44 protein-coding genes, 5 pseudogenes and 1 riboswitch are annotated in these 57,236 nt (G+C 62.7%); of the genes and pseudogenes, 25 read left to right on the top strand and 24 right to left on the bottom strand.

Annotation, left to right across the window (positions count from 1 at the left end; translation table 11 throughout):
• Nucleotides 1-176: 176 nt before the first annotated feature.
• Both F4827_RS15980 and F4827_RS15975 read left to right on the top strand, forming a co-directional pair.
• Nucleotides 177-518, top strand: a complete 342-nt coding sequence (locus tag F4827_RS15980; protein ID WP_183724903.1) for a hypothetical protein — start codon at nucleotides 177-179, stop codon at nucleotides 516-518.
• Nucleotides 519-971: 453 nt separating this feature from the next.
• Nucleotides 972-2,426 (top strand): annotated as a pseudogene (locus tag F4827_RS15975) (transposase).
• Nucleotides 2,427-2,475: 49 nt separating this feature from the next.
• Here F4827_RS15975 and F4827_RS15970 read toward each other — a convergent pair.
• Nucleotides 2,476-3,009 carry a flavin reductase gene (locus tag F4827_RS15970; protein WP_183724902.1) on the bottom strand — a complete coding sequence of 178 codons (534 nt, stop codon included), beginning with the start codon at nucleotides 3,007-3,009 and terminating at the stop codon, nucleotides 2,476-2,478.
• Between the two features lie 252 nt (nucleotides 3,010-3,261).
• Nucleotides 3,262-3,600, bottom strand: a pseudogene (locus tag F4827_RS15965) (transposase); the annotation flags it as partial.
• Between the two features lie 113 nt (nucleotides 3,601-3,713).
• Between F4827_RS15965 and F4827_RS15960 the strand changes: the two are divergent.
• Nucleotides 3,714-3,842: pseudogene (locus F4827_RS15960) on the top strand (IS3 family transposase); the annotation flags it as partial.
• 141 nt (nucleotides 3,843-3,983) lie between these two features.
• On the opposite strand, the gene F4827_RS15955 reads toward F4827_RS15960, so the two are convergent.
• From F4827_RS15955 to tssB, 11 genes are all read right to left on the bottom strand, one after another.
• Nucleotides 3,984-5,213, bottom strand: a complete 1,230-nt coding sequence (locus tag F4827_RS15955; RefSeq protein WP_183724901.1) for a Bd3614 family nucleic acid deaminase — start codon at nucleotides 5,211-5,213, stop codon at nucleotides 3,984-3,986.
• Between the two features lie 40 nt (nucleotides 5,214-5,253).
• Entirely contained in the window at nucleotides 5,254-5,649 is a 396-nt protein-coding gene (locus tag F4827_RS15950) for a DUF4280 domain-containing protein (protein WP_183724900.1), read from the bottom strand.
• Nucleotides 5,650-5,677: 28 nt separating this feature from the next.
• A complete protein-coding gene (locus F4827_RS15945) occupies nucleotides 5,678-6,241 on the bottom strand; it encodes a toxin-antitoxin system YwqK family antitoxin (protein ID WP_183724899.1) in 564 nt (187 codons plus the stop codon).
• A gap of 9 nt (nucleotides 6,242-6,250) precedes the next feature.
• A complete protein-coding gene (locus tag F4827_RS15940) occupies nucleotides 6,251-8,248 on the bottom strand; it encodes a type VI secretion system Vgr family protein (protein WP_183724898.1) in 1,998 nt (665 codons plus the stop codon).
• A gap of 46 nt (nucleotides 8,249-8,294) precedes the next feature.
• Nucleotides 8,295-10,892 (bottom strand): type VI secretion system ATPase TssH, encoded by a 2,598-nt coding sequence (gene tssH / locus F4827_RS15935; RefSeq protein ID WP_221303699.1) that lies wholly within the window; start codon nucleotides 10,890-10,892, stop codon nucleotides 8,295-8,297.
• On the bottom strand, nucleotides 10,889-12,082 hold the full coding sequence (gene tssG, locus F4827_RS15930) for a type VI secretion system baseplate subunit TssG (RefSeq protein WP_183724897.1): 1,194 nt from the start codon (nucleotides 12,080-12,082) through the stop codon (nucleotides 10,889-10,891). The genes tssH and tssG overlap by 4 nt, the downstream gene beginning before the upstream one ends.
• Complete coding sequence (gene tssF / locus F4827_RS15925; protein ID WP_183724896.1) at nucleotides 12,046-13,842, bottom strand: type VI secretion system baseplate subunit TssF; 1,797 nt, start codon at nucleotides 13,840-13,842, stop codon at nucleotides 12,046-12,048. Before tssF ends, tssG begins: the two co-directional genes overlap by 37 nt.
• Nucleotides 13,835-14,317 (bottom strand): type VI secretion system baseplate subunit TssE, encoded by a 483-nt coding sequence (gene tssE, locus F4827_RS15920; protein WP_183724895.1) that lies wholly within the window; start codon nucleotides 14,315-14,317, stop codon nucleotides 13,835-13,837. The genes tssF and tssE overlap by 8 nt, the downstream gene beginning before the upstream one ends.
• A 51-nt stretch (nucleotides 14,318-14,368) precedes the next feature.
• Nucleotides 14,369-14,866, bottom strand: coding sequence for an Hcp family type VI secretion system effector (locus F4827_RS15915; protein ID WP_183724894.1), 498 nt, complete (start codon nucleotides 14,864-14,866; stop codon nucleotides 14,369-14,371).
• A 100-nt stretch (nucleotides 14,867-14,966) separates the two neighbouring features.
• Nucleotides 14,967-16,445: a type VI secretion system contractile sheath large subunit gene (gene tssC, locus F4827_RS15910; protein WP_183724893.1), complete on the bottom strand. Its 1,479-nt coding sequence runs from the start codon at nucleotides 16,443-16,445 to the stop codon at nucleotides 14,967-14,969.
• Between the two features lie 23 nt (nucleotides 16,446-16,468).
• The gene (tssB, locus tag F4827_RS15905; protein ID WP_183724892.1) at nucleotides 16,469-17,062 is read right to left on the bottom strand and encodes a type VI secretion system contractile sheath small subunit; all 594 of its coding nucleotides are present in this window, start codon (nucleotides 17,060-17,062) and stop codon (nucleotides 16,469-16,471) included.
• A 525-nt stretch (nucleotides 17,063-17,587) separates the two neighbouring features.
• On the opposite strand from tssB, the gene F4827_RS15900 reads away from it, so the two are divergent.
• From F4827_RS15900 to F4827_RS15875, 6 genes are read left to right on the top strand one after another with little or no spacing between them, the layout of a single operon-like run.
• On the top strand, nucleotides 17,588-18,055 hold the full coding sequence (locus F4827_RS15900; protein WP_183724891.1) for a type VI secretion protein: 468 nt from the start codon (nucleotides 17,588-17,590) through the stop codon (nucleotides 18,053-18,055).
• A gap of 39 nt (nucleotides 18,056-18,094) precedes the next feature.
• Nucleotides 18,095-19,456 carry a type VI secretion system baseplate subunit TssK gene (tssK, locus tag F4827_RS15895; protein WP_183724890.1) on the top strand — a complete coding sequence of 454 codons (1,362 nt, stop codon included), beginning with the start codon at nucleotides 18,095-18,097 and terminating at the stop codon, nucleotides 19,454-19,456.
• Nucleotides 19,449-20,594, top strand: coding sequence for a DotU family type IV/VI secretion system protein (locus tag F4827_RS15890; RefSeq protein ID WP_221303698.1), 1,146 nt, complete (start codon nucleotides 19,449-19,451; stop codon nucleotides 20,592-20,594). The genes tssK and F4827_RS15890 overlap by 8 nt, the downstream gene beginning before the upstream one ends.
• Nucleotides 20,591-24,493: a type VI secretion system protein gene (locus F4827_RS15885; protein WP_183724889.1), complete on the top strand. Its 3,903-nt coding sequence runs from the start codon at nucleotides 20,591-20,593 to the stop codon at nucleotides 24,491-24,493. Before F4827_RS15890 ends, F4827_RS15885 begins: the two co-directional genes overlap by 4 nt.
• Nucleotides 24,490-25,575 (top strand): type VI secretion system protein TssA, encoded by a 1,086-nt coding sequence (gene tssA, locus F4827_RS15880; protein WP_183724888.1) that lies wholly within the window; start codon nucleotides 24,490-24,492, stop codon nucleotides 25,573-25,575. The genes F4827_RS15885 and tssA overlap by 4 nt, the downstream gene beginning before the upstream one ends.
• Nucleotides 25,576-25,614: 39 nt before the next feature.
• Nucleotides 25,615-26,112 (top strand): hypothetical protein, encoded by a 498-nt coding sequence (locus F4827_RS15875; RefSeq protein WP_183724887.1) that lies wholly within the window; start codon nucleotides 25,615-25,617, stop codon nucleotides 26,110-26,112.
• 757 nt (nucleotides 26,113-26,869) lie between these two features.
• On the opposite strand, the pseudogene F4827_RS15870 reads toward F4827_RS15875, so the two are convergent.
• Nucleotides 26,870-27,333 (bottom strand): annotated as a pseudogene (locus tag F4827_RS15870) (transposase); the annotation flags it as partial.
• A 525-nt stretch (nucleotides 27,334-27,858) separates the two neighbouring features.
• Nucleotides 27,859-28,815, bottom strand: coding sequence for a LysR family transcriptional regulator (locus F4827_RS15865; protein ID WP_183724886.1), 957 nt, complete (start codon nucleotides 28,813-28,815; stop codon nucleotides 27,859-27,861).
• 122 nt (nucleotides 28,816-28,937) lie between these two features.
• Here F4827_RS15865 and F4827_RS15860 point away from each other — a divergent pair, with 122 nt between their 5' ends.
• The 3 genes and pseudogenes from F4827_RS15860 (at nucleotide 28,938) to F4827_RS15850 (ending at nucleotide 31,957) form a co-directional block, all read left to right on the top strand.
• Nucleotides 28,938-30,251 (top strand): MFS transporter, encoded by a 1,314-nt coding sequence (locus F4827_RS15860; RefSeq protein ID WP_260175234.1) that lies wholly within the window; start codon nucleotides 28,938-28,940, stop codon nucleotides 30,249-30,251.
• Between the two features lie 206 nt (nucleotides 30,252-30,457).
• A pseudogene (locus F4827_RS15855) lies at nucleotides 30,458-31,046 on the top strand (transposase); the annotation flags it as partial.
• A 275-nt stretch (nucleotides 31,047-31,321) separates the two neighbouring features.
• Complete coding sequence (locus F4827_RS15850) at nucleotides 31,322-31,957, top strand: response regulator transcription factor (protein WP_183724885.1); 636 nt, start codon at nucleotides 31,322-31,324, stop codon at nucleotides 31,955-31,957.
• A 95-nt stretch (nucleotides 31,958-32,052) separates the two neighbouring features.
• On the opposite strand, the gene F4827_RS15845 is transcribed toward F4827_RS15850, so the two are convergent.
• The 5 genes from F4827_RS15845 to F4827_RS15825 all read right to left on the bottom strand — a co-directional run bounded on the left by F4827_RS15845 (nucleotide 32,053) and on the right by F4827_RS15825 (nucleotide 36,208).
• The gene (locus F4827_RS15845) at nucleotides 32,053-32,796 is read right to left on the bottom strand and encodes an SDR family NAD(P)-dependent oxidoreductase (RefSeq protein ID WP_183724884.1); all 744 of its coding nucleotides are present in this window, start codon (nucleotides 32,794-32,796) and stop codon (nucleotides 32,053-32,055) included.
• Between the two features lie 76 nt (nucleotides 32,797-32,872).
• Nucleotides 32,873-34,006 (bottom strand): amidase, encoded by a 1,134-nt coding sequence (locus F4827_RS15840; protein ID WP_183724883.1) that lies wholly within the window; start codon nucleotides 34,004-34,006, stop codon nucleotides 32,873-32,875.
• The gene (locus tag F4827_RS15835) at nucleotides 34,003-34,542 is read right to left on the bottom strand and encodes a nuclear transport factor 2 family protein (RefSeq protein ID WP_183724882.1); all 540 of its coding nucleotides are present in this window, start codon (nucleotides 34,540-34,542) and stop codon (nucleotides 34,003-34,005) included. The genes F4827_RS15840 and F4827_RS15835 overlap by 4 nt, the downstream gene beginning before the upstream one ends.
• Nucleotides 34,543-34,549: 7 nt before the next feature.
• Nucleotides 34,550-34,930 (bottom strand): hypothetical protein, encoded by a 381-nt coding sequence (locus F4827_RS15830; RefSeq protein WP_183724881.1) that lies wholly within the window; start codon nucleotides 34,928-34,930, stop codon nucleotides 34,550-34,552.
• A 78-nt stretch (nucleotides 34,931-35,008) separates the two neighbouring features.
• Complete coding sequence (locus F4827_RS15825; RefSeq protein WP_183724880.1) at nucleotides 35,009-36,208, bottom strand: acyl-CoA dehydrogenase family protein; 1,200 nt, start codon at nucleotides 36,206-36,208, stop codon at nucleotides 35,009-35,011.
• A gap of 251 nt (nucleotides 36,209-36,459) precedes the next feature.
• On the opposite strand from F4827_RS15825, the gene F4827_RS15820 reads away from it, so the two are divergent.
• Nucleotides 36,460-37,929 (top strand): PAS domain S-box protein, encoded by a 1,470-nt coding sequence (locus F4827_RS15820; RefSeq protein WP_183724879.1) that lies wholly within the window; start codon nucleotides 36,460-36,462, stop codon nucleotides 37,927-37,929.
• A gap of 17 nt (nucleotides 37,930-37,946) precedes the next feature.
• On the opposite strand, the gene F4827_RS15815 is transcribed toward F4827_RS15820, so the two are convergent.
• From F4827_RS15815 to F4827_RS15805, 3 genes are read right to left on the bottom strand one after another with little or no spacing between them, the layout of a single operon-like run.
• A complete protein-coding gene (locus F4827_RS15815; protein ID WP_183724878.1) occupies nucleotides 37,947-38,333 on the bottom strand; it encodes a tautomerase family protein in 387 nt (128 codons plus the stop codon).
• 54 nt (nucleotides 38,334-38,387) lie between these two features.
• Nucleotides 38,388-38,888 (bottom strand): aromatic-ring-hydroxylating dioxygenase subunit beta, encoded by a 501-nt coding sequence (locus F4827_RS15810; protein ID WP_183724877.1) that lies wholly within the window; start codon nucleotides 38,886-38,888, stop codon nucleotides 38,388-38,390.
• Nucleotides 38,885-40,162, bottom strand: a complete 1,278-nt coding sequence (locus F4827_RS15805) for a Rieske 2Fe-2S domain-containing protein (RefSeq protein WP_183724876.1) — start codon at nucleotides 40,160-40,162, stop codon at nucleotides 38,885-38,887. Before F4827_RS15805 ends, F4827_RS15810 begins: the two co-directional genes overlap by 4 nt.
• Nucleotides 40,163-40,305: 143 nt before the next feature.
• Between F4827_RS15805 and F4827_RS15800 the strand changes: the two genes are divergently transcribed.
• Nucleotides 40,306-41,355 (top strand): LysR family transcriptional regulator, encoded by a 1,050-nt coding sequence (locus F4827_RS15800; protein WP_183724875.1) that lies wholly within the window; start codon nucleotides 40,306-40,308, stop codon nucleotides 41,353-41,355.
• Here the strand turns inward: F4827_RS15800 and F4827_RS15795 are convergent.
• The gene (locus tag F4827_RS15795) at nucleotides 41,300-42,280 is read right to left on the bottom strand and encodes a PDR/VanB family oxidoreductase (RefSeq protein WP_183724874.1); all 981 of its coding nucleotides are present in this window, start codon (nucleotides 42,278-42,280) and stop codon (nucleotides 41,300-41,302) included. The two genes, F4827_RS15800 and F4827_RS15795, sit on opposite strands and share 56 nt — an antisense overlap.
• 555 nt (nucleotides 42,281-42,835) lie before the next feature.
• Between F4827_RS15795 and F4827_RS15790 the strand changes: the two genes are divergently transcribed.
• The 11 genes from F4827_RS15790 (at nucleotide 42,836) to F4827_RS15740 (ending at nucleotide 57,231) form a co-directional block, all read left to right on the top strand.
• Complete coding sequence (locus tag F4827_RS15790; protein WP_183724925.1) at nucleotides 42,836-45,367, top strand: response regulator; 2,532 nt, start codon at nucleotides 42,836-42,838, stop codon at nucleotides 45,365-45,367.
• Between the two features lie 107 nt (nucleotides 45,368-45,474).
• Nucleotides 45,475-45,633, top strand: coding sequence for a hypothetical protein (locus F4827_RS15785; protein WP_183724873.1), 159 nt, complete (start codon nucleotides 45,475-45,477; stop codon nucleotides 45,631-45,633).
• Nucleotides 45,634-45,780: 147 nt separating this feature from the next.
• Nucleotides 45,781-46,359, top strand: coding sequence for an RNA polymerase sigma factor (locus F4827_RS15780; RefSeq protein WP_183724872.1), 579 nt, complete (start codon nucleotides 45,781-45,783; stop codon nucleotides 46,357-46,359).
• 12 nt (nucleotides 46,360-46,371) lie between these two features.
• The gene (locus F4827_RS15775) at nucleotides 46,372-46,686 is read left to right on the top strand and encodes a hypothetical protein (RefSeq protein ID WP_183724871.1); all 315 of its coding nucleotides are present in this window, start codon (nucleotides 46,372-46,374) and stop codon (nucleotides 46,684-46,686) included.
• A complete protein-coding gene (locus F4827_RS15770) occupies nucleotides 46,683-46,979 on the top strand; it encodes a 4Fe-4S dicluster domain-containing protein (RefSeq protein ID WP_183724870.1) in 297 nt (98 codons plus the stop codon). Before F4827_RS15775 ends, F4827_RS15770 begins: the two co-directional genes overlap by 4 nt.
• A 184-nt stretch (nucleotides 46,980-47,163) precedes the next feature.
• A complete protein-coding gene (locus F4827_RS15765) occupies nucleotides 47,164-48,603 on the top strand; it encodes an MFS transporter (RefSeq protein WP_183724869.1) in 1,440 nt (479 codons plus the stop codon).
• A gap of 428 nt (nucleotides 48,604-49,031) precedes the next feature.
• Nucleotides 49,032-49,183: riboswitch (guanidine-I (ykkC/yxkD leader) on the top strand.
• A 56-nt stretch (nucleotides 49,184-49,239) separates the two neighbouring features.
• On the top strand, nucleotides 49,240-50,019 hold the full coding sequence (locus F4827_RS15760) for an urea amidolyase associated protein UAAP1 (protein ID WP_183724868.1): 780 nt from the start codon (nucleotides 49,240-49,242) through the stop codon (nucleotides 50,017-50,019).
• 9 nt (nucleotides 50,020-50,028) lie between these two features.
• The gene (locus F4827_RS15755) at nucleotides 50,029-50,682 is read left to right on the top strand and encodes an urea amidolyase associated protein UAAP2 (RefSeq protein ID WP_183724867.1); all 654 of its coding nucleotides are present in this window, start codon (nucleotides 50,029-50,031) and stop codon (nucleotides 50,680-50,682) included.
• Nucleotides 50,682-54,290: a 5-oxoprolinase/urea amidolyase family protein gene (locus F4827_RS15750; RefSeq protein ID WP_183724866.1), complete on the top strand. Its 3,609-nt coding sequence runs from the start codon at nucleotides 50,682-50,684 to the stop codon at nucleotides 54,288-54,290. Before F4827_RS15755 ends, F4827_RS15750 begins: the two co-directional genes overlap by 1 nt.
• Entirely contained in the window at nucleotides 54,287-56,134 is a 1,848-nt protein-coding gene (gene atzF / locus F4827_RS15745) for an allophanate hydrolase (protein WP_183724865.1), read from the top strand. Before F4827_RS15750 ends, atzF begins: the two co-directional genes overlap by 4 nt.
• A 65-nt stretch (nucleotides 56,135-56,199) precedes the next feature.
• Complete coding sequence (locus F4827_RS15740) at nucleotides 56,200-57,231, top strand: ABC transporter substrate-binding protein (protein WP_183724864.1); 1,032 nt, start codon at nucleotides 56,200-56,202, stop codon at nucleotides 57,229-57,231.
• The last annotated feature ends 5 nt before the right edge of the window (nucleotides 57,232-57,236 follow it).

The raw sequence follows: 57,236 nt of genomic DNA, 5'->3' as shown, positions 1-57,236 counted from the left end.
GGCGCGGCGCTTGGCCTCAAGGCCGATGCCTACAAACACATCGAATTCGACATCACGTTGACGCCGCTGCTGCAAGGCCGCGACAACCAGATCGTTAGCCGTCCGCGCGCCGCCGCTCGCACGGGAGGAGACAACGGTGTCCAGTGACCTGCGCGGTCAAGCCGCGCGCGAGATTCATGCGTTACCGCCCGATTGCGCCGGACGATCTGGCGCGCCTGCGATTGATCGCCGATGACGATCCGCCTGTCGTCACGATAGTCAGCAAATACAATCACGACAAAAGCCTGCTGAACGAATTGACCGGACAGCAGGCTTTTGCAGTTTCCAGCAAGCGCGAAACCGTGACGCTTGCGCATAGCATTCACGAAGGGGGCGCTGCCTCGACGCGCCAGGCCTCGACGCCGATGACGGCGAACTCAAAAGAGCGCGCTGCGCTGGCAACGCAATATGATGGCGTCGAATGGCGCGTGGTTTCTGCGACTCGCCATGGAAAGGACCGGAAGGCGGCAAGGCGCTGATGCTGGAGCGTAGCGGCGCTGAATGCACAAGCGCTTGATCAGTTCGCGCTGGTGCAATTGACTCAGCAGCAGGCGCAATGGGTCGAAATCGGTCGAAGTTAGTCGATGCGGTTTGCCAACGCACGCTGGCGGCATTGCCGGACATGCGGGCCGCACACGCAGTTGAGCGCGATGTGGATAGCCTTATCCACGCTCTCACAAACGTGCTTGAAAACGCGTTTCCCGATGGCGGGCACGGATAGCTTGCCGAATACGATGTCGTTCCCGCAAACGCGCTTCTGGAATTGAACGACAACGCACGGTTCGGAGATGGCGTTGAAGGAAGAATTACGCGCATACGCTGCGTAAGACGTTCTTTGCATGACAAACAAAAAATGCGCCGCAAAATGCGGTGCTTCAGATTGCTGATAAAGCCCAGGGTCCTACCCTGGGCCTTGTTGTTTAATGAGCGTCATGCTCAAGAAACCGGCCCCCACCCAGCACGAACTCGAGATGGTCACGCTCGAGGAACTCGTGCCGAAGGACCACCTGCTGCGCAGGATCGAGGCGGCCGTGGATTTCGAATTCATCCGCGAGAAGGTCGCGCACCTGTACTGCGCGGACAACGGCCGGCGCTCGATCCGGTGGTCATGTTCAAGCTGCTGTTCATCGGCTACCTGTATGGGGTGCGCAGCGAGCGCCAGCTCATGCGCGAGGTGCAGGTCAACGTGGCCTACCGGTGGTTCGCACGCTTTCGTCTCACCGACAAGGTGCCCGATGCCTCCACGTTCTCCCGGAACCGGCGGCCACGGTGTATCAGGAGATCTTCGATGCGATCGTGCGCCAGGCGATGGGCCACGGCATGGTGGACGGCCGGGTGCTTTATACAGACAGCACGCACCTGAAGGCCGACGCCAACCGCAACCGGTTCGATGCGGTGCAGGTTCAGCAGACACCGTCTGCGTATCTGGCCGAACTGGATGCGGCAGCGGCACGTCCACGGCGCAGACCAAAGAGATCAAGGTCAGCCGCGCCGATCCGGACAGCGGATACATGGTTTGCGACGACAAGTCCGGGGGCTTCTTCTATCTGGATCACCGCACGGTGGATGCGAAGCACGCGATCATCACCGACACGCCTGTGACAACGGGCTCGGTGCATGACAGCCAGCCGTATCTGGCGCGGCTGGAGCGGCAGCGCAAGCACTTTGGCTTCGAGGTGCAGGCGGTGGGTCTGGATGCGGGGTACTTCACACCCGCGGTGTGCCAGGGGCTGAAGGATCGCAACATCCCCGGGGTAATGGGCTACCGCACGCCGAATCACGAGCCGGGGATGTTCTACAAGCGCGAGTACGGGTACGACGCCTACCGTGACGAATATGGCTGCCCGCAGGGTCTTGTGCCGCGCTACAGCACGACCAACCGCGAGGGCTACCGGGAGTACAGGTCGAACCCTGACATCTGCCGGCGCTGCGGGGTGCGCCCGAAATGCACGAAAAGCGCCAACGCGGTGAAGGTAATGGTGCGCCCCGTCTGGGAGCGGGCCAAAGAGCACGTGCGGGCGCGCAGCCTGACTGACTGGGGCAAGCGCATTTATGCGCGGCGCAAGGAAGCGGTGGAGCGCAGCTTCGCGGACGCCAGGCATTTGCACGGGCATCGCTATGCGAGGATGCGGGGCTTGCGCAAGGTGGCGGAGCAGTGCCTGCTGGCTGCGGCCGCGCAGAACATCAAGAAGATCGCGCTGCTGCTCGCGAAGAAGGCGAAGGCAGGGCCATCTGGCCTGCAGGGACGCTACCGGTGTGTTCTGCAACGCATAGTGGTTCGTCTGCGCCGCTGCGTTGCGCTTGCGATGAACTGGACGCTTCTGGCCGGCGCCAGAAAAAGAAAAACCCCACGCTCCAGGAAAACGTGGAGTTGGTCAGCAATCTGAAGCGTCCTGAATGGCGCTTTTTTCGTTTGCTCAATCGGCGATAAATCGCTCAAGCCGCCATCGCGCGCGAGATGCGATGAAAATTCCGGCTGAAATACACCAGACCGTCACCATCTTGGCGCACGCGAATGCGCGTGGCTTCCACGAACATAACCGAATGCGAACCGACTTCCTTCATCTCGACGATGTTGCCTTCAATGCTCGCGAGCGCGTCGCGCAGCACGGGAACGTCGGAGTCGCCATGGAGCCAGCCCGGCAATGCGAAGCGCGCTTGCATTGGCAGTGTCGTGATGCCGGCAAAATGCTTTGCCAGGTCTTCATGCTCACCGGGCAAGACGTTGATGCAGACGCGCCGGTTGCCTTCGAACGCCGAATGCATCGTGCTCGAACGATTCAGGCAAACCAGCACGGTGGGTGGCGCATCGGTCACGGAACACACCGCGCTAGCTGTGATGCCACAGCGGCCAAGCGGGCCATCCGTGGTGATGACATTGACCGCTGCCGGGAGATGCGCCAAGGCCTGGCGGAAATTGGCGCGGGCGTCGTCGGTGGGCGTGAGGGCGTTACTGGCAGTGTGGGACATACATCGGTTCCATATTCGGGCGTGAGCGACAGGCTAAGATTAGGGCACGGCAATTTTGAAATGTATCGGCACGAATGCCTGCTTCATAAGTGCTTGCCCGCATCGATCTAAAGATTTCTTCAGCGCGGTGCGTGATGCATGGCAAACATCACCTGGAGCATGTCAGGCACTTGTATTAAGGGCTGCGAAGTGGACAAGCATAAGCACGGCAAATACGACGAAATGCAGTCGAGCCAGGGTTTCGGGCAATCTCGTGCGAAACTTTATGAGCTGCTGGCGCATCCGGTGTAGTGCCAGCATTGCCTGCTGCATTTCAGTCTTCACCGCAACCGGCTTGCCGGGCTGGTGTACAGCAAGCCAAATTGCCCTTGCATCAGCCGCGTCGTTCTTGTTACGTATGTTGAACGCCTTCACGAACTCTGCCGGCATCGGTTGCACCTGATGCCCCATCTTCGTGAGTTGCCTTGCCCAGTGAGGCGCACCGCCACAGGCTTCCATACCGATCAGGCACGGCGTGCGATTCGCAAGATGCTCGAGAAACTTCGCGCGTTTGACAGCCTTCTTCACTATCTCGCCGCTCTCCTGGTCGATTTAGTGCGATTGAAACACCGACTTGGTGATATCTACACCCACTGCCTCACGGTTCATCTGATACCTCCGGTTACCTGGAAATACCCGGTATTCTCCACGTTGGCACGTTGATGCCGACCGGCAAAGCGCGGGTAGAGCGGTTAATGAGCATCAACGGTATTCGAGGCCGCCACAAGCGCCGTTACCGCGTGACAACCGATTGTCGGCACAAGTTGCCGGTCGCGCCGAACATAGAGAGCCGGCACACCGATGGATTGAGCAGAAGTACGCCCCACTTCGTACGGCAAATCCGGTTCACCCGCGAGCGACCTATGCCGGGCCTTGTGGATATTAGACCATTCACTACGCACACATTCCAATCATGGCATCGCACCGACCTCTGTCTACGTTGCAAGACCTTTGAGGTAATAGCCGTAAAGAGTCTTCGCAAACGGGCTGATGGCGCTCAGCAAATCCATCGCTTGTATCCACAGATCGCTTTCAAAGCGATGCGGCGGAATATTGGCGCCGATTTGGAAGAACTCCTCCAGTGCGTCGCCCATCAGTCTACGAGCGTCTTCGGTCGCGAGACTGCCTGTCGTAGACTGGTTACCCTGGATGTTCAGCAATTCAGGCCCGGTCGTCTCGTGCACACGCGTGGTATTGCTGCAGTTGTTCACACGTCGATCCAGTGCGCTATTCGTGATGTTCACGTCGTCCTGACCATATATGACGGTGCAATCAGGCGCCGCGGTAACGATAGTGCCAGCACACATATAGCAAGGTTTCAACGTGGAATAAATTCGCGTGCCTTCTGGCAATGGGCCGCCGTTGGTTCGCTGGTGGGTCAGAATTGCCATCGTTTCGCCGTGCAGGCTTGGCCCCACCGCTGTCATGTTGCGTCCCCAACCAAAGATCTTTCCCGTTCCGTCGATCATGACGCAGCCAATATTGTGGCCGCCGGTTTCTTCAGAATGGGTGCTATGGCCAGCGTGCCTGATCGCACCTTCTGACCAGGAGACGCGCACGATCGCGTAAGCCAGCGTCATCAGGATTGCATCGCTCAATGGTGTCGGTCGATAGCCCGACGGCGTACCGGTAAGGTCTGGTACCGCGGTCAATGCTGGAGGCGTGTATTCACGCACCAGTTGGCCGACCATGTCGCTGACTTCGGTCGAGACCATGGGCGAAACCACCGCCTTGCCGTCCAGCCTGTTCGTACTCAGCCAGGTATTGGCCATGACCACTCGGTTGCTCGCACTGGACGTCACCCACGCGCGGGCATTGTCGGAGTACTGAACCGGGGCGGCGGTCCATACGAACGAAGCGACGGTTGCTTTATAGATCTGCGAAGTAGTCGCCCAAAAAAGGCCTCCCGATACCGAATTCATCTGGAACATGCCCCGGTCGAGTTCTCCCGGTTCGTAGCTCAGACATATCAAGCCCTGGCGCCCGCACTTGCCGTTGCGCAGAAGATTCACCAGCGCAGTACGGATCTGATAGCCATCCGTCGCGGTGTTGATTGCGCCAGCTTTAACGCCATTTGACTCGACGTAGATAGCGACGGGCTTGCCAGTCAACGCCGCAAGCGAATGCGCAAAATACAGACCTTTTTCATGCAAAAGCAGTGGCATGGAAGTTCCAGAAAAATGTTGAGCGGACGTCAAAAAGGGGTTAAGGCACCAGGACTGTCATCTGGCCCGGTTGTACGACTTTGATCACGCCTCCCCACATGCAGACAAGCGTGGCGCTCACATCGAGGGCAGGCATCGAGCCGATCAGTACGGTGGGTGCTCCGCCCGGAATCCATGGAGCCGCGATTGCAGGCAAGCAAGGCATCGGTGTCAATACCCCAAGCGCTGCGGCCGTCGCCGCAATCACGGCCGGATTCGATGGACTTTGGCACATCGCAAAGGGCGCGATATTCAGAATCGGCACATTGTCCATGACCGTGGCCGCCGGCATTGCGCCTGCCATCACGCGATTCACTGGCAGGACATTGAGCACGCCAGGCGCAGCGCCGAACGAGCATTGGAGCGTCGCGCCCGAGCAAACCTGCGGACAGCTCATGAATTCATCTCGTCGAATTGCGCCTGCATCAGGCCGTCCCGTTCGATGGCTGACCTGTGCCGGTGGCCTCGCCGTCCCACCATTGCTTCCAGCGCGGCACCGGCTTGCCGTTTGCACCGATCACGCGACCGTCGTCGCTATAGCGCTCTGCGTGTTCGAGCGGTTTGCCGCTCGCATACGGCTGCCTCAGCGCAAGCTGCCCATTGGGATGAAAGCGTTGCAACAGGCCCTGTAACTTGCCGTGCCGATAGTGAGCTTCTTCAAGCAGTGTGCCGTCCATGAGCCACGTCCGGCACGTGCCGTGCAACTGACCTTGTGCGTAATGCGCCTCGCGTTGCAGGCATCCGTCGGCAAAGTAAAAGCGCGCTTTTCCTTCCAGCTTGCCCGCGTGGTGATGCACTTGCGCCGATGGCGTGCCTTGCGCATTGAAGTACGTCGCTGGGCCATTCAGCACGCCGCGCGCGTAACTCAGGATCGCCGTGGTGCGGCCTTCAGTTTCCACGCGCACGGTGCCATGCAATGCGCCACCAAGCGTCGCGCCCGCCACGCGTGCGTCGTCGCGTTCAACGGTAATCGGCTGGAGTTTTTCCATCGTATGTCCTCAATTGAGCTTGACGATGCCGCCCTTGACCGTGAGCATCGCGCCTCCGTCCACGGTCTGCTCGACGCTGCCCTTGTTCGTCAGACTTTGCGCCTCGTTCGACAGCGTACCGCTCGACTTGTTGGTGAGCGCGGTGCCGGCCTCGTTCGTCAGCGACATCGCGGCCTGGTGCGTCATGGACGCGTCGCTTTTCGCCGCATACGAACCGGTGCTTTGAATGGACAGCGAGCCGCCCACCTTGATGGTGAGATTGCCGTCGATCGTCAGCGTCATGTCGCCCGTCACGGTCTGTTTGAGCGCACCGCCGACCGTGCGTGTTTCATCGCCACCGGCTTTGACCGTGCGCGTGCCTTTTACGTCGATGGTCTCGCCACCGGTTTGCACCGTCATACTGCGATTACCCTTTTCGATCGTGAGCGTGTCGTCGCTTTCCTGGATCGTATGGCTGCGCGCATGTTTCACGGTGCGTGTTTCGTCGTGTCCAATCGTTGCGCTCGCATCGTTCAGTACATTCACGTAGAAATTTTTTTGCGCTTGCAGGAAGACCTCTTCGTTATCTTTTTTGTCCTCGAAACGCAACTCATTGAACCCAGCGCCGCCCGGCGAGCTACTGCTTTTCAGACCGGATTGCGTCTGATTGTCAGGCAGCGCGTAGGGCGGAAGATTTGCGCCGTTATAGACGCTGCTCGTAATGAGCGGCCGGTCGGCGTCGCCGTCGATAAAGCTCACAACCACTTCGTCACCGATGCGCGGCATGAACTGCATGCCGAAACCCTTGCTTGCCCAAGGTTGCGCGACGCGAATCCAGCATGAACTCTGCTCGTCGAGCTTACCTTCGCGGTCCCAATGGAATTGCACTTTTACGCGTCCGTACTGGTCGGTCCACAATTCCTCGCCGCTTTTGCCGACGACAGTGGCGGTCTGTGTCGGCATGAACGGGCGGCGCGTGGTGCGTGGTGCGCGGTAATTGACCGATGCTGGAAAGGCTTCAAAGCGATTACGATAGCTCGTATGGTCGGCTTCATGCACGACGCTGGCCACAACCCATTCGATATTCGCGTCCGACGATTCATGGCCCGACAACGTAAATCGATAGCCCGGCGTGAGTGCGCGGCAGTCGCTTTCGCCGGTGAGCAGGCGCGTGCTCGCGCGCAAGGCGTCCACGCGTTGTTTGGCGAGTGTCGAAGCAACGTCGCTGGTTGCGAAGCGGCCCGGATATTCGTACACGGCAAAATCGCTCTGCACGGACTGCGCCTGCGAATACAGTTGTGCGGCTGGCGTTTGCCACGCGTAATCGCCATGGGAAAAAGTCCCGGCTGCGGTTTGTTCGACGATTTCGCAATAGAGGATCTGGCCACTTTCACGCCAACTGCCCGCGTGGCCCGCGAGCGGGGCGCAACTCAGTGTTGCTGCGCCAGGCAGCGTCGCAAAAGCGTCGTTGTTATCGGCAATCACGAGCGTGTGTACGCCGTCTTGATGGCGAAAAAAGTAAAACCAGCCTTCTTCTTCGCACAGACGGCTCACAAATGCGAAGTCGCTTTCGCCGTATTGCACACACCATTCGCGCGCGACGGGTGTGCCTGTAAGCGATAACGTGTACTCCGTCATGCTGTGGCCAGCGAACACCGCTTCGATGATTTGGGCGGCTGTCTTGTTCTGGAATATGCGGTTGTTCTGCGCCAGCGTGAGTAGCCAGAGCCACGAACGCAGCGTCAATGCAAAATGGCTCGCGTCCACGGTTGAGGGCAGTTGCGCGGCGCGCGTGCAGACTGCATCGACAAGCCGCGCGTTCTCGCCCCACGCGAATTTCAATGTCGCGTGCTGGCCGGGCATGCCGCCAGGCGCGGGCGGCGCCATCGCGCCCAGCGCACGTACGCTTATTTCTGCGGGCGCGCCGATGCGCTCGTCCACCGTGACCTGCGCGGCGAACAGGCCGGTGAAGGCACTCCCGCCCAGTTCAATGCGTGTATCGGTGTCGGTCAGGGGCGGTCGGTCCATGAGCAAGAAAGAGAGCGTGTTGAAGGAGTCGTAGAGTGTGCGCAGGTCATTCGAGTGCCCATTGGGCCAACGTGCCGACAAGCTCGTTCATCAATACGTTGTCGATTTCGCGTGCGCCCGAACTGCGGCAACGCGCAAGCACAGCGTCGATGATCCCGGTATCGAACGCAAACTGCTTGCCGGTCGCATCGCGATAGCGCACGCGCAACTGTTCAAGCTTCTTTTCTATGATGATGCGCAAGGCCGGATCGTCGAGCGCGACGTAGGGCACGGCGGTCATGCGCGCAAGGAACGCCGGGCGAAACGCGTGCAGCAGCGTTTCACGCAACTCGCGGTTAAAACTTTCGCTGGCGAGCGCGCTGGGTCGCGTCTTCAGCATCAATTCGGCGCCGACGTTGCTGGTCGCCAGAATCACGGTATTGCGGAAATCGACCACCAGACCCGTGCCGTCCTCCATCACGCCTTTGTCGAATACGTTGTAGAACGCTTCGAGCACATCGGCGTGGGCTTTTTCGATTTCGTCGAGCAGCACGACGCTGTACGGTCGGCGCCGCACGGCTTCGGTCAGGATGCCGCCCGCCGCGTGCCCCACGTAACCGGGCGGTGCGCCGCGCAACTGCGAAACCGTGTGTGCTTCCTGATAGGCCGCGAGATCGATCACGATGAGATTGCGCTCGCCGCCATAGAGCGCGTCGGCAAGCGCATAGGCCGTTTCGGTTTTGCCCACGCCAGTCGGGCCAACCAGCAGGAACACGCCAACCGGGCGCAGCGGATCGGCCAGACCCGCGCGCCACGCGCGTATGCGCCGCGCGATGCGCTCCAGAGCCGCGTCCTGTCCGACGATGCGCTGCGCGAGCCGCGTTTCCAGCGTGCGAACGGCGTGCACTTCATCGGCGAGCATCTTGCCGACCGGGATGCCGGTCCAGCCCGCGATGACCGCAGCCACGGTCTTCGAATCGACGCATACCGGCACCATGGGATCGTCGTCGCGGATCGCATCAAGGCCACTTTCGAGGCGCGCAAGTTCGGCGGCCAGATCTTCAAGCGCATCGGCGCTTTCATCGGCTGTGGGTTGGGGCGTTGGGCGATGCGACTCGACCAGATCATGCGCGGCCAGCCGCGCGCGCACCGCAAGAATCTCGCGTACCGCAGCCGCTTCGTCGCGCCAGCGCGTTTCCAGCTCGCGCACCCGTGCCGCGTTGCGCGTGTGTTCCGCTTCGAGCGCGGCGACGCGCTGCGTGTGGTGCGCACCCAGCACCATTTCCGCCCGCAGACGCAGAAGCTCGTCGCGCAATGCGCGCTCGCGCTGGCGCGCGCTTTCGAGTTGCACCGGGACGTCGTGCTGCGCGAGCGCAACGCGTGCACAGGCCGTATCGAGAACGGCGATCGCTTTGTCAGGTAGTTGGCGATCCGAAATATATCGGTGCGAGAGTTTAACCGCATCGACGATCGCAGCGTCGAGCAGCGTGACGCCGTGATGGGCCTCGAAGCGCGGCGCCAGCGCGCGCAGCATGCCGATGGCAGTGGCTTCGTCGGGCGCTTCGATCTGCACGAGCTGGAAGCGCCGCGCGAGCGCCGGATCGCGTTCGAAATACTTCTTGTATTCAAGCCACGTAGTGGCGGCGATCGTGCGCAGTTCGCCGCGTGCGAGCGCGGGTTTGAGCAGGTTTGCCGCGTCGCTGCCGCCTTCCGCACCGCCGGCGCCGATCATCGTGTGCGCTTCGTCGATGAAGAGAATCACGGGCGCGGGCGCGCGCCGTACTTCGTCGATCACGGCGCGCAGGCGGTGCTCGAACTCGCCCTTGACGCTCGCACCCGCCTGCAACAGCGCCAGATCGAGCACGCGCAGCGTGACGCCCGCGAGCGGCGGCGGCACGTCGCCCGCCGCGATGCGCAGCGCGAGACCCTCGACGATCGCCGTCTTGCCCACGCCGGGCGCACCCACCAGCAGCGGATTGTTCTGTCGCCGCCGCAGCAGGATATCGACGGCCAGGCGGATTTCGGCGGTGCGCCCGACGATCGGGTCGATGCGTCCCGCGCGAGCTTCGCCGGTCAGGTCGATGGTGTACTGATCGAGTACGGAGAGGGCGGGCGATTCCTGCGCGCGCGGAGTCCCGGTCGCGGGCGCGTCGAGCGGCGCAGCGACGTTCGCGGGCATGGCGGGCGTATTTGCAGCATTCGCCGGTATCCATGCGGCCAGGTTGCTGCGCAACGACGCGCTCGCCACACGCAATAGCGAAGGCGCACCTAGCGTCGTGCGTGCGCGCAGGTGGTCGTTATCGAGCAGGGCGATCAGCAGCACGGCGGCGCTGACATTGGGCCGTTGCAGGACCACATTGGCTTGCACGAGCGCGTCTTGCAGCCACACCAGCAGATCGGATGAGAGCGTGGGCGTGCCTTGATTGCCGCGCGGCAGGCGGGCGAGGGCGCTGTGCAGCTCGGCAGTGGGTGCCGTGCGTTCAAGCCCGAAATGCGGCAACACGGCGGCTAGTTCGCCGTTGGGTGTTTCCAGTAGCGCGGCGAGCCAGTGCTCGATTTCGACCACGAAGTGTGTCTCGCGCAGGCAGTGCTGCGTCGCCCGTTCGAGTGCGTCGCGCGGTTCGCGCTCGAGGCGCGCCATCAGCGTCTTGAGATCCATCGTCATCCCGGCGCTGCGTTGGCGGAACGCGCGGCCGCTGCAGGAGCAAGCCGCGTGAGTCGCGCAGGCGCGGTGTCGCCCGCGCCCGCCCAGGCGGTCCAGCCGAGCCGCGGTGGCGCCGCGCGTGACAGGCGGGCTGGCGCGAGTTGCCCCACCGCGAGTCGCAATTCGACGTGCACATAAAGCTCCGCGCCGAACCAGGCATCGGCTAGCGCCTGAAATGCGCCGTGAGAGTCGCCGCCGGGCAGGAACGCTTCATACTGCGCGCGCGCAAGCGGCCCGATCGTCACGCGGATGCCGCGATGCTCGTCCCACACGCGTGTGCCGACAATCGCCCCCGCGCCCAGCTTGCGGTTGCGGCCCGCATGGCCGACTGTCGTGCGGCTCGCGGCCGGCAGGGTGCGCCAGCCGCCGACAAACGGCGTCGAGCGCGCATCGATGCCGAAGTGATGGCGCAGCATCGCGTCGAAGCCCGCGAGCGAGCGCCGCTGGTTGGCGAACATGCCAGCGCGCGCAAGTACGGCGCGCAGGATGATGTCGCGGTCGGAGTGATTGCCAGAGTCTGTGTCGTTATCAGCGGATTGAGCCTCGCCTGTCGGCGTTTCGTCGTCGCGATGCCAGGCGAGGCCGGTGATCGCGCGCAGCATGGGATCGGCGGCCCGCCGCGAGTAAAGCGGATACGGATCGGCGCTGCGGTACTTGCGCTGGGCGCGATAGAGCAAGGCGAGCAGACGGTGCTGGAACAGATCGAGGAAGGCTAGCGCCGAGGTGTCCTTGCGGCGCAGGCGGTCCTGAATCCATTCCTGCCAGGCGCCCGGCAGCGGACCGTTCGGGCCGCCCAGCGCGAATGCGTTCACCTGGAGTTGCGGCAGGTGATCGGAGCGGGGCGCGGCATGAGAATCGACATCGCAATCGACATCGGAATTGGCATGAAGCTCGCGGAAATCATCGTCGAGCGCCAGAGAGCGCGGTGCGCGCTCGCGCAGCGGTCCGATCGCGCTGGCCGGAAACGCGGGCGAGAGCGTGCCGCTGAGCATCAACGCTTCGCGGCGTGGGTCGAGCCCGGTGCCAAGCGGTGTCGCATCCGGGCGCAGCAGTTCGAGCAGACGCACGGCCTGCGCGAACTCGAACGCGTGCGGCTGCGCGTAAAGCTGCTGCGCTAGAGTACGAGCGGGCTGCCCGTCATCGGCCGCCATAGATGGATCTCCCTTCCGTCACGCACGAGCGCGGTCTGGACAAAACGGTTGACGCTCGCGTAGAGCGAGAAGAAGTGCGCAAGCACGCCCGAAAACAGCACGGGACTTGCGCCGACGAAGCCTTCGCGTCCCAGTTCGAGCCGCACGCCCAGCCCGTTGCGCCAGCCGCGCCAGCGGTCCGCGCCGACATGCGCGACTACCGGCTCGCCCGCAAGCGCCTGGATGCCCGCGATCTGCCGCTGCGCCGCCGCGCTCGCGCCGAGGTTGTGCAGCACCAGCATCTCGCGCAACGTCTGCAACGCGTGCGGGCCTTCGACCAGCGACACATGGTTGAGCATCAACTGCGAGATCAGACGCCAGCGCGAGCTGCCGTCGAGTGTTGCCGTAATCTGACGCGTGGGCCGATGCGCGATGCGCACGGCGGCCACCGGCCCCGGCACTTCGAACGACAGCAGCGCGCCCGGCTCTAACGCCTGAGCCAGTTCGCGGTTGGTGCAGAGGAGATCGGCGGTCAGCGTGCGCGCGGGCGCATCGGATGGATCGAAACGCGTATCGACGAAGGTCAGCATCATGTCGCTGCCCGGACGGCTTGTGTGCAGGCCGCTTACGCGCCGCGCGTGCCAGTAGACGCTCGACGCGTCGCCGTGATGCGCGCCGTACCAGGGCGGCACCTCCGCGACTTCACGTCCGCTTACGCTGCGCAGCGCGCGCACCGCGTAGATTTCCGTGCTCGCTTCGCGGTGCGCGTCGGGGCTGATGCGATGCTCGCGTTGCGTGGCGTCGGGCCGCACCGGCTCGGAGGTGCGGGCGAACAGATTGATCGCCGGCGCGCAGCCGAGTGCGAAATCTTCCGCATGCACGGTGAGCCGACCCTCGGGCGCGACCGTGAAGCCGATCAGCAGATCGACCGTGTCGCTTTGGCCGACGCCCAGTTCTTGCGGGGCGAACGGCAGATCGAAGAAGGCGAACTTCTCTGGAAAGGCGAAGTATTCGACCAGCAGACGGCAGGCCGGATGCGCACCGTCTTCGAGCGGTAGCAGCGCGTGATCCTCGTCGAAACCCATTGGCTGCGGGCGGCCGTGCAGGCGCTGCACGCGGCCGTCGGGGTCCGTCAACCACAGCGCCTCGGTGTGGGCCGCGAGCAGATCGTAGAGCGCGGCGACGTTCACGGGCGAGCCGGTCAGGCGCACGCGCAGGCGCTCGATGGGCAGCGCGCCAGGCGCAACCGCGCCGGTTGAACGCACGCTCAGGCGCAGCGCGGATTGCAGCCGCGCGTCGCCCGTGAGCGCCTGGCTTTCCTCGGCGTCGAGCACTTGTGCATCGACGATCGCGAGCGGCCAGAGCGTGACGTCCATGGCCGTGCGCCAGTGAATCGTGTAACCGTTCGCATCGATATGCATGAGCGGCGTCGCGCGCGGCACGGCATAACCGCTCGCGAGACTGCCTTGGCTCGCATCCGGTTCGAACTGCACGATAGTCATCGACGGCACGGGCCGCGATGCATAGGGGTAAAGCTGTTCGAGCAGACCGTCGGTGAGCGTCGAGTATTCATCGTCGAGCGTGCGCTGGATGCGCGCAGTAAGAACCGCGAAACTTTCGATGAGGCGTTCGACGTGCGGATCGGCGCACTCGCCGGGACCGAGTTCGAGCCGGCGCGCGATCTTGGGATAGCGCGCGGCGAAACCTTCGCTCGCGCGCCGCAGATAGGTCAATTCGCGCTGGTAATAATCGAGCAGCAGCGCATCGATGGAGTCATTCATCGACGATTCCGGGCGTGTGGCTGTCAGCGTCGAAACGCACGATAAAGCGGGCGGGTTGCTGCGCGCCGTCATGCCCACGCAGCAATCCGCCGATGCGCAGACACAGGCGCCAGGGGGCGTCGGCGTCGGGCTCGATTGTCACGCGCGGTGCGGCCAGGCGCGGCTCGAACGCGCGGATGGCCTGCGCCACGTCACGTTCGAGCGTGCCGCGGTCGCCCGCGCGCGCCGCGCTCAGAGCGCTCCAGTCGGGCAGGCCGTAGTGCAGGACGTCTGCGGCGTCGGGACTGCTGCGGCCGCGCCGCGTGTTGAGCAGACGCAGCAGTTCGGCGCGCACCGAATCGCGCAGGCCCTGGGCGTCGAGCATACGCGCCGCCAAGGCGTGCGTGCGTTCGTGCGCGTCGAACGGCGCGTCGTCGGCGAGACGCTCGAACAGCGGCATCGGTGCGACGAAAGGGGGCGGGCGCAGTGGCGGCATCGGGCGTCGTGCTTATTGCTAGCGCTTATTGCTAGTGCTTATCGCTCGCGCTTACTTCGCGAGCTTGTTGGCGGCCATGTCCCACGTGGACGCGGCGGTGCCTTCCTTCGAGCCGTCATCCTTCTGCGTGGTCATTTCCCACTTGATCTTCGTGAAGTTCAGCGACAGCGTTTCGACCGGCTTGCCGCCCGCGCCGCCCGACACGCTCACGTTGCTGATGATCACGTTGCTCAGCGTGTAGGTGATGAACGGCATGATCTTGCCGTCGCTCTCCGCTGCGTTGCGGCCCACGATGACCGTTGCCGTGGCGATCGCCTTGCCGCCGCAGCAATATTCGTTGAGCGTGGGTGTGGCCACGTCGATGAATTTCGTCACGGTGAATTCACCGACGTGCGGCTTGCCCGAGGTGCGCTCGGAGTTGCTCACGTCGTTGGTGACCTGCATCGCGACATTGTGGCTATACGACATCAGTTCGATCTTGTCGGTATAGCCTTCGATCGTGCTTTCGCCTTTGATGTCGCTGCCGAGATCGAGAATGATCGAATCCATGTTTCAGGGCTCCTGAAGCGTGTGTGAGCGCGCGCGCCGTATGAGGCGCGCGTCGTCGTCAATGGGGAGTGCGCGAGGCGGCGGATGCGCCGCCCCCGGATTACGCCGCGGCCGGCGGCGGCAGGCTCGCAACGAGCCGGATCGAAGCGGTCAGTTCCTCGAGCTGGAAGTGCGGGCGCAGGAATACCGTCGCACGATACGCGCCGGGCTTGCCCGGTACTTCCGTCACGTCGATGCGCGCTTCGCGCAGCGGATACTGCGCCTTGATTTCCTGCGGCGCGTTATCGTTCACGAGGACGTAGTCAGCGATCCAGGTGTTCAGGTACGCGCGCACATTATCGCGCGTCATGAAGCTGCCGACCTTGTCGCGCATGATCACCTTGATATAGTGCGCGAAACGCGAAGCCGCGAGCACATACGGCAGCATCGCCGAAATGCGTGCGTTGGCGTTGGCCTCCGCCGTGTTGTAGGCAGTCGGACGATTCGCCGTCTGGCCGCCGAAGAACACCGCAAGCCCTTCGTTCTTCTTGTGCACGAGCGCGATGAAGCCGAGCGCGTCCAGTTCCTTTTCGCGGCGGTCGGTGATCGCCACTTCGGTCGGGCACTTCATGGCCTTGTCGCCTGCCGCGGTCTGGAAGATGTGATCGGGCAGCTTCTCTACCGCGCCGCCGCCTTCCACGCCGCGAATCGCAGCGCACCAGCTATGTTGCGCGAACGCGTTGGTGATGCGCTGGCCCAGCGCGTAGGCGGCGTTGCCCCAAAGGTATTTAGCGTGATCGGTGCCGTCCACGTCTTCAACGAAGTCCATTCCGTCGACGGGATTGCTGACCGGATGATAGGGGCGGCGCATCAGGATATGCGGCAGCGTGAGCGCGACGTAACGCGAATCCTCGCTCTTGCGGAATTCACGCCAGCGCGCCATATCGATGGTTTCGAACACCTTCGAGAGATCGCGCGGCACGCCGAGTTCCGTGAAGCTGGCCATGTCGAACAACTGCGCGTGCGCAGCCGAAATAAACGGTGCGTGCGCGGCTGCGGCCACCGCCGCGAGTTTTTCGAGGAGGCTGATGTCGGGCGTCTGGCGCGTGAAATAGTAATCGCCGATCAGCACGCTGAACGGATGGCCGCCGAACGTGCCGTACTCCTCTTCGTAGATCTTCTTGAAGAGCGCGCTCGTATCGACATCGACCGCTTTTTCCAGATCGTTCTGCAGGTCTTTTTTCGATGCGTCGAGCAGACGTAGCTTCAGACGCGAGCTGGTTTCCGAGTTCTTCACCAGATAGTGCAGCCCGCGCCACGACGATTCGAGCGCCTGGAAGTCGGGGTGATGCAGCACCTTGTTGAGTTGCCTGCTGATCAGCTCGTCGATACGCTTGATGTGATCGTTGATCATCGCGACGGTATCGCGGCTGATCGTCATTTTCTTGTCCAGCACCTGAAGAGCGAATTCGGCCAGCAATTCGCGCGCGTGCTTCTGCTGTTCTTCGTCATGGGCCATGCGGCCTTCGTGCACGATCTGGTCGAGCAGCGAGAGCGGTTCCGCCTGCGCCGCAGGGGCGGCAGCCTGAATATCGGACATGATGTTTTCCTTGGGGAAGGGACTCAGGCGGCCGGTTGATCGCCGGACGGTTCGGGGTTGTTCTCGGGATTCGCGCCAGCGGCGGCGTCAGGCTTGCCTTCGGGCGAGGGCAATTGCGCCACCGGTGCTTCGGCCGGGTGCGCGGCGCGGATTTCGGTGAGTCCCTGCGTGTTATGCACGACGTCCTGCAGCAGTTTGTCGAGCTCGTCGTTGCCGTCGAGCTTGGTGAGCAGGTCGCGCAGGCGCAAGCGGGCGTCGTACAGCTGCTTGAGCGGTGCAATCTGCTGCACGAGAGCGACCGGATCGAAATCGTCGATATTCTTGAAATTGAGCTCGACGTTCATCTTGCTGCCGTCCGTGGCGAGCGTATTGTCGACCTGCAGCGCAAGACGCGGCGAGATCGATTTCATGACGTCGTTGAAGTTGTCGCGATCGATATCGACGAAGCGGCGCTCGGTCATTTTAGGCAAGGTCTTGTTGCCCGAGAGATCGGCCATTACGCCAACCACGAGCGGCAGTTCCTTCTTTTCGATTGCATTGCCGGTCTCGACGTCGTACGTGATCTGCACACGCGGCGGACGATTGCGTTCGAACCAGTGTTGAGTGCTGTCTGACATGGTCACCTCGGCGGCTCTTTCGTTATGGTGCGTAAATGGACACAAGAATTCGAATCGTTCTGTCATGCTAAATAAATTAAAAAGAGCATATCGCACATGAATCCAGCGGCCTGATTGCGTTATTCAAGTCGCATTTTCATGGCGCGATTCGCCGGGCCGCGCGCAAAGCCTTTCGTCATGTTGACGGATGCAGGGCGGTTGAGCGGGGCGCGGTAGACAGACCGACAGGAATTTAGGCGAGTAAACAAAAAAACTCAAACAGTATTTACCAGGCATAAGTTAAAGGCGTTTCATAATTTTTAAACACGGTTTATTGCAAAGGCGTATAAGAAATTCCCTATTGCGCGAGGCGTATTGGCGCTTGTAGACTACGCGCGGCGCACGAACCGAAACGCGTGTCTGTGCGATGCATAACGATTAGAAATACAAACGATTCAAGGATCCCGGCCTGCCCGGGCATCGGGCCATAACCATTTTTCGCTCATCGATGGGGTTCGCCGAGTGGATCTAACGTTTTCCTTGCGCATGGATTCAAGCCGGGTTCGCAGCGCCATCTGGGCGCTCGTCCTGGCGCTCTGCGCATGGCTGGCGGGATGCGGCAGCGCCTTGCCGAAAGTCGATGTCGATACGCTTGCCATCGCCGTGACGAGCGAAGCCAACATCGATACGCCTATCGCCGTCGATGCCGTACTCGTTCGTAGCCCTCAACTTCTCGATGCCTTGCTCGCCTTACCGTCGGCCAGATGGTTCGATCAGCGCGAACAATGGCTGCGGGATCATCCGAAAGATCTCAGTGTGATTTCCTATGAAGTCGTGCCGGGGCAGCAGATTGCGTCGGCGCCGTTCGCTTTCGGCGGAAAACGCGCAGCTGGCGTCGTGATCTTCGCCGGCTACCAGACGCCGGGCGCGCATCGCGTGCGGCTCGATGCGGGACCGTCGAACGCGCTGCTCGTGCTCGGCGATCAGGACCTGAGTGTCCAGCCCGCGCATTGACGGCCCCGGCCCGCCGACCACCCGCTGACTACTCTCCACATGCACACTACGTTTCCCGATGCGGTTTGCTGGTCCGAAGGCATGCCGCTATTGCCCCAGCATTTCCAGATGCAGGCGCTGCACGCGGCCGGACATGCCGCATTACTCGCGAGTGCGGCTCGCCCTTACTACTGGGGCGTGCTGGCGATTGCGCACGAAACGGCCGGACTCGCGCAGGGCAAGGTGCGCATCAGTGCGCTGGAGGCGATTCTCGCGGACGGGCTCGTAATCCGTCATACGCGCAGCGAGCCGGTGCTGGAGATCGATGTGCGCGAGGCCTTCAGCTCGCCCGATGAGATCGTCACCATTTATCTGGCCGTGCCGCCGCTGTACCGCGGCGGCAAGATCGACGCGGGCGCCGCGCGTTTCGCGCAGCGCGAGGCGGACGATGTGCCTGATCTGTCGTCGAAGGGCGAGCCTGCGTCGATTACGACGTGGTATCCGCGCCTGCATTTGATGACCGATCTGGGCCGTCACGAAGTCGATCGTCTGCCGCTCATGCGTGTGAAGCAGCAGGGCGGCGGCGTGGTGCTCGCCGACTATATGCCACCGGGGCCGTTCGTTCTCACGGGCTCGCTGCTCGGGCAGCGCGTGATGCGCATGCTGCGCCGCGCGCGCGAAAAGTGCGTGTTCCTTGCTGGCCGTTTGCAGGCCGCGCAGCGTGCCGAAGAACACGACGATGTCGCGCAGATCGAGCGGCAACTCGCGGCGATCTGGAGTCGCCTGCCGGAAGTTGAGGCGATGGCCGCGTCGGACATCGCTCATCCGCTCGAACTCTATCGCACGATTGCGGGCATGAGCGGCGCACTCGCCGCATTGCGGCCCGCGCGCGGCGTGCCCGCGTTCGCGCCGTTCGACTATCGGGATCTGCTGGCGACGTTCGATCCGCTGCTCGAATGGATTGACGAGGCGCTGTCGACGATACGCCAGGGCTATCGGGTACGCGCGTTCAGCGAACAAGGCGGCAGCTTCTGGGCCGATCCGCCGTTCGACGGCGCGGGCACGACGCTGCGCGAAGTCGTGATCGGCTTGCGGATGCCGCGCGACGCCACCGAGCACGATGCCAATCTGTGGCTCGATCAGGCGGTCGTGGCGTCGCGTCCTTATGTGCACACGCTCGCGCGCCAGCGCATGCGTGGGCTTGCGCGCCGCCGTCTCGCGCGCGAGGAGCGCGCGGCCTACGCGACGGGCGACGATACCGTGCTCTACGCCATCTCGCTCGACGACGACTGGTTCGATCGTGCCCAGCCCTTGTGCATCGAATTGCGCGCAGTGGTGGGGCGTGCGCCGTGGGCCGTGCAGTTGTTCCTGCGCGTCGAGGAAGCCGCCGATGGCGCGGAAACGGGAGCCGGGATTGTCTGAAGCCGCCGACAGCAATATCCAGCGCTCACCGCTTTCGCGCGCGTTCGTAGGCGCGTTCATGCAGGCGCAGACCGCGCGCTCGCGCATCGCGGCGCAGTTCGCCGTCGCGAAGCTCGATGTCGACGAAATTGCGGCCTTCGATGCAGCAAATGAAAGTGCGGATGGTGCCGAAGACGTGCATGCCGATGCGCACGCCGATATTGCGAATGTTGCGAATGCGCTGCCCGCCAGCGCGCAAGGCGGCGATATCGCTGATCTGCTCGCTACGCAACTCCAGGCGGTGACGCGCAAGCTCGCGCGCGATGCGATGGCGTGGACGGGCGCGGCAGGCGAAGCCGACATCGCCGCTGCGCAGTTCGCATTCGTGGCGCTGCTCGACGAACTGCTGGTGTTCTCCGACTGGCCAGGCGCGAGCGCGTGGGAAGCGCAGCCGCTCGAAGCGCGCATCTTCGGCACGCGCTCCGCGGGAGAGCGCGTGCCCGACGCCATCGAGACGCTGCTCGCCCAACGCGATCCCGGGCGCCGCGATCTCGCGAACGTCTACCTCGCGTGTCTCGAACTCGGCTTCAAGGGCAAGCTGCGCGGCGAAACGGGTGCGATGCGTCTCGATCAGCTTCGCCATGCGCTGTTCGGTTTCGCGATGCAGCGCGATCCCGATCCCGCGCGCATTGCAACCCCGCTTGACGAAGCGGCGCTGCCGCCGCGCGAACCGCGCATGCTCACCCAGATGTTCCCCGACCGCGCGCGGTTCGTGCTGCTGGTGCTGGGCGGATGCGCGGCGCTGCTCGGCGCATCGCACGCAATCTGGTGGTATGAGACCGCGCCCGTGCGCGTGGCGCTGGCGCAGTTCGAGGCGGTATCGGTGGCTGACGCGCAATCGATGGACTCGCGCGCTTCTGGCGCAGTCGCGCCAGGCGTTGCCCCGCCCGCCGGGAACAATGGAAACAGCGGCAATAGCGGCAATAGCGGCGGCGCAGCACGAGGCACGGCGTCGCCCGTTTCTCCGGTTTCGCCCGGTGGCAATCCGGCACAGCCGCGCAATACTGTATTCAGCGGCGCAGTGATGCCGTTGCGCGTATCGGTGGAAACGCCGTTAGCGACGCAGGCGCTGGCCACTGACGCGGGAGCGCAACCGTGACCACGACATTGATCGCCGTACTGCTTGCGCTGATCGCGCTGCTGGTTGTCGGCCTCGTGGTGGCGGGGATTCTGCGCTGGCGGCGCACGCGTGACGAGCGCAAGCCGCTGCGCACCTTCAGCGCGGCGATGCGGGCCGCACATGCGGCTATGGGCGTACGCGATATCTATTCGATCCCGCGTGTACTGGCGACCGGCTCGCCGGCTGCGCTCGATGCGCTGGCGCGCGGCTGGCGGCTCTCGGGCTCCGGCGAGCCTGGCTGGTTTGGGCGCATCTGGCACGACGCTGAGGGCATTCTGATTACCGAGCCCGGCAACACACTCGGCGCGGCGGCCCAGCGCCAGCGCGGCAACTGGGCGCGTCTCACCCGTGCGCTGCTGCGCTCGCGCGCGGGGCGTCCGCTCGATGCGCTGCTCTGGGCGATTCCCTATGACGCGCTGCTCGACCAAAGCGGCAACCCGCACGCCGACAGCAATGCCGCGCTCGACGCGTCACGCACGCTGGTGGCCCTGCAGCGTCAGTTTGGGCAGTTGCTGCCGGTTTATATCGTCGTGACGGGCTGCGACGCGCTGCCGGGTTTCGAAGCGTTGGGCGAGCGCCTCAAGCGCGCGCGCATCGACGCGGCGCTCGGCTGGGCGTCGCCATATGGACCGAAGCGCAGCTTCGAACGCAACTGGATCGACGATGCGTTTGTCGCGATGCGCCGCGCGCTGGCCACAACGATTACGGAACTCGGCACGCTCGATGGCGCGCTCGATCCCGATCAATTCCTCTTGCCACAGCGGCTCAACGCATTGCGCGAGCCGCTGCGAGAATGGATCGAACCGGCCTTGCGCGGGGCCGCCGACGGCACCGCGCCATCGCTGCGTGGCATCTGGTGCGTGGGTGCGGTGCCGCAGGCGGGCAGTGCGCCGGTTTTCACGCTCGATGCGCCGCAAACCGTGGCGCAATCCGCGCCCAGAGCGCTGCGCGGCGCACCGGCGTTTGCCGCGTGTCTCTGGCATGACGTGCTGATGCCCGGCCAGGGGCTCGTGCAGGCGATTCCGCGCGTGCTGGCACTGCGCATGCGCCGCCATCGTTTCGCCACCTGGGGCGCGCTTGTGCTGGGCTGCTGCTGGCTTATCGGCGTGGCGGTGGCGGGTTGGCAGGTGCGTGGCGATGCCCGTGCGCTGGCCAACGGCTATGACACGCTCACGACCGCCCGCGCGGCGTGGCGCGAATCCGATCACGGCGATGCGGCGGCGTCGCGCACCTTAGCGAGTGTCGCCGATACCTTGGTTCGCGTGCCGCGCTGGCATCTCTCGACGCCCTTCATGCCGCTCTCGTACTTCACGATGCATCGCCGACTCGAGGACGCGCAGCGTCACGTGTTGCGCGGCCTCGTCTTCACGCCGCTGCGCGAACGGCTCGTCACGCGCCTCGGCCAGCTTGGCTGCACGACGGCGGCCGATACGGCGTCGGCGGGCGTACGGCGTCCGCAGGATCTGCCGCTCTACGCAGCGGGCACGCAGCTCGTGATGAACACGGCGCAGATCGAGCGGCTCGTCGCGCGTTACAACACGCTCGTCGATGCGGGCTCCGGCAACGCGGTGATGCTCGCGCAACTCTTGCAAGAGGCGGTGGGCGTGAAGTTTTCGCCGGAGCATGTGGCCGATCGCGCGGGACTGGACGAAGCCGTGCGCGAGACCAGCGGCGAAGGCGGCGAACTGCCGTTCGATGCGCCGCTTGCGCTGGCGGCGCGTCAGCGCGCGAGCGTGTGCTTCGAAGATACGTTTGACCGCTGGTTCGATCAGATCTATCTGGATTCGGCGCTGACGACCAACGCCGCGCAGATTCAGACGACGCTCAACGACATGAAGGCGCCTGGCGCGACGCCCACGCCCGAAGCGCTGTCGGGTCTGGCGGCGAACATCGACGTGCTCGCGGCCCAGGTCGATACCGCCGACCACGGCTGGGCAGGCGCCCGCGGCCAGGAACTGGTGCCGGGTATGAGCGCCATGTTCGATACGGCTAAGCAGTTGAACCTGATCGGCGCGGCGCCGGTTGCGGCCGTGCTTGGCCACGAGCAGCAGGAGCAGAGCGCGTTCGCGGCGCGGTGGCTCGCGAGCGGCAACCTGCCTGGCGTGTTGAGTTCGAATTCGGCAAACGGTCTGCAACTGGCCGCCGATCTGCTGCCGCTGCGCGACGCGCTGCGCACGCTGCTGGGGCAGTCTTTTGTGGCGGAAGCAGGTGGCGCAGCGGAAATTCGCAACGTCGATAACGCCTCGCTGCAGCGTGCGCTCGCTGTGCTGCCCGCGTATCGCCAGTATGTTGCCGGGCCGCTCGCGCAGGCGCCCGAAACCTGGCGCGGCGCGCTGCTTTCGGCGGCGGGTAATGCCGCCGTGCGCAGCATGGTGATGGCGCTCTCGGCGCAGACGCCGTCCGGAGCGCCGCGCGATGTGTCGTTCGCGGTCGGCAACCAGGCGCCGGGTTTCGACGCGCTGCGCAAGAGCGCGCTCGATCTGATCGAAGCCTTCGATTCGCTGGGCCGCCAGGATCTCGCGCAGAGCGTGGCGCTGCGCGTGAGCGACTCGGCCATCGGCGTGCTGAAAAGCGGCGACGCGCAATTGCAGACGCTCGCGCCATTTCGCCCGGTGCGCGGTGACTTCTCCGACTGGAACGGCACCACGGGTGGCGCGACGCGGGCCTATGGCGCGGCTTCGCCCGACGAGTTGCGCGCATACCTCAACGCGCAATCAGGCGCGATCGCGGATACGGCGGGCACGGCGGCCGGCGCGCTCGACTGGCTCACGAGTCAGAATCCGCCGCTCGACGCCGCCGATGCACGACTCGTCGCGCGCTGGAAAGCGCTCTACGCCGATCTCGCGCAATACCGCGCGAAAAGCCCGGCGAGCGCGCTGGTCGCGGTGCCGGCCATTGTCGCGAATCAGCTCGACAAGATGGACCTCAACACGTGCGGTGCAATGCTGGCGCACGTGGACGTGCCCGATGGCGCAGACATTGTCTCGGGCGCGGGCGAGCGGCTGGTGGCGTCGGCACGCGAGCGCTGCTTCCATCTGCAGATCGGCACGGGCATGACGGCGTATGACCAGTTGCGCACGTTCTTCGCGCGCAACCTGGCGGGCCGCTTCCCGTTCTCAGCCGATGCCGATGCGCCCGCCGCCGATCTGCGCCAGACGGAGGCGTTCGTGGCGATGCTCGACGCCAGTCTCGCCGATGCGCAACGCGGCATGAGCGCGGCCGTCTCGACTGGCCGCGCGCCCACGGACGCTCAGCAGTTTCTCGACACACTCGCGCGCGCGAAACCGTGGCTCGATGCGCTGGTCTCGCGAGGTCCGGATGGACGTTATACGGGTTTGCAGGTCGCGGTGGACTGGCGCGTGGATCGCGGTGAAGAGTCGGGTGCGGACCAGGTGATCGAATGGTCGCTTGCGAGCGGCGCGCAGACGCTAGGCTATCCATCGACGGATGCTACGCCGTTGCGCTGGTCGCCCGGCACGCCAGCCGCGCTTACGCTGCGCTGGGCGAAAAACTCGTCATGGCAGCCGATGCAGGACGGCGCGCAGCCGACCTTGACGACCGACGGACGCGCCGCCACCTGGAGCGTTGGCGACAGCTGGGCGTTGCTGCGGTTGATGCGCCTGCATGCGGGCGGAGTGTCGGGGGCGGACGGTTCTGCGTCGCGCATGCAGTTGAGCGTACCCGTGCATGACGGCCACGGAGCCAACCAGACCGCGCGCATGTATATGCGCGTGTCCTTCCTCGCCAACGGCAAGACGCCGCTCGATTTTCCAGATTTGCCGTATTCGGCGCCCGGCACGCAGCCGCGCGCGATGACCACGACGCGCACGACACGCTATCCGGCGCGGCAATTCAATCTCGCGGCGGGGCAGCAATGAGTTTCTCCTTCGATATCGAAACCTTGTTGCAGCCGATTCCGGGCGACGCGCCTTGCGGCGTGTCGCTGCTGCACGATCCGGCGCTTGAGGCGATCAAGGCCGCGCGGCGGGAGGACGATCCCTCGCTTCCAATGGGCGTGTGGCAGAACGAGCTCAAGGTTGCCGACTGGTCGGTGGTCGAGGCGGGGTGCATCGATCTGCTGATCGGCAAAAGCAAGGACCTGATGCTGGCGGCGTGGCTGGCCGAAGCCTGGTTGCATCGTTATGGGTGGGAGGCGTTGCCGGTTGGACTTCGCTTGATCAATGAGTTGTGCGAGCGATTCTGGGACGTGTTGCATCCAATGCCGCGCGATGGTGATTGGGAATTTCGCGCCGCGCCTATCGCATGGGTGGCGGGGCACTTTCCGGGATTGCTGGCGGGACGAATCGAACTGTGCGAAACGGCCGACAATGCTGTTGTCTTAACCCTGGCGCGATGGGAGAGCGCTCATCGTCTTGCCATTGCGCTCGCGGACAGGAAGGATGTGCCCGCAGCACAACGCGACGAAGCGAAGCGCGAGTCGCTGGCGCTTGAAACAGCGTTGCGTGACGCGGCGCGTCCGGCTTTGGCTGCGAGCCTGCATGCAATTGCGTCAGCACACGCAGGCATCGGGCGACTGGATATATGGTGCACGCGGTATCTGGGCGATGATGCGCCTGCTCTGGGAGCACTAAGGGATGTGCTTGAGCGCGTGCTGGCGCTGCTGAGAGAGTGGGCGCCGATGGAGCTTGTATTGAACTCGAATGAAGCCAGTCTGGTCGATGCCGCGAGCAGGGCAACCGCATGTCAAGGCTCTGATGCACCCACGGGCGAGATCGCGCAGCCTGCCATGCCGTCGTCGCGTGAATCGGCTTATCGGCAGTTGGCCCTTATCGGCGAATTTCTGCTGCGCTACGAACCGCATAGTCCCGTGCCATACATGATCCAGCGCGCACTGGAGTGGGGGGGAATGCCGCTTCCGGAATTGCTGCATCAACTGACCGAAGAGGGGCGGGGCCGCGCGCTCGGCGAGGCCTTGGGGCTGCTACCGCATGAAAAATAAACTATCGAGCTCATTGCCAATGTACCCGGGATAAATATTATGGCCGACGTCGAATTCAATTTCAAACCGCATAACGCGTGGACAATGGGTCCAGCTTGCGGCACAGCGCTGATTCCATCGGTTAACCCGGCACCTGCCACGACCGCGTGCATCTATATCGTTCACAACTCGACGGAAAATTCGACGTACGTTGGCTACGCGGATAATGCATTCGATCGCTGGAAAACACGCGCAGAAACTTTTCATGCGCTTGGAATTCCGCATATCTACGGAAATAATATTCTGTGCGCCCAGTGCATGCCAGTTGTTTCACATGGACATTCAATGTATCTCGCGGGACAGAATAACTGCGAGCATCTTCTGATTCGCGCGGTCGTCAATGGTCTGCTGGGACCAACGACCAGTACGAATACACAACTCGGGAAGACACCGTTCATTAACGCGATCGCGGGGTTGGTGCGCGTATATCTCCCGTCGGATCCGTGGGGAAAACTGGAGGGTGCCAAGCAGGTGGCTTTGCCAGTTTACGGATATTGAGCGAACTCAACGGCATAGCGCGATCCTTTGGGGTTGCTTCTAATCGCCTATTGTTGAAATTTCTAACCGTATGACGTTCCTGCATCGTGCATTTAAGAAAATTATTTTATAGGGCGTGAATTACCCGATTTATTGAAAGATGTCTCGGATGTGTCTTCCTGAAAAGGATTATGAAATGGCAAAAAATTTATATTTCATTGGCGATGATCATGCAGTAGATGGCTGTATAGCTTATGGGTATATAAATTTGCGTATAATGATTTCGGCGACTTTCCGGTATGTGCTTTTGCTTGAAATAAACCGGGAGGATGATGCCCTTGACAAAACCGATGGTTATATAGAGGAGTTAATTCTTGCGGAAAAATCAGGGGGTGTTGATTCGGAGGTGTTGAAATTTCTTGTGAGTCGCGCCTATGCCATCTATGGATTTGACACGGAAAACTTAAAGCTCGGGGCGGAAAGCCGGTTTCGACAAAGCGATCAGTATAAAAATATAAATTATTACGTAAACAAATGTGAGGCCACCAATGAAATCGAAAATTTCGTTATTATCGCTGGCGATGCCCATCTTAAGCGCAGTCCCATAGATTGGACACCCTTGCAAGATTGTAATTACGGTGACGATGTATCTACTACGTACTATGGCGCCAAATTTCTTCAACACACGTAATTGGGCGCTGACGCAGACCTGCATGACGACTTGCAGGCCGGTTAGAGCGTGTAAGGCACTTGTGTTAAGGGCTGCGAAGTGGACAGGCATGAGTACGGCGAATACGACGAAATGCAGACCGGCCAGGGTTTCGGGCAATCGCTCATAGTCTCGTGCCAACCGGCGGAAGCGGTTCAGCCAACCGAAGCTGCGTTCGACCACCCGGCGGCGTGGCAACAGAATGGCCGGTGTAATGTGTACAGCAAGCAACTGGCCCAACGTATCGACCGCCATGTGAACCTTGCTGCCTCGCTTACGCTTATAGCCGTCGTAACCGGCGCGAGGTCAGCTCTCGCGGCTCGATTGCAGCGTACGCCCATCGAGTATGACGGCACCGGGCTGACCCTTGAGGCCCTGCGCGACGCGGATAACCGAACGCAGATCATTGACCATGGCCTCGAAACAACCCGCCTGAATCCAGCGTTGCGTCTGCTGATAAACCACAGATACGGAGCCGCAAAGCTCCATTCTTCGTTGGACACATCCGTCGGGTAAGGTTTGCGTTTTGCCATCCGTCCTATGCTGAAGCAGGCCGGGCTTCGGACGTCGGTTCGAGACGGCGCGAAACAGCGTCGGCATCGCCAGGTCCTTCGGCATGCGTTCACCTGTCGCAAAGCCAACGATTTCGCCGCTGTGCAAATCGGGGATGCGGCTATTTCCTGGACTGATTTACGTTGTTAGCCCGAGGCTTTCCCGGTACTCGATGGGGCTGAGACAGCCAAAGGCGCCCTTGATCCGTTACCGGCGGACGTAGGCGTTTGGTAACGCGACGAACTCCGCTATGTTCGTTGAACGCCAGAGCGTCGCGGTCTTTTTGGGTGCGATCGCGTAGGTCTGCTCCACCTAATGTGAAAAGGTAGCTGGCGAAATCGCATATTTCGCCGACATGGAGTGGGCGCGGTGCTTGGAGGCTCTATCAGGCCAGTCGACGGGGTGGTAGACGGGGCCGATGGCGTACGAGATCGCACCAAACGCCGAACCGCGCAGCGCGGGAGCCGTCGCGCCGCAGACGCCTTACGCTGCTTGAGTGTCTGGTGTTACTTGTCCTTCGTCCCGTGCCGTCCCGGTAAAGGCGACGGAGAACCCAGGTCGCTGCGTCCATTCACCCAAGTCGCGAGAAAGTCCTTGAACCCCTCAGCCGCAGGTGACGCTGCTCGCGAGGTTGAAAAATACACGCATACCTGTCGGACGACCTCGGGGCCGACGACGCGCCGTACGGTAAGTCCCCAACGCTTCGCGAGTAACCCAACATAGGCGGGTGCCAACGTCATGGCGAGCCCCTCCGCGGCGATTCCAAGCGCCGTACTGATATTGTCAACAATCTCAATGGGCGCAATTCGCTGCTCTTCCGGCGCACCGAGACGCATCTCAGACACGCTTCGCTCATGATCTCGTCCTGCTGCAACAAGCGTCTGCGCCCGCAGGTCGCTCCAGCGGACCGATTTTCGATGTGCAAACGGGTGGTCGGGAGAACACCATAGAACCCACGGGCTCGCGAATAGCGCGATGCGCCCTACATCATTGCCGACTTCGCGGTCCGGTCCAACGGCGAGGTCGACGTCCGCGTTCGAAACCATGTCGACCAAGCTGTCGACGGCAGCGTCTCGAATTCGCACTACAACTTTTGGGTGTTCCGCCGTGTACGCTTTAATTGCCGACGGAAGAATGGCGCTCGCAATGACCAGCGGCGCAGCGACGCGAACGATACCAGCCGCGCGGTTGCGGATGTCGGCAGCTATAGAGGCTGCCCTTTCCAGGTGATTCAGGACGCTTTTCGCCGAGGCGAGGTACTCGCGGCCAGCTGGCGAGAGAGACACATTGCGGGTTGTTCGCTCAAGCACGCGAAAACCCAGCGCCGTCTCAAGCTCGGCGATGAGCTGGCTAACCGCCGACGGCGTCAAAGAGAGCCGTTCACCGGCTCGACTAAAACTATGAGTGTCGACAACGGTCACGAAAGCATCCAGTTGGCGCAGCGTGATACGGGAAGGGGACATAGGTTCGAGTGCCGCAGCAGGGTATCTTTAAGAATTTCTTAAAAATACATCAAGAAACATCGTTTGTCTCGACGATGAGCCGCCGCCAGAATGGCGCTATAAAACAACAGATGGAGACAACGATGGCCTCGAGCTATAGCACGACCGCATCGATCGCTAATTCCGACGCGGAGCAAGAGACGTACTCGCGTGTGACGTGGCGGCTTATACCGTTTCTTTGCCTCTGCTTTGCTATCGCGTTTCTCGACAGGGTTAACGTTAGCTTTGCAAAGCTCCAGATGGTTTCCCAGCTTAACTGGACCGAAGAGATCTACGGCTTCGGCGCTGGCGTTTTCTTCCTTGCCTATTTTGTGTTCGAGGTGCCGAGCAACCTGATCATGCACCGGGTGGGCGCTCGCCGATGGATCGCCCGAATCATGATCAGCTGGGCGATATTGACTGGCGCAATGGCATTTGTTCATTCGGCGACCTCCTTCTACATCATCCGCTTTCTCATCGGTGCGGCGGAAGCGGGGTTCTTCCCCGGAATCATCCTCTATTTGACCTATTGGTTTCCGCTTAAGCGGCGAAGCCGCATGATTGCTCTTTTTATGACTGCCATTCCTATTGCCGGTGTGTTTGGAGGCCTGCTCTCCGGCTGGATCCTCAACAGTTTCAATGGCCGTCAAGGTTTGGCGGGGTGGCAATGGCTGTTCCTTCTTGAATGCGCGCCTTCTCTGGTGATTGGGATTGCCGCACTGTTTTACCTCGACGACAGTATCGAGCGTGCGAAATGGCTGAATCCAGCTCAAAAAAAGTTGCTTCGCCAAAACATCGATGCGGACGAGAAGGGAAAGCCGGGCGTTTCAGTGGAATCCGTTTTCAGGAATGGCAAGGTCTGGCTTCTTTCCCTTGTCTACTTCGGGAGCTCGATGGGCCAGTACGGGTTCGGCTTCTGGCTGCCTTCCATCATTCGCAGCACTGGCGTGAAATCACCGCTTGAGGTTGGACTTCTTTCGGCAATTCCATACGTCTTTGGCATCGTCGCCATGATCGCCGTCGGTCGTAGCGCTGATCGTACCGGGGAGCGGCGGTGGCATTACGCACTGCCGGCACTGGTCGGCGCGGCGGGTCTCGTGGGTAGCGCTGTGTACGGCGACCATACATTGTTTGCGATGACGGCGCTGAGCTTTGCATGCATGGGCCTTCAATGTCTCGCACCGGTGTTCTGGAGTATCCCCACCGCGATGCTCGGAGGCGCAGCGGCAGCGGCAGGCATCGCCTTCATCAACTGCCTCGGTAACCTTGCCGGTTTCGCAAGTCCCTACATGGTGGGTTGGATCAAAGATCATACCGGCAGTACCAACATCGCGTTGTATGTGATTGCGGGATTTTTGGTCCTCGCGGGACTGCTCGTGCTTGGCCTTCCTGGAAAGTTGCGCCAGGCCTCACTGTAGGCGTGACGGTGGGGGCAGAGGTTCGGTGAGAATCGGTAAGATGAGTTTCTCCGATGCCGTCGGTCGCATCACACTGGTGCTGGATGAGGGCGCGGCGTCATCGTGGCGGTGCGACCTGCGCCCAAGAAAAGGCCAGCTTCGTGCTGGCCTCAGGTTGCAGACAAAGCCTGGGGAGGCGCCCTGGGCTTTGTCGTTTAATGAGCGCCGTGCTCAAGAAACCGACGCCTGCTCATTACGAACTCGAGATGGTCACGGGCGAGGAACTCGTGCGCAATGAACACCTGCTGCGCAAGAACGAAGCGGCCGTGGACTTCGAATTCATCCGCCAGCAAGTCGCGCATCTGTACTGTGCCGACAATGGCCGCCCTGCACTCGATCCGGTGGTCATGCTCAAGTTGCCGTTCATCGGCTACCTGTTCGGCGTGCGCAGCGAGCGCCGGCTCATGCGCGAGGTACAGGTCAACGTCGCCTACCGCTGATTTGCGCGCTTTCGGCTCACCGAAACGGTGCCGGACGCCTCGGCCTTCTCGCGGACATGCCGCTCGCGCATCACCGACACCACGGTGTACCAGCAGATCTTCGACGAGATCGTGTGCCAGGCGATGGGCCACGGCATGGTCGAAGGGCACGTGCTCTACACGGACAGCACGCACCTGAAGGCCGACGCCAGCAAGAACAATTTCGATACGGTGCAGGTCCAGCAGACGCCCCCCGGCCTGCCTGGCCGAACTGGACGCGGCAGTGGATACGGATCGGGCTGCCCCCGGCAGGAAGCACTTCAAGCGCAAGGACGACCCGGGCGACGGAGATCGGCATGGACGTCCCCTCTCTGGCGTCGATGAACGTTCGCAACTTCATCCTGGCACATTGATGCCGACTCGCGCTTTCCGCCGCAGCCTCGGGATGGGGAAGTCCCTTTCATTCTCCAAGCGCAATACCTGGTTTGCCGGGCGATTTTGATCGGATAGGATGACGCGGGAGCAGGACGCTATTTCCGAGCCTGCAATGCACGTGCAGGATGTGTCAGTCTCGCGGGTCGAAGCCGCATTAACTTTTTGTGGAGAGAGCAGATGACGGTCCCTGCTCAGGTCGTTTATATCGTAGACGATGATAGTGGCATGCGTACCTCGCTCGCGTGGCTGCTTGATTCGGTGGGGATTCAATCTGCCGGGTTCGGTAGCGCCGCGGAGTTTCTCGCGGCATATGATGCGAAGACGCCAGCCTGCCTGATACTCGATGTTCGCATGCCTGAGCGCAGCGGCTTTGATGTGCAGTTCGAGCTAAACCGGCGCGGCGCTACGTTGCCGATTATCTTTGTGAGCGGTCATGGCGATATCCCCATGTCGGTTCGCGCGATGCAGAATGGCGCAATAGATTTCGTGGAAAAGCCCTATAACTCGCAGCAGATGCTTGACCGCGTCCAGCGTGCGCTCAAGATCGCCGGGCAGCGTCACGCGGTTGAAATGAAACGCGGTGAATTGCGGCAGAGAATCGAATCGTTGACGGCGCGCGAGAAAGAGGTGCTGCGTGGCGTGATCGATGGAAAGGGCAGCAAGCGCATTGCCGCCGATCTGGAAATCAGCGCGAAGACGGTGGACGTGCATCGCGCCAGCATCAAGGACAAACTCGGTGCGGAATCGATTGCGATGCTCGTGCGCGATGTGGTCGCAGTGTGGAATCCGGATGAAGGTGCAGATAAAGTTTGAGCGGGTTTCAGGTGCTTGTCAGCGGCGAAGAGCGACTGGCAACCGACTGGCACCGACTGGCAAGCGGCTGAAAAGCACGCACAATTCAGGCGCCCTTAGCGCATATATAATCCGCCGTTCACATCCCAGCAAGCGCCATTGGCGAAATAGGCCTGCCCGGAAGCCAGCAGAATTGCCACATCGGCCACATATTCGGCATTGCCGAGCCGTCCCACCGGAATGCCTGCAATCACCTTGTCGAGTTTATCCGCCGGCACGCTTTCGTGAACGATGGGCAAATCCAGCGGGCCAGGCGAGATGGCATTCACCGTCACGCCTTTGGCGGCGAGGTCGCGCGCAAAGACTTTGGTCAGCGTAAGCGTGCCGCCTTTTGCTGCGGCGTAATGTGCGCCCGTTGCCGAACCGCCATTTTGCCCCGCTAGTGAAGCGATATTGACAATACGCCCCTCGCCGCGATCGGCGAAATACTGGCCAAACACCTGGCAGCCAAACAGCGCGCTTTTCAGATTGACGTTGATGACCTGATCGAATTGCTCGCCGGTAATCTCCATCACGGGTACGACCTTGGATGCACCGGCGTTGTTGATGAGCGCGTGGACCTGTCCCCAGCGCGCGGCGACGGTTTGCAGCGCGCATTCGAAGTCCACTTTCGAGGTGACATCGAGCGGAACGGCAAAGGCAGTCGAGCCATCGGGGCTCAGCGAGGCAGCAACTTCACGTGCCGCGTCGAGCGCAAGATCGGCCAACGCAACGCGGTAGCCTGCCGCATGAAATTTCGCGGCAATGGTCGCGCCCAGACCTCGGGCCGCGCCTGTTACGACCACGACTCTTGTTGTCATAGCAATAGACTCCTGGCATTCATATTTTGTTGCTCGCGCAACGATAAAGCAATCAAACCATCAACCCATCAACCGATCAAACCGAAAGCGCGGCTTCAATTCGCGACGCCACGGCGCACACCCATTCGTCCTCGCCATGCCGTCCCACGATTTGCAGGCCCGCTTTGAGCGTGGTGCCTGAAACGGGAACCGGCAGACTCAGGGCCGGATGCCCACTCAGGTTAAACGGCCGGATCAGCGACGACATGGCGATCACCGAAGTTCCATTGCGCGCCTGTTCAAGCGTGATCGGAAAATCAGGCATCGTGGGCATGATCAGAACGTCCACGGTTGCCAGAGCGTAATTCACCGCCTGGGTAAAACGCGTTCTCACACGCTCCGCGTTTTCCACGTCCAGATCGCTGGTTTTTGCCGCCGCACGCAAACGCGCTTCCAGATCGGGCTGAAGGTGGCCCGTTTCCACGAGTGGGCCAAATGCCGCCGATGTTTCGCGGTTGATGATCGAAAGGCCCGCACTGAACGCATCGGCGAGGCCAGGCAGATCGACGTATGCCGATGCGAAATCGGCCTTGCGCACGGCCATTTCGACGGCTTTCAAAATATCGGGCCGCGCCTCGGCCTGCACGATGCCGATGCGCGCCACGCCAGCGCCGCCTTCGGCAATACCTGGGTCGAAAGCCGGACTGATTGCGGACATGGCAGCAATGATCACCCGCATCTCACGCGCAAGAGGCCCAACGCAATCCAGCGTGCTCTGCGCGGGCGCTGCGCCGACTCGCGATACGCGCCCAAAGGTCGGCTTTAAACCGATCACGCCGCAACAGGCCGCCGGGCCGCGTATCGAACCGCCCGTGTCGGTGCCCAGCGCCGCGTCCGCCATGCGTGCGCCTACAGCGACGGCCGAGCCGCTGGACGAGCCGCCGGGAATGCGCGTGGCGTCCTGCGGATTCACAGGCGTTCCGGTGTATTCGTTAATGCCGGTCATGCCGAAAGCCAGTTCGTGCATATTGGCTTTCCCGACGATCTTCCAGCCGCGATCGAGCAGTCGTTGGACGACTTCGGCGTGGCGCCGGGCTGGCGCCACATTGGCCAGCGCCCGGCTTGCGCCGGTGGTGCGATAGCCCGCGATATCGATCGAGTCCTTGATGACGATGGTGGAACTCTGGGCGTTATCGCCGCCCAATGAAAATTGCTCAAGCAGTGCACTCATGCTGACGTTTCCTGATCTGGAGGAAGAAAGGCGGCGCGGGGATGTACCGACCACGGTGCGTCGAACAGACGTTCGGTGCGCAAATGCGCGATCAGCCAGTCCATGCCGTTTGACGAAGGCGTGAAATCCACCACGAGCCGCGCGCCGATCAGTTCCGCACTGCCGTCGACATAACCGGACGCCTGCATCATGATCCAGCGTCCCGTTGCCTGCTGTCCGTTCACGTCGATGGTTTCCGAGGTGACGAAATGCACGTTGGTGCGGAAATGCGGCGCGGGCGGCAAATAGCGCGAGAGCATGGCGACGATCTGCGCGCGCCCCAGCGAGCGCCCGAAGGTCTGCGCGTAATGGGTGCCGATGCCTTCCCAGATGGCATCGTCGGTGAATAGCGCGCCCAGCGATTCGCCGTCGAGCACCGTTGCGGGCACGTCGCACAGCGCCATATAGCGCATGAAGGTCCGGCGCACCGCGCGCTCCGCTTCGAGATCGGCAAGGCGTGCTTCGAGCGCCGCGATGCGTGCGTCAGAGTCGTTCATTGTGTGCTCATGCGTTTGCTGTGTTCACTGCAGGCGGCACGGCCAGTGCGCGGCCCACGCGCGCTTCGATCTTGCCGTAGCGCCAGAGGTTGTATTCGCCAACCGCAGTCGTGCGATAGAGATTGCAGACGGCCGTGACCGTTTCGAAATCCACTACATCGGCCATGATGTAGAAGGTCCACGGCGCGCCGTCCGACTGGCCGACGGTGAGGCGATCGTCGTCCATGATGCCGAGCACGCGCACGCCTTCCATCGCCTCGATGGCGGCCAGCATCCTGCCGTAGGCCTGCCAGACAGTGCCAATCTGCTCGCGCGGCAGATCGAAGAAGTTCTGCGTCACGCCGCAGCAAAAGAGGACGCGCAGAGGAAGCTCGTTGGCGGTGTTCATCGAGTATGTCCCTGGTAGTTCGAATCAAATAATTGAATTGGGCGGATGCGTTGATCGAGAGCGTTGAGCTAAGGCGCTTCACAGATAGCCGGGAATCGGCGGCACGCCTACAAAAACCGCGCCCGCGCCATCGTAGTTACCTTCGGCGAGGAAAGCGTGCTGCGTCACCACGATGGCGTCGCGCAAAAGGCGCTGGAGGGGATGGGTGCGATAGATCGCCATGGTGCCGCCCAGGCGATAGGCGCGCATCACGACATCCGCGCCTTCGCGCGCGACCTGGGTGGCTGCGAGACGCAGCAGGCTCACCTGATCGGGCGTGGCGCTGTTGCCGGCCGCAATCGATTCCCACACGCTTTCGGTGGCCTCATAGAAGAATGCGCGCGCTGAGCGCAATTGCGCTTCGGCTTTGGCGAGTTCGATGCGGTAATAAGCGCGGTCCGCGAGTTGCGGCGCGCCGGTCGTCGTGCGGCGGCCGCCCGACATCTGGTTGGCGACGTCTAGCGCGGCGCGCGCAAGGCCCAGATTCACGACGGCCAGCACTTGCGCCGCGTAAGCGAGCGTCGGGTAGCGATAAAGTGGCTCATCCACGGTAGCCGGGCCGCCGCGCACGAAAGTCCATTCGTCGGAGACTACCGCGCCCCTGAGGCGCAGGTCGTGGCTGCCGGTGCCCTGCATGCCCACGACGCACCAGTTCTCGACGATTTCGATATCGGAGGCGCGAAACACGGCGGTGCGTGGCTTGCCAGACGCACCGCCATCCGTGGCGCCGGTGTCGATGCCCACGCCCAGCCAGTCCGCGCCCTTGCAGCCGCTCGCGAATTTCCAGGTGCCTGCGACCAGCCAGCCGCCGCCTTCGGCGGGCTGCACTTTCTGCACCGGAAATAGGCCCGCGCCGAAGGCCTGGTCGGGGCCGCTTGCGTAGATTTTGGCCTGCGTTTCAAGGGGCAGCGCGGCCAGATAGATATTTGCCGATCCGAAGCTCGCGACCCAGGCAGCCGAACCGTCGGCGGTGGCGATGCGTTCGATCATGCGCAGGAATTCAGCGGGCGCACGGGCGTCGCCGCCAAAGCGCTTCGGCGTGGCGGCGCGGTAGATGCCCGCACGCTTGAACATCTCGATCACATCGCGCGGTACGTGGGAGAGCCGCTCGAACTCGTCGCGGCGCGCGACGATGACCTCGACAAGCTCGTCCAGTGCCAGCGTGTCGTTGGCATCGGCCGGCAGCGAGGCCGGAAAGTGGCCAGCCTGAGGCGAAATGGCGGTCGCGGTAGCACGCATGAAGCATCTCCTGAAGATGGGGGCTGCAAGTGATTGACGTGGTGGTGCGGGCGCTGCTTACCTTTCGGCAAGCGGCTCATCCGATTTGCCATTCAGTCTAGGAACGACAAAATCGGCCAGCAATTGGGGCGCAGACTCGAAACATGGGTGAAATCCAGCGGCCATCTAAAGAAATCTTCAGGTTCCCGACGCACAGGGCCGGTGATATCGTTTCGACTGAGCGCTGCGGCTCGTTTGAGAGAAATGTGCATATGACGTCCCTGGTAGAAGCCGATTTCCATCGTCTGCTCGACGCATTGACCCTTTGCGTGCTGCTGCACGACTCGAAAAGCAAGGCGATCCTGTGGGCGAACCGGGCCGCGTGCGAGGCGCTCGGATTTAGCGTTGAAGAACTGATTCCGCTGAAGGCGCGCGACATGACGCGGCCCGAACCGAAGTACGATCGCGAACTGGCGATCGCGGCGATGAACCGGTCGGCAACGCAAGGGCCGCAGGTCTACGAGTGGTGTTACCGGTCGAGAACCGGCGGCGACATGCTCTCCGAGGCCATCGCCACCACGGTCCGTCTCGAGGAGCGCGATGTCGTGATGGTGCAGTTTCGCGACATCAGCGCGGAGGAGGGCATCAAAAGAAGGTTGCGCGCGCACGAAACGCGGCTGCGCGAGTTCATGCAGGACCTCAGCGAAGGCGTGGCGCTGCTCAACGAGGCCGCGGGGATCCGGTACATCAGCGAGTCGGGCAGGCGTTTGCTGGGTCTCGCGGCAGACGATGCGCCCGGTGCCATCGTCGATTACACCGCAGCGGACGAAGCGCAGCGCCTTTTGCAGCAACTCGCCGAGGCGCCGACGGAAGGACCATCCAGCCCCAGCCGTTATCGAAGCGCCGACGGCGAGCATTGGCTGCGCCTTACCTGCCGGCGCATCGAGCTTGAAGAAGATTTGCGCGGCGTGCTGGTTCACTTTCGAGACATCACCGATGTGGTGCGAACCGAAGAGGCGCGCCGCGCCGAAGCGCGTCTGCTCGAATACGCGGGCCGCTACAACGCGATGGGCGAAATGGCGATGGCGATCGCGCACGAGCTGAGTCAGCCGGTGGCGGCCATCCGCAATTTCGTGGAAGGCTCGATCCAGCGTCTTGCGCAGCCGGATTCGCTCGAATCGGCGCTCTGGGGATTGCGCGCAGCAGACCGGCAGGCCGAACATGCGGCGACGATCATCAAGAGCGTTCGCGAATACGTCGCGCGACGCGACCCGAATGTCGCCGTCACGGATTTGCGCACGATTCTTTCCGAAGCCGCATGGTTCGTGCAGGTGCGCGCGCGTGAAGCCGATGTGAGCGTTCATGTCGAACTGTGCGATGAGCCGTTATTAATCGATTGCGAGCGGGTGTTGATCGGGCAGGTCGTTCTGAATCTGGCGTTCAATGCAATCGACGCGCTGGCCTTGGCAGCTTGCGAACAAGGCAGCCGCAAGACCTTGACCATTGGCGCACGCGTGAATGAAGGGCAGGCGCTGGTATTCGTGCGCGATAACGGCCCTGGCATTTCGGAAGGGCTTGAGCGTCTCTTCGACGGGTTTTCGTCGTCGAAGGAGACGGGCAATGGCATTGGCCTGTCGCTGTGCAAAAGCATTATTGCCAGGCATGGTGGCGTGATCCGCGCGTTTGCGGTGGAAACGGGCGGGCTCGAATGCCGCTTCTGGTTGCCGGTCTCCAGCGATTGACGCTTAGCCGCCAACGACTATCGGCCGAGCGATTTGGCCGTCTTGCCGCCCAGGCCGAAATCCGTGTTCGGAATATCCTTGATCATCACCCGCGTGGCGTCGAGCGGCGTATCCAGAACACTGGCGCTCGTTTTGCATAGCGCGTGAATGAGCGCGCGTTTTTGCTCATCGGTGCGCCCCGCAATCAGGATGGCGATGATGACGGGCAACGCAGGCGGCGTACCCTGCGAAGCCGCGCGGCCGCCGATGCCATAGTCGCTTGGCGGCAGTTCGCTCAGGAGAATTCGCACTGCTTCCACAGGCGCACCGATGGCGTCGACGGTCGCTTGCGTGAGTTGTTCGATAAGCGCGGCTTTGCGCGTCTCGGCGTGGCTCGCGGGCACATACACTTCAAGCGTAGGCATGAAATTAACCGGAAGTGAGCAGGCCTGGATGCAAAATCGAGGCCTGCGGGTCATTTAAAGCAGGAAACCAATCGCGTTCAATGCATCCGTCGAATCGATCAGTCGGATCACTTTCTGCACGAGGCGCGGCTCATCGCCATCGAAGCGGATTCGATGCGTGAGATCGGCGGCGAAAATCGTCGGTATGGAGCGCTTGTAGGCCACGATGATCTGTGCCGATTGCACTTCCACCACCGCCGCTTCGTCGCTGGCGAGCGTAAAGCGCGACACCGTACGCACCGTACGCGCCGCATCCGATGCCGAAGCGGAGTAGCCCGAGGTCATGCGCTCCACGCGCTTTTCGCGCATGTCCTGATCGTCGAAGGCGTAATTCAGCGTGGCGGCGAAATCCGTGGTGACCGGGTCGATTGGCACTACGTAGAGACCCACGGGATCCCACAACTGCAGCCACTCGCGATATTCGCGGCGGTCGAGCATTTCCGCTTCACGCCAGATAAAGCGCACTGCGCGCGAAAACGTGTCCTGAGACATCAGCTTGTTGCGGTCGTCCATCATGCCTCCATCATCTTGCGCCACTGCGCATAGGCTTCGCGCATGCCGGTTTCATCGGTTGCGTGCGCGGTTTTTTCGCCATTGGGCGCGGTGGTTTCGCGATTCAAGCCGCGATTGACGAGAATCGGCGTATTCGCGCCCGCATGCGAGCCGCGCTGCACACGCTCCCAGGCTTCCGCGTCGTCGGGGCTGCCGAAGCCGAACGGGCCCTGAAAATGTTCGTGAATGCGCAGGCGCACGCGGTTCGCTTCCTCCGGGCCGCCGTCCATCGCCAGCGCGATGTGACGGATCTCGGTTTCTTCGGCGGAAATCGGCCGCAATACGCGGAAGAACGCCATCGACAGCGCGAGATTCGGGAACAGATTGAGATTGAAGCCCACGCCCATCAGCGAGCGCACGATGCGGCGCACTTCTTCCGGCGTGTGGTTTTCGGCGAGTTGCGCGGCGAGTTCGTCGAAACGTTCCGGCAAGGGCGCGCCGTCGTCCTGATCCAGATCTACCAGTTCGGGCACCAGCACGGCCAGGCTGTGACCGTTGCCCAACGAGCGGCAGAAGGCCTGATCGCTGGTCATGAAACTGGTGATGACCGCCGTGGTTTCTTCATCGATCGATTTGAGCCACGACTTGTGCACCACCGGGAAGTGATAAAGATCGGTGGTGTTTTCGAGCTGGATCTTCCAGTTGCCCTTGAAGCGGAATTTATGTTCGCCGTTCGACTTGACCGGATAACCCGCGCCTTGCTTCATGAACAGATCGATCCACGGTTTCGCGCCGCCCAGGAAGTCTTCGAGCGGTTCGATATCCGCATTGAAGCTCGCGAAGATCAGGCCTTGATAGACGCCCACGCGCAGTTTTTCCAGCGGCAGGTCGCCCTTTTCGCACACGCCTTCGTAGCCGTCGCCATAGGGCAGCGCGCGCAGCGTGCCGTCCAGCGCGTACGACCAGCTGTGATACGGGCAGGTGAAGCCTTTCGCGTTGCCCTTGTGTTCCTCGCAGACCGTCGCGCCGCGATGGCGGCAACGGTTTTGCAGCACATTGATCGCGCCGGTCTTGTCGCGCACCACAATCACCGGCTGGCGGCCGATGGTGGTGGTGCGGAAGTCGCCGGGATTGGGCAACTCGCTTTCGTGCGCGACCCAGATCCACGTCCTGTAGAAGATGCGGTCTAGTTCGGCTTCGAACAGCGCTGGATCGTAGTAAAGGGACGGCGCGATGCGGTCGGCCTGCGCGAGGCCGCGCAACGAACTCGTGTCGATGCTTTGCCAGGTTTCGCTCATGATTTGAGGGTATCGAAGTGAATGCGGGGTTGGGTGCTTGCTTCGCTTAGCGATGAATAGCGCGTAGAGGAAGTGTCGTTCCGCTCGTGTCATGCGTCAAATTGATCTAAAATTAGTCGATACATAAATGGTATGGATATCACATGCAAACGCTCGACGGCATCGACCTGAATCTGCTGCGGGTCTTTCTGGCAATCGTGGAAGAGCAGAGCCTGACGAGGGCGGGCGAGCGCCTTGGGCTCTCGCAGCCCGCGATGAGCTATTCTCTGGCGCGGCTACGCGCGTTATTCGACGACCAGTTGTTCGTGCGTACGCGCCACGGCATGCAGCCCACGCCGATCTCGCAGGAACTGGCGGTGATCGTCGCGCGGGCGCTCGATTCGGTGCGTGAGGCGCTCAGGTATGCCGAGCGTTTTGATCCGCTGGTGAGTACGCGGGCATTCAGGCTGTCTTTATCCGATGCCGGGGAAATGGCTTATTTGCCTTCGATCTGCGAGGAAGTGAAGCGGCTCGCGCCGCGCATCAAGATCTGCATCGAGCCGCTGCCGGTCGGGCAGATCGAAGAGGCGCTGCGCGCGCGCAAGCTCGACTTCGCCATCGGCAACCTGCCCGAGCTGACTTCGCGCACGCGCCATCAGGTGTTGTTCGAGGAAGGCTATGTATGTGTGCGGCGGCGTCGGCCCGAAATGGCGAAAAGCCAGCAGATGACGCTGGCGGAATTCGTGGAGGGCACGCACGTGCTGATCCGTTCGATCGAGCATAGCCATCACGCTATCGACGACGCATTACGCTCGAAGGGCGTGGCGCGCAACATCGGTCTGGAGGTGCCGCACTTCGTGGCGCTGCCGGGCGTGCTGGCCGTGACCGATCTGATCGCGACCTTGCCGCACCGCCTCGCGGGCATTCTGGCGCAGGGCGGCGGCTTCGAGATTTTCAAATTGCCGGTAGTGATCCCTTCGGCGGCCGTGACGATGCACTGGCACGAGCACTTTCACGAGGACGAAGGGATTGCGTGGATGCGCGAGCTGCTGATGAATATCATGCGGCGCTTTGCCGGGACGGCCGGCGCCGATGCGCTCACCCCCGCCGGCACGGCTACCGCGGCCGCCAGCGGAAGCGCCGGCAGGAAGGCCGCGGTTAAACGTCCAGGATCAGCATCGGCGAGCGCGAGCGCGAAACGCAGCAGCAAATAACCTTGTTGCTCACGCGTTCGGCCTTGCTCAGGCAATGGTCGCGATGCTCGGGCTCGCCTTCGGCCACGTCGACCATGCAGGTGCCGCACACGCCTTCGCCGCACGAGGTATCGATCTCGATGCCAATGGCGGCGAGGGCCTCGACGATCGACTGCTCCTTGCCCACGCGCACCACCTGGCCGCTGCTCGCGATCTTGACGTCGAATTCTCCCTGCGCCGCGCCGCTATCCATCGCCGCCACGGCGGCGGGATCGGCGCCAAAGCGCTCCAGGTGCACCTGGGCCACGCCCGGCGTTGCTTCGCCCACCCTCACCACTTCGCCCATGAACCGCGCGGGGCCGCAAGTGTAGACGTGCGCGCCGTCGCTCACTCCAGCCAGGCACTCGCGCAGCGTGGCGGCCAGATCGCCGTTTCCGATGCCGAAGTGCAACCGCACATGGGAGGCGAATGGCGCCTGCGCGAGCACGGGAAGAAACGCGGCGTGCGCTTCGCTGCGCGCGAAGTAGTGCAGCACGAATGGCTCGCCGCGCGCAGCCAGCCGGTAGGCCATCGACAGCAAGGGCGTGATGCCGATGCCTGCGCCGATCAGCACGTGCGCGCGCGCCCGGGCGTCGAGGCGAAACAGATTGCGTGGTTGTCCCACCAGCAGCTCGCAGCCAACGCCCACGTCGTCGTGGAGCGAGCGCGAGCCGCCGCGCGACTCGGGCTCGCGCTTGACGGCGAACATCTGGAACTCGCTGAAGGCCGGATCGCTGCACAAGGAGTACTGGCGCGTGACGCCGGACGGCGCGGTGACGTCGATATGCGCGCCCGGCTCATAGCTCTCGAAGGGTTGGCCGTCGACGCGGACAATGCGGAATGAACGGATACCGTGGGCTTCGTCGCGAATGCTTTCGACGCGGACCTTGAACGTATTGGCTTGCATGATGACACCGGCTGGGGAGGACGTTGACTGTGATGCCACGAAGGGCGGCGTGTGAGATGAGCTTATCCAGTCCCCATTGATCCGGCAAATTGATGAAAATTGAATGATTAAATCCAGGTGATTGATATCTGAAGGTTTTTCGCGTGCTCTGGCTCGGGAAAACCCTCATCAGGACGCGGGCCTGAAGTGCCGACATGCAGTTGCCACAGTCCGATGTTGCCATTCTCCCGAGCGTCATCGTCGAGCCGTGGCAAGAGCGATGGCACAGTCGTTCTCATTCGCGCGCCGCGAGCGGCGGGCTAGAACTCGCCTGGTAAGGCGAGACGCTATATATTGGGGGCTTCGCCTGGGGTCTGACCGGCGTTCGCCCTGGCCCCGGCGGCGGCTTTCCATTTGAGCCGTCCTCGTCACGCGATGGCTACACCTGCTTTGCTGAAGGTTATGCGCCATGAGAGGGGCAGATCGCGTACGATCTTCGTCCGCTGTCTGGCCACTGTCTGGACGTATGGCAGCAATAGTGAACTGGCAGGATCAAAAGAGCGCCTGGGAGGGCTGATTGTGATGTCGCGCGAGCGAATGGGGGAGTTACTGGAACCTAGCCGTCTGGCTATCCGGTGGGGAGGCGTTCTCGGCCTCCTGTGCCACCCCATCTATTGGGTCGTCTGGACCTATGTGCTGCCGCAGCCTTACGACAATCTGTTCGTGCGTCTGAGCGCGGCACTCGTGTGCATCCCGCTGATTTTTCAGGCGCGCTGGCCGCAGCGCTTCAACACCTGGCTGCTGGTTTACTGGCACGCGTGCCTGATCTACGTTTTACCGTTCGCCTGCACCTTCCTCACGATCAGAAACGGCTTCTCCACCATGTGGATGATGACCGAGGTGATGATGATCTTCATCCTCGCGCTGTGCATCGACAACCCGGTCCTGCTGCTCGCGTGCCTGGGCATCGGCGCGGCCGCGGGCTCGGCGGCGGCGGTGCTGGGTTCGCCTTCGCCCATCGTGCTGGGCGCGGCCACCCGGGCCGACCTCGCGCTGCTGCCGGTGGTCGTGCTGTGCAGCATGGCGTTCAGCTATGCCATCAGCAAGGGACGAATTTTTGTCGCGAAGAATCGCGCCTTGCAGGCGCTCGCGGGCTCGATCGTGCACGAGATGCGCAATCCTCTGAGCCAGTTGAAACACGTGCTCGACAGTATCGAGGCCACCTTGCCCGCTACCCATGATGCACGCCGTTCGACCACGATCTCGCCCGAGGACGCGGCCGCGCTCTATCGCCATCTCGCACAGGGCAAGATGTCGATCGAGCGCGGGCTGCGCGTGATCGCGATGACGCTGGACGAAGTGGGCACCAAGGCCATTCGCCCCGAGCGGCTCGCCTATCTCAACGCGGCCGCCACTACGCGCAAGGCGCTCGACGAGTACGGTTTCGCCGATGAAGCCGAGCGCAACAAGGTGCGCCTGATCGTGCGCGAGGACTTCACCTTCCGCGTCGATGAAACGGTTTATCTGTTCACGCTGTTCAATCTGATCAAGAACGCGCTGCATCAGATGGCCGCGCAGCCGGCCGCCACGCTCACGCTGACTATCGAGCGCCATGCGATCAATGTGCGCGATACCGGCGGCGGCGTGCCGCCCGAGGTCCTGCCGCATCTGTTCAATCCATTCCGGACCGCGAGCAACACGGCGGGAACGGGTCTGGGCCTGCTCTATTGCCAGCGCGCGATGGAGGCGTTCGGCGGCAGCATCGAGTGCCGCTCGGAGCCGGGCCAGTTCACCGAATTCACGTTGCGCTTCCCGCCGGTGCCCGAGCGCGAAGTGGCCGAGTACGAGCGCGAGATTCTCGATCGGGCGATGCCGGTGTTCGCGGGCAAACGCATTCTGATCGTCGATGACGACGAACACCATCGCACCCGTACGCGGCGCGTGCTGGCCGGTCTGGGCGCGTTGGTGAGCGAGGCTGGCAACGGCCAGACGGCGCTGGCGATGCTGGGTGACAGCGAAGCGCCGCCTTCGGATCTGGTGCTGCTCGACGTCAACATGCCGGTGCTCGACGGCTATGCGGTGGCGGAAAAGATCCGCGCGAATCATGCGCACCCGAATCAGGGCGTGCCGATCGCCGGCTATACGGTGGAGGAAGGCAACGTCGCGCAGGTGCGCGCGCGACGCGCCGGCATGGATATTGTGATCGGCAAGTCGGGCGGCGCGATGGGGCTGATCGTTGCGCTGGAATCGCTGTTCGCGAGCGGCAAGCGCCGCCGCGCCTATGGCGGCTTCGACGGGCTGCTGGGCAAGTCGATTCTCGTGGCCGACGACGATGTCTACAGCCGCCAGGTCGCCAGGGCGGTGCTCGAACGCGGCGGCGCGCGCGTGGTGGAAGAGGGCCACGGCCAGGCTGTGCTGGTGCGCCTGCAATCGGACATGGCCATCGACGCAATCGTGATCGACATGAACATGCCGGGCATGGGCGGCGTGGAAGCCACGGCGCGGATCCGCGCGGGCAGCGACCGCTATGCGGCGACGCCGATCATCGCCCTGACCTCGCAGTCGGATATGGAAGCGGTGCGCGAATGTATCGCCGTGGGCATGAACGACGTGCTGGTGAAGCCCGTGCAGGCCGCCACGCTCTACGCCTCGCTGATGACGCACCTGGCGCGCGTGCATGCGCCGACGGTGCGCGTGCCGCCACTCGCGGAATCCGCAAGGAACGCGATGCAGGCGCTCGACGAACGCGACCTGCTCGACGAACGGCATCTCGACGAACTGGTCGGGCTGGATATGCTCGACCAGACCTTCCTCGATGGCATTGCCCAGTTGCGCGCGCTGATCGCCGAGATCGCGAACAGCGCGCGCGCCAGGGAAATCGCCGCGACCCACGAGGCGCTGCATCGCCTGCTGGGCGTGAGCGGCAATATCGGCGCGAAGGCTTTGCATGCGTTCGGGCGGCGCATTTATCCGTCGATGGTCGAAGGGCGCTGGCCGGCGGAGCCCGACTGGGTCGAACGCCTGGGCTTGCTGGGCGCGCGTTCCGCCGATGCGCTCGACGCCTACTTCGAATCGGTCGCGTCGCTGCGGCCGCAATTGTTGCGCTGATCGGGTCGCAGCTCAGGTTGCAGCTCAGGTTGTTGCGTGCGAAACGATCTATTCAGCGGCGACAGGCTTCGCCGCTGCCGCCCGACGCCGCTCCTGCATCGCCGCGTTTGACCGCTGTTTTCCAGGGCTTATTCGTCGCATTCTTTCCGCAATTCGTCGGCATCGCGTCGGATTCGCACGCGAGCCTGGTGATTCTGAGCGCCTCTATCCTTGCGTCCAGCCATCTGCTGATTCACCGGCAGCAGCGCTGGATCGCGGTCCTGTGAGCGGGCTTCCTGCTCGTGGTGGCAATGACCGGGGCGGCAGGCGCCGCGCGCGGCGGCGTCCAGCGTCATAAACTGGGGTGGCATTGCCCGCTGAAATATTTTTCGCGTTCGCCACAATATTCCTGCGCCTGAAACGTCTTCAGACGCATGGAACCGCCAGCCACCTCGCAGCCGATGACCGACCGAGACAGCGAAATCACCGCGACCGTGGTGCGTGAGCGCACGAGGCTGGTCAATTTCATCCGGCGTCGCATCCGCGACCAGGATGATGCCGAGGACATCCTTCAGGAAGTGTTCCACGAATTCGTGCAGGCCTACCGGCTTCCCGCTCCAATCGAGCAGGCGAGCGCCTGGCTGTTCCGTGCCGCGCGCAACCGAATCGTCGATCGCTTTCGCAAGAAGAAAGAGCAACCGCTCGCCGATATCGAACCCGACGACGACGCGGATAGCGAATATCGCCTCGACCTGGCGCTGCCTTCGCAAGAGGCCGGGCCGGAGGCGATCTACGCCCGCACTCTGTTGCTCAAGGCCTTGCAGGAAGCGCTCGACGAGTTGCCGGCGGAGCAACGCGATGTCTTTATCGCGCACGAACTGGAAGGGCGGTCTTTCAAGGATCTCGCTGCGCAAAGCGGCGTTGCGCTCAATACGCTGCTGGCGCGCAAACGCTATGCGGTATTGCATCTGCGCGCGCGGCTACAGCCTGTTTATGACGAACTGGATATTTAAAGGAGTCCGCTGATGAAGTTTCGAATCAGATGTGCGGGGAAAGCACTGCTTGTCGTGGTGGCCATCGTCGTACTGGGATGGGTGGTGATGACGCTGTGGAACTGGGTGATTCCGGCGCTATTCGTGGGCGCCCGCGCGATCGACTTCGCCCATGCGTTGGGCTTGCTGGTATTGAGCCGCATCCTGTTCGGCGGATTTCGCGGACATGGCGGCGGGCGCTACCGGCGTCACTGGCGCAAATGGGAAGCGATGACGCCCGAGGAGCGCGAGCAGTTCCAGTCGGCATGGCGGGCGCGTCATACGCGTCGCACGGGAGATGAAGCATGAGCGCGAAACCCACCGCCGACTGCAAACAGAAGCCGGGCGTGATTGCGCCCGTGGTCGATCTGAAACGCTGCGAAGGCAAGGGCGATTGCCTTGAGGTTTGCCCCGAGAATGTGTTCGAAATTCGCCGTATCGATGAAGCGGATTATCGCGAATTGGGCTGGGGAAATCGGCTGAAGTTGCGGGTGCACGGAATGAAAGTCGCCTATACGCCGAATGCGCAGGCCTGCCGCTCGTGCGGTCTTTGTGTGACGGCATGTCCTGAAAGCGCGATCAAACTCGCACGGTCTGCGTAGCCCGTCATGTCGACGATATAGCGGGTTGATTGAAAACGACACACAGTTTTCCAAAAGCGCCATTGACGCTTACATTCTGTCCAAATGCCGTTCTCCTTCTATTGCAGCGCTTAATGGCGGCCTCTACTGAGCCGGTCGGCAACGTTACCTCCCGTGAGGTTGCCGTTCCCAATCAGAGGACGTCATGCGAATTGCTTCCGCTTCTCCCTCCACGCAAGCACGCGCGAGCGCTGCGGCCAGGCTTGAGCGTCTGCCGCTTTCCGGCTACCACAAGCTGATTTTCACCATCATCGCCCTGGCATTCTTTTTCGACTCGGTGGACCTCGGCACGATGACTTTCGTGCTGGGTTCGATCAAGAAAGAGTTCGCGCTCTCGAACGCCCAGGCCGGTCTGGTTGCGAGTTCGAGTTTTTTCGGCATGACGCTTGGCGCGGCGGTGGCGGGTCTGCTGGCGGATCGCTTTGGACGCCGTCCTGTTTTTCAGTGGAGCATGGTGCTCTGGGGCGTGGCTTCGTATCTGTGCTCGACGGCGCACGATATGAACTCGTTGATTATCTATCGCATTCTGTTGGGCTTTGGCATGGGCATGGAATTTCCGATTGCCCAGGCGCTGCTTTCCGAGTTCGTGCCGGCCGCGAAGCGCGGCCGCATGGTCGCTCTGATGGACGGCTTCTGGCCGCTTGGTTTCATCACGGCGGGGATTGTCTCGTACTTCGTGTTGCCCGTGCTGGGTTGGCGCACCGTGTTCGCGCTGCTTGCGATTCCAGCGGCTTTTGTGCTGGTAGTGCGCAGGGTCGTGCCCGAATCGCCGCGCTGGCTCGAACATAGCGGTCAGGCTGATGAAGCGGATCGCGTCGTCGCGCAGATCGAGGCCCGCGTCATGCGCTCCGCCGGGCTGTCGAGCCTGCCGCCACCGGCGCGCCGGGTGGAGTCCGCGCCTGAGCGCGGCCACAGCGCGCTGCGCGAAATCTGGAGCGCGGCGTACCGTCGCCGCACGGTCATGGTGTGGGCGCTCTGGTTTTTCGCGCTGCTGGGCTTCTATGGACTCACTTCGTGGCTGGGCGCGCTATTGCAGCAGGCGGGCTTCGAGCTCACGAAGTCGGTGCTCTATACCGTGCTGATTTCGCTGGGCGGCGTGCCGGGTTTTCTCTGCGCGGCGTGGCTGGTCGAAGTCTGGGGCCGTAAGCCGACCTGCGTGTCCTCGCTGCTGGGCGGCGGTGTGATGGCCTACGCCTATGGACAGACCGCGCTGCACGGCGCCAGCATCGTGCTGCTGCTGGGCACGGGCCTCGTCATGCAGTTCTTCCTGTTCGCGATGTGGGCCGCGCTTTACACCTATACGCCCGAACTCTATGGCACCGGCGCGCGCGCAACGGGCTCGGGGTTCGCATCGGCGATAGGGCGAGTCGGGTCGCTGATTGGCCCTTACGCGGTGGGCGTGGTGTTGCCGCTGTTCGGGCAGGGTGGCGTGTTCATGCTGGGCGCGCTGTCGTTTGCGATTGCCGCGCTCGCGGTCTGGACGCTGGGCATCGAAACCAAAGGCCTGTCGCTGGAAGTGCTGACATCGAGCGATGACGCCGTGTCTGCCGTGCCGATTGCGGGCAACGAAGTCTGGGAGAAATAAACGGAGTGTGGCGGCTTATGAACGATTGCGCCGTTGCGATTCACCAGCAGGACCACGTTGCAATTCGATGAATCGCGAAGCGAAGATCGAATAGAAAAATTGGCGCAGGGCATTGGACACGGTCACTCTCCAGCTGGAGCAAAATAGTCGCCTTGAATGCAACAGCCATGCCATCCGTCCATCCCGCCTGTTACCGATGCGCAAGGCGAACCGCGCGCCCTCAAATAGTGCCGCGCGGTTCGCGCATAGCGCATCACTCCCCAACATAGGGCGCGCGCTACCCGCGAATGCGCCCGATCGAAGGCGACGCTTCACCAACCGGATATCCCGCCAAACCCTTTAAATAACGGGGTTTTTCAATCGCTGCTCAAGCATTGGCACAGATCTCGCTAAATGAATCTGCGAGAGGTGCGAAGTAATTTGCATCATCTTAGGATCGCTAGGGTTCCGGTCGCTGCGCAGGACGATGCTGTATTCAGTCCGCGCCCGATGCCTGGTCCGAGAGCAATCCGGTCTCGTCTCCCACCTTCGTTTCGAGGGCGGTGCCGAGGCTCCACGGAGGGATAAAAGCCCGGGAGGTCGCGATGTCGTTTGATCGCCCTCTCACGCTTATTCCCTTCGCCACCAGGAGCCTCCATGCCGTCCAGCCTCCACGCTGAATTCGCGCTACCCGAGTTATCCGCCGGTTTTTCCGATCGAGCACCGCTGTGGGAGACCGTGATTCCCGCAGGCGCGCATTGGTCCGGCATTCTGCGCCGCGGCCTTGCGCTGCGCATCGTCGATCTCGAAGGCGGGGCGAATCTCGCCGCCGTTTTCCATCGTCAGGAAGATCAGCTCGAACGCTACAACATGGCGGATACGCTCAAGGCGCAGCATACCGCGCACCTCACGCGCGGCCACGCCCTGCATACCGATATGGGCCGCGTGATCGCATCGATTACCGCCGATACGCTCGGCTGGCACGATCCGCTGGGCGGCGTGGGCGATGCCGCGCTGTTCGAGCGCAAGTACGGTGTAAAGCGCTATCAGGAGCATCGCAACGACATGATCCGCAATGGCCGCGACAGCCTCGTGCTGGAACTGGCGAAATACGGGCTGGGCGCGCGCGATCTCGTCGCCAATGTGAACTTCTTCAGCAAGGTGTCGGTGGGCGAAGACGGCTCGCTTGAATATGTGCCGCGCCATTCGCAGGCGGGCGCTGCGCTCGATCTGCGCTTCGAAATGAATACGCTTGCGGCGTTCTCCACCGCCCCGCATCCGCTCGATCCTCAACGCGACTACGCGCCGAAGCCGGTGAAGCTGATCGCATGGCGCGCCTATGCCGCCGATGCGCGCGCGCCCGAAGACGATCTGTGCCGAACCTCGTGCGCCGAGAACGGCCGCGCCTTCACCAACACCGACCGCCTGTTCGCCTGAGGAGCCGCCATGCCGATCATCGAAAGCGCGCTCGACGCGCGCCATGCTCATTACGACTTCACGCTTGCCGCAGGGGAGCCGTGGCTTTATGACCTCAAGCGCGGGCAGACGCTGCGCATTGTCGATCTCGAAGGCAATCAGGCCGTCGATACGCTGTTCTATCGCAGCGCCGATCCGGTCGAACGCTACAGCGCGCAGGACACCATCCGCGCGCAACGCAATCTGTATCTGAGCGCCGGCAGCGTGCTGATGTCGAATCTGGGCAACCCGCTGTTGACCATCGTTGCCGATACCTGCGGGCGTCACGACACGCTCGGCGGCGCGTGCGCGGCGGAGAGCAATACCGTGCGCTATGCGCTCGACAAGCGTCATATGCATAGCTGCCGGGACAGCTACCTCAACGCTCTGGCGCATTGCACCTGTGGCGCGGCGGCCTTGCTCGGCAAGCGCGATCTCGTCAGCAATATCAACTTCTTCATGAACGTACCGGTCACGCCGCTGGGCAAGCTCACGTTCGAAGACGGCATTTCCGCGCCCGGAAAATACGTGGAAGTGCGTGCGGAAGACGACGTGACGGTGCTGATCTCGAACTGCCCGCAGCTCAACAATCCCTGCAACGGCTATAACCCCACGCCGGTGCGCCTGCTCGTGTGGGAGGCGTGATGGCGTTCGAGAAGATCCTGATCGCCAATCGCGGCGAAATTGCCTGCCGCGTGATTCGCACGCTCAAACGTCTGGGTATTGCGTCGGTGGCGGTGTATTCGCAAGCCGATCGCCACGCCATGCATGTGATGCTGGCCGACGAAGCCGTCTGCATCGGTCCCGCGCCGGTGGCGCAGAGCTATCTGAACGCAGCGGCCATTCTCGACGCCGCGCGCCGGACCGGCGCGCAGGCCGTGCATCCGGGCTATGGCTTTCTGTCGGAAAACGCCGCGTTTGCGCGCGACTGCGAAGCAGCAGGTATTGCGTTCATTGGCCCGCGCGCCGAGCAGATGACGGCGTTCGGCCTCAAGCATACGGCGCGCGAGATCGCTCAGGCGAACGGCGTGGCGCTACTGCCCGGCACCGGCCTGCTTGCCGATGTTCAAGCCGCACTGGAAGCGGCCGGCGTGCTGGGGTATCCGGTCATGCTCAAGAGCACGGCGGGCGGCGGCGGCATCGGCATGTCGCTGTGCCGCGACGCTTCGCAGCTCGAAACGGCCTTTGCATCGGTTGCGCGCCTTGGACAGAGCAACTTTGCCAATGCGGGCGTGTACCTCGAAAAGTTCGTCGAGCATGCACGGCATATCGAAGTGCAGATTTTCGGCGATGGAAAGGGCGGCGTGATTGCGCTGGGCGAACGAGATTGCTCGGTGCAGCGGCGCAATCAGAAAGTGATCGAAGAAACGCCCGCGCCGGGTTTGAGCGCGCAGGAGCGTGAGACCTTGCATGAAACGGCGGTGCGTCTCGCGCGCGCGGTGCAATACGCCAACGCGGGCACGGTGGAATTCGTTTTCGATGCGTGCGAGCGTGCGTTCTATTTCCTTGAAGTCAATACGCGGCTGCAGGTCGAACATGGCGTGACCGAAGCCGTCTATGGCGTCGATCTGGTCGAATGGATGATTCGTCAGGCCGAGGGCACGCTCGCGCCGCTCGACACGCTGGCGGCCAGAGCACCGCACGGCGCGAGCGTGCAGGTGCGCGTCTATGCGGAAGACCCGAACCGCCAGTTCCAGCCAAGTTCGGGACTCCTCACGCATGTCGTGTTTCCGGACGACGTGCGCGTGGATAGCTGGGTCGATGCGGGCACGGAAGTGAGCGCCTTTTACGATCCGCTGTTGGCCAAGATCATCGCGACGGCCGACACGCGCGAAGCCGCGTTGGCGAAACTCACGAACGCGCTCGAACGCACGCAACTTTACGGTATCGAGACCAATCTCGACTATCTGCGCGCCGTGGTGGGATCGGCGACCTTTGCTGCGGCCGAACAAACCACTGCGTTTCTGGGCAGATTCCTGTTTGCGCCACATACCGTCGACGTGCTCGACGGCGGCGTGCAGACCACCGTGCAACAAACGCCTGGGCGGCTGGGCTATTGGGACGTGGGCGTGCCGCCATCGGGACCGATGGACGATCTGTCCTTCAGCCTTGCTAACGAATTGCTCGGCAACGACGCCAGCGCGGCCGGGCTGGAATTCACGATGGTCGGCGCGACGCTGCGCTTCAATTGCGACACGCTGTTCGTGCTGGGCGGCGCGCCGCTGGCCGCCACGCTGGACGGCAAGCCCGTGGCGTTCTGGCAGGTTGTGCGCGCGGCGGCGGGCAATGTGCTCAAGCTCGGCGGCGTGACGGGCGCAGGCGTACGTGCGTGCCTAGCGGTGAGAGGCGGCTTGCAGGTGCCCGATTATCTCGGCAGCAAGGCGACCTTTACGCTCGGCCAGTTTGGCGGGCACGCGGGCCGCGCGTTGCGCAAGGGCGATGTGCTGCATCTCGCACCGGGCGCAGGCAAGGGTGAGGCGGGCGCTGTGCTGCCTTCGGCGCGCATTCCGGCGCTCACGCACGCATGGGAGCTGGCGGTGCTCGACGGCCCGCATGGCGCGCCTGATTTCCTCACGCGCGAGGACATCGCCATGCTTTATGAAGCGCGCTGGACCGTGCATTACAACTCCAGCCGCACGGGCGTGCGCCTGATCGGCCCGAAGCCGCAATGGGCGCGTGCGGACGGCGGCGAAGCGGGGCTCCATCCTTCGAATATTCACGACAACGCCTATGCGATCGGCGCGGTGGATTTCACGGGCGATATGCCGGTGATTCTCGGACCGGACGGCCCGAGCCTGGGCGGTTTCGTCTGCCCGGTGACGGTGGTGGGCGAGGAACTATGGAAACTCGGCCAGTTGCGTCCCGGCGATACGGTGCGCTTCGTGCCCGCGCGCAAAGAATCGCAAGAGGACGCGCACGAGTGCGTGCTCTATCGCAGCGAACCCGCTAACGAAGGCGATGAGGCAGCGGTCGTATTTCGCCGCTCGGGCGATCGTAATCTGCTGATCGAATACGGCGCGCCGGTGCTCGATCTCAAGCTGCGTTTCCGCGTGCATGCGCTGATGAACTGGCTCGCCGATCATCGCCTGCCAGGCATTGTCGATCTCACGCCGGGCATTCGCTCGCTACAGGTGCATTTCGATCCGGCCGTGCTGCCGCTCGAACGCCTGATCGATCACATCAAGAGCGCGCAGGCCCAACTGCCTGCCGTCGATGCAATGCGCGTGCCCAACCGCATCGTGCATCTGCCGCTCTCCTGGGACGATCCGTCAACGCGCATCGCCATCGAGCGCTATATGCAGAGCGTGCGCCCCGACGCGCCCTGGTGCCCGAGCAACATCGAATTCATTCGCCGCATCAACGGGCTCGACAGTATCGACGACGTGAAGCGCATCGTGTTCGACGCGCGTTACCTCGTGCTCGGTCTCGGCGACGTCTATCTGGGTGCGCCGGTGGCCACGCCGGTGGACCCGCGCCATCGCCTCGTCACCACCAAGTACAACCCGGCGCGCACGTGGACGCCGGAGAACGCGGTGGGCATCGGCGGCGCCTATATGTGCGTGTACGGCATGGAAGGCCCTGGCGGTTATCAGTTCGTGGGGCGCACGGTACAGATGTGGAACCGCTATCGCTCGACGGCGGAATTCGCGCCAGGGCAGCCGTGGCTGCTGCGCTTCTTCGATGAAATCCGCTTCTTCGAGGTGAGCGAGGCGGAACTGGCGGAATGGCGCAGCGAATTTATCGCGGGGCGGCGCGCGCTGCGTATCGAGGAATCGGTGTTCGATCTTGGCGAATACGAGCGTTTCCTGCGCCACGAATCCGCTTCGATTGCCGCGTTCAAGACCACCCAGCAGGCTTCGTTCGAAGCGGAGCGGGAGCGCTGGCGCGCGGCGGGGCACGCTGAATATGTGGGCGAGGCCGGCGCGGAAAGCGCGGCGCACGCAGCCACGCAGGATGCACTCGACGACGATTGCCGCGCGATTGGCGCCGATGTGTCGGGCAGCGTGTGGAAACTGCTGGTGGCTGAGGGCGAGCGTGTCGAGGAAGGCCAGGAGGTGGCGATTCTCGAATCGATGAAGATGGAAGTGACCGTGTCGGCGCTCGCGGCGGGCGCAGTCGAATCGCTCGCCTGTGCGGAAGGCGATGCGGTTACCGCGGGGCAGCGGCTGATGGTGATCCGTATTGACGCCGACAGCGTGGCTCCCGTAACGGCAACAGAAAACATCGGCGGCGAGGAGGCCGAATGCCAATGAATGCGCTCACAACGATTTCCGGTATGCCGATGACGATTGCCGCGCTGCGCGCGCGCTATCTCGACGGCAGCCTCACGCCCGCGCAGGTCGTCGAAGAGATTGCCGCGCGCACCTCGGGCGACGATCCGCACCATGTCTGGATCCGCGCACTCACGCGCGACGAGATGATGCGCTACGTGGATGCGCTCGCCGGGCGCGATCCGGCGACGCTGCCGCTCTACGGCATTCCATTCGCCATCAAGGACAATATCGATCTCGCAGGCGTGCCGACCACGGCCGCCTGCCCGGATTACGCATACACGCCACCGGCGAGCGCTGCCGTGGTGTCGCGCCTGATCGCGGCGGGTGCGATTCCCGTCGGCAAGACCAATCTCGATCAGTTCGCGACGGGACTCTCGGGCCAACGTTCGCCGTACGGCGTTTGCCGTAATGCGCTGGACCCGGAATACGCCTCGGGCGGTTCGAGTTCGGGGTCGGCTGTGTCGGTGGCGCTGGGGATTGCGGTCTTCGCATTGGGTACCGATACCGCCGGTTCTGGCCGCGTGCCGGCCGCTTTCCACGGTCTCGTGGGGCTAAAGCCGACCAAGGGTGTGTTGAGCACGCAGGGCGTCGTGCCCGCGTGCCGCTCGCTCGATTGCGTGTCGATCTTCGCGCATACGGCGGACGATGCGCAGACGGTCTTCGAGTCCGCGCAGGGTGTAACGCAAGGCGATCCCTATGCGCGTGCATGGGAGGGGGCGTCTGGCGTTGCGGTATCGCTGCGCGGCCTGCGCCTGGGTGTGCCGCGTGAAGCACAGCGCGAGTTCTATGGCGATACTTCATATGCTGCGGCGTTCGACGCGGCGCTCGACAAGTTGCGTGCCGAAGGCGCTGAAATCATCGAGGTCGATTTCGAGCCGTTTCTCGACACCGCGCGCCTGCTTTACGAAGGGCCGTTCGTGGCGGAGCGGCTGGCGGCGATTCGTTCGTTTTACGACGCCAATCCCGATGCCTTGCATCCGGTGACACGCGCGATCATTGGCGGCGCGACGCGCTGGAGCGCGGCAGACGCCTTCGCTGCCTTCGACCGGCTAGCCGCGCTGCGGATGCAGGCCGAGCGGGTCTGGCCGCATATCGATGCACTGCTGACGCCCACCTCGCCGACCACCTCGACTGTTGCCGAGCTGGAAGCCGATCCAATCGGCGTGAATGCGAAGTTTGGCTATTACACGAACTTCGTGAACCTGCTGGATCTGTCTGCGCTTGCGGTGCCTGCCGGTATTTGCGAAACGGGCACGCATGTGGGCAAGCCTTTTGGCATCACCTTTGTTGCGCGCGCACACGAAGACACCAGGCTCCTGGCGATTGCGCGGGCCTGGCTTGGCGAGCGTGCGCTTGCGCTCAACGAGGCTAAGGAAAATAGCGTGCGCATAGCGGCGGTAGGCGCGCATTTGAGCGGGCAGCCACTCAACGATCAACTGACCTCGCGCGGCGCGCGCCTCATTGAAACGACGCGAACCGCGCCGGCGTATCGGCTTTACGCGTTGCCGCAAAGCCAGAAACCGGGCCTCCAACGCGTAGCCGAAGGCGGCGTTGAAATCGAAGTCGAAGTCTGGGAAATGCCCGTGGAGCAATTCGGCTCCTTCGTCGCGCTGATTCCCGCGCCGCTTGGCATTGGCACGCTGTCGCTCGCCGATGGCAGCACGGTGCAGGGCTTTTTGTGCGAAAGCCTTGCCTTGCAAGATGCAGCCGATATCAGCGCATTCGGCGGCTGGCGCGCATGGCTTGAGCGCGATGCGTCAAAGCCCATTGAATCGGCCGCTTCGGCTGCATCAGTTCAAGCGGCAGAAAAGCAGGAATGCTGATGAAAATCGTCAATCCCCGAGTTTCAGAAACCACCGTCGTACCGTTCAATACCTGGAGATCAGTCATGAAAACCACGCACGTTACGTTTGAACCGGGCACGTCCCCGGCGCGCCGCTGGGCCACCCGTGTTGCCGCGGGCGTTGCGCTCGCTGCCGGACTGTTTGCTGCAACCGGCCAGGCTGCGAGCGCCGCGCCGCTGCGCATCGGCTATAGCGACTGGCCGGGCTGGGTGGCCTGGCAAGTCGCCATCGACAAGGGCTGGTTCAAGGAAGCCGGTCTGGACGTGAAGTTTGACTGGTTCGACTACGCGGCCTCGATGGATGCGTTTGCCGCCAACAAGCTGGACGCGGTGCTGGTGACCAATGGCGATGCGCTCACGATGGGCGCGAACGGCGCGAAAAACGTCATGGCGCTGATCACCGATTATTCGAACGGTAACGACATGGTGATCGCCAAGCCGCCCGCGCGCAAGATTCAGGATCTGAAGGGCAAGAAGATTGGCGTGGAATTCGGTGTGGTCGATCATCTACTGCTGCTCGACGCTTTGCAGCGCGCCGGCATGAAGGAAGGCGACGTCACGCTGGTGAACGCCAAGACCACGGAAACGCCGCAAGTGCTGGCGTCGTCCGATGTGGCCGCGATCGCGGCATGGCAGCCTAACGCGGGCGAGGCGCAACGCGCGGTGCCGGGCGCGCGGCCGGTGTTCACGTCCGCCGATGAGCCGGGCCTCATTTACGACGTGCTCGCCGTGAATCCCGTGAGCCTGGCGGCGCACAAGGCCGATTACGAAAAGCTCGCGAAGGTCTGGTATCGCGTGGTGCATTACATCGAAGATCCGGCCACGCAGGGCGATGCGGTGAAGATCATGTCGGCGCGTGTGGGTCTGACGCCCGCGCAATATCTGCCGCTGCTCAAGGGCACCAGGCTGCTTACGCTGCCCGAAGCGCAGCAGGCCTATGTGAAGGCCGACGGCTTCAAGTCGCTTTATGGCTCCAGTTACGCCGCCGATGCGTTCAATGTGAAGTATCAGGTCTATAAGACCTCGCAGGATGTGGGCGCATATGTGGATCCGTCCATCACGAGCGCCTTGAAGTAAACCGC

Source organism: Paraburkholderia bannensis, assembly GCF_014200455.1.
Taxonomy (GTDB): Bacteria; Pseudomonadota; Gammaproteobacteria; order Burkholderiales; family Burkholderiaceae; genus Paraburkholderia; species Paraburkholderia bannensis_A.
The sequence above is the reverse complement of the archived record's forward strand: the minus strand, read 5'-3'. Positions and strand labels throughout refer to the sequence as shown.

What these genes read in the sequence shown, in the direction of transcription:
- tssH (WP_221303699.1), bottom strand. Translation starts at nt 10,892, where the DNA reads ATGACGATGGATCTCAAGACGCTGATGGCGCGCCTCGAGCGCGAACCG.
- tssB (WP_183724892.1), bottom strand. Translation starts at nt 17,062, where the DNA reads ATGTCAGACAGCACTCAACACTGGTTCGAACGCAATCGTCCGCCGCGT.
- F4827_RS15800 (WP_183724875.1), top strand. Translation starts at nt 40,306, where the DNA reads ATGCAAACGCTCGACGGCATCGACCTGAATCTGCTGCGGGTCTTTCTG.
- F4827_RS15820 (WP_183724879.1), top strand. Translation starts at nt 36,460, where the DNA reads ATGACGTCCCTGGTAGAAGCCGATTTCCATCGTCTGCTCGACGCATTG.
- F4827_RS15845 (WP_183724884.1), bottom strand. Translation starts at nt 32,796, where the DNA reads ATGACAACAAGAGTCGTGGTCGTAACAGGCGCGGCCCGAGGTCTGGGC.
- F4827_RS15950 (WP_183724900.1), bottom strand. Translation starts at nt 5,649, where the DNA reads ATGAGCTGTCCGCAGGTTTGCTCGGGCGCGACGCTCCAATGCTCGTTC.
- F4827_RS15795 (WP_183724874.1), bottom strand. Translation starts at nt 42,280, where the DNA reads ATGCAAGCCAATACGTTCAAGGTCCGCGTCGAAAGCATTCGCGACGAA.
- tssA (WP_183724888.1), top strand. Translation starts at nt 24,490, where the DNA reads ATGAGTTTCTCCTTCGATATCGAAACCTTGTTGCAGCCGATTCCGGGC.
- F4827_RS15970 (WP_183724902.1), bottom strand. Translation starts at nt 3,009, where the DNA reads ATGTCCCACACTGCCAGTAACGCCCTCACGCCCACCGACGACGCCCGC.
- F4827_RS15915 (WP_183724894.1), bottom strand. Translation starts at nt 14,866, where the DNA reads ATGGATTCGATCATTCTCGATCTCGGCAGCGACATCAAAGGCGAAAGC.
- tssF (WP_183724896.1), bottom strand. Translation starts at nt 13,842, where the DNA reads ATGAATGACTCCATCGATGCGCTGCTGCTCGATTATTACCAGCGCGAA.
- F4827_RS15805 (WP_183724876.1), bottom strand. Translation starts at nt 40,162, where the DNA reads ATGAGCGAAACCTGGCAAAGCATCGACACGAGTTCGTTGCGCGGCCTC.
- F4827_RS15825 (WP_183724880.1), bottom strand. Translation starts at nt 36,208, where the DNA reads ATGCGTGCTACCGCGACCGCCATTTCGCCTCAGGCTGGCCACTTTCCG.
- F4827_RS15740 (WP_183724864.1), top strand. Translation starts at nt 56,200, where the DNA reads ATGAAAACCACGCACGTTACGTTTGAACCGGGCACGTCCCCGGCGCGC.
- tssC (WP_183724893.1), bottom strand. Translation starts at nt 16,445, where the DNA reads ATGTCCGATATTCAGGCTGCCGCCCCTGCGGCGCAGGCGGAACCGCTC.
- F4827_RS15850 (WP_183724885.1), top strand. Translation starts at nt 31,322, where the DNA reads ATGACGGTCCCTGCTCAGGTCGTTTATATCGTAGACGATGATAGTGGC.
- F4827_RS15860 (WP_260175234.1), top strand. Translation starts at nt 28,938, where the DNA reads ATGGCCTCGAGCTATAGCACGACCGCATCGATCGCTAATTCCGACGCG.
- tssG (WP_183724897.1), bottom strand. Translation starts at nt 12,082, where the DNA reads ATGGCGGCCGATGACGGGCAGCCCGCTCGTACTCTAGCGCAGCAGCTT.
- F4827_RS15760 (WP_183724868.1), top strand. Translation starts at nt 49,240, where the DNA reads ATGCCGTCCAGCCTCCACGCTGAATTCGCGCTACCCGAGTTATCCGCC.
- F4827_RS15775 (WP_183724871.1), top strand. Translation starts at nt 46,372, where the DNA reads ATGAAGTTTCGAATCAGATGTGCGGGGAAAGCACTGCTTGTCGTGGTG.
- F4827_RS15955 (WP_183724901.1), bottom strand. Translation starts at nt 5,213, where the DNA reads ATGCCACTGCTTTTGCATGAAAAAGGTCTGTATTTTGCGCATTCGCTT.
- F4827_RS15840 (WP_183724883.1), bottom strand. Translation starts at nt 34,006, where the DNA reads ATGAGTGCACTGCTTGAGCAATTTTCATTGGGCGGCGATAACGCCCAG.
- F4827_RS15945 (WP_183724899.1), bottom strand. Translation starts at nt 6,241, where the DNA reads ATGGAAAAACTCCAGCCGATTACCGTTGAACGCGACGACGCACGCGTG.
- F4827_RS15810 (WP_183724877.1), bottom strand. Translation starts at nt 38,888, where the DNA reads ATGATGGACGACCGCAACAAGCTGATGTCTCAGGACACGTTTTCGCGC.
- F4827_RS15865 (WP_183724886.1), bottom strand. Translation starts at nt 28,815, where the DNA reads ATGTCCCCTTCCCGTATCACGCTGCGCCAACTGGATGCTTTCGTGACC.
- F4827_RS15835 (WP_183724882.1), bottom strand. Translation starts at nt 34,542, where the DNA reads ATGAACGACTCTGACGCACGCATCGCGGCGCTCGAAGCACGCCTTGCC.
- atzF (WP_183724865.1), top strand. Translation starts at nt 54,287, where the DNA reads ATGAATGCGCTCACAACGATTTCCGGTATGCCGATGACGATTGCCGCG.
- F4827_RS15875 (WP_183724887.1), top strand. Translation starts at nt 25,615, where the DNA reads ATGGCCGACGTCGAATTCAATTTCAAACCGCATAACGCGTGGACAATG.
- F4827_RS15765 (WP_183724869.1), top strand. Translation starts at nt 47,164, where the DNA reads ATGCGAATTGCTTCCGCTTCTCCCTCCACGCAAGCACGCGCGAGCGCT.
- F4827_RS15980 (WP_183724903.1), top strand. Translation starts at nt 177, where the DNA reads ATGCGTTACCGCCCGATTGCGCCGGACGATCTGGCGCGCCTGCGATTG.
- F4827_RS15780 (WP_183724872.1), top strand. Translation starts at nt 45,781, where the DNA reads ATGGAACCGCCAGCCACCTCGCAGCCGATGACCGACCGAGACAGCGAA.
- tssE (WP_183724895.1), bottom strand. Translation starts at nt 14,317, where the DNA reads ATGCCGCCACTGCGCCCGCCCCCTTTCGTCGCACCGATGCCGCTGTTC.
- F4827_RS15940 (WP_183724898.1), bottom strand. Translation starts at nt 8,248, where the DNA reads ATGGACCGACCGCCCCTGACCGACACCGATACACGCATTGAACTGGGC.
- F4827_RS15755 (WP_183724867.1), top strand. Translation starts at nt 50,029, where the DNA reads ATGCCGATCATCGAAAGCGCGCTCGACGCGCGCCATGCTCATTACGAC.
- F4827_RS15770 (WP_183724870.1), top strand. Translation starts at nt 46,683, where the DNA reads ATGAGCGCGAAACCCACCGCCGACTGCAAACAGAAGCCGGGCGTGATT.
- F4827_RS15830 (WP_183724881.1), bottom strand. Translation starts at nt 34,930, where the DNA reads ATGAACACCGCCAACGAGCTTCCTCTGCGCGTCCTCTTTTGCTGCGGC.
- tssK (WP_183724890.1), top strand. Translation starts at nt 18,095, where the DNA reads ATGCACACTACGTTTCCCGATGCGGTTTGCTGGTCCGAAGGCATGCCG.
- F4827_RS15815 (WP_183724878.1), bottom strand. Translation starts at nt 38,333, where the DNA reads ATGCCTACGCTTGAAGTGTATGTGCCCGCGAGCCACGCCGAGACGCGC.
- F4827_RS15750 (WP_183724866.1), top strand. Translation starts at nt 50,682, where the DNA reads ATGGCGTTCGAGAAGATCCTGATCGCCAATCGCGGCGAAATTGCCTGC.
- F4827_RS15900 (WP_183724891.1), top strand. Translation starts at nt 17,588, where the DNA reads ATGGATTCAAGCCGGGTTCGCAGCGCCATCTGGGCGCTCGTCCTGGCG.